61 protein-coding genes and 1 pseudogene (1 of these 62 running past the window's edge) are annotated in these 52265 nt (G+C 71.5%); 26 read left to right on the forward strand and 36 right to left on the reverse strand.

The window, feature by feature from the left end; all coding sequences use genetic code 11:
* Nucleotides 1-1976: DNA-directed RNA polymerase subunit beta (gene rpoB, locus B0I32_RS39355; protein ID WP_106248424.1), on the reverse strand; the 1976-nt coding region annotated here is incomplete at its 3' end.
* Between the two features lie 221 nt (nt 1977-2197).
* Nucleotides 2198-2935: an SDR family oxidoreductase gene (locus tag B0I32_RS39360; RefSeq protein WP_106248426.1), complete on the reverse strand. Its 738-nt coding sequence runs from the start codon at nt 2933-2935 to the stop codon at nt 2198-2200.
* A gap of 93 nt (nt 2936-3028) precedes the next feature.
* On the opposite strand from B0I32_RS39360, the gene B0I32_RS39365 reads away from it, so the two are divergent.
* On the forward strand, nt 3029-3877 hold the full coding sequence (locus tag B0I32_RS39365; RefSeq protein ID WP_106248427.1) for a LysR family transcriptional regulator: 849 nt from the start codon (nt 3029-3031) through the stop codon (nt 3875-3877).
* Nucleotides 3878-3915: 38 nt separating this feature from the next.
* On the opposite strand, the gene B0I32_RS39370 is transcribed toward B0I32_RS39365, so the two are convergent.
* From B0I32_RS39370 to B0I32_RS39400, 7 genes are all read right to left on the reverse strand, one after another.
* Nucleotides 3916-4668: a MerR family transcriptional regulator gene (locus tag B0I32_RS39370; protein ID WP_106248429.1), complete on the reverse strand. Its 753-nt coding sequence runs from the start codon at nt 4666-4668 to the stop codon at nt 3916-3918.
* A 189-nt stretch (nt 4669-4857) separates the two neighbouring features.
* On the reverse strand, nt 4858-5442 hold the full coding sequence (locus B0I32_RS39375) for a DUF1707 SHOCT-like domain-containing protein (RefSeq protein ID WP_106248430.1): 585 nt from the start codon (nt 5440-5442) through the stop codon (nt 4858-4860).
* A 64-nt stretch (nt 5443-5506) separates the two neighbouring features.
* The gene (locus B0I32_RS39380; RefSeq protein ID WP_245956311.1) at nt 5507-6124 is read right to left on the reverse strand and encodes a TetR/AcrR family transcriptional regulator; all 618 of its coding nucleotides are present in this window, start codon (nt 6122-6124) and stop codon (nt 5507-5509) included.
* Between the two features lie 63 nt (nt 6125-6187).
* Complete coding sequence (locus B0I32_RS39385; RefSeq protein ID WP_106248432.1) at nt 6188-9712, reverse strand: WD40 repeat domain-containing serine/threonine protein kinase; 3525 nt, start codon at nt 9710-9712, stop codon at nt 6188-6190.
* 78 nt (nt 9713-9790) lie between these two features.
* On the reverse strand, nt 9791-11089 hold the full coding sequence (locus B0I32_RS39390) for a glycerophosphodiester phosphodiesterase family protein (protein WP_106248433.1): 1299 nt from the start codon (nt 11087-11089) through the stop codon (nt 9791-9793).
* A 165-nt stretch (nt 11090-11254) separates the two neighbouring features.
* On the reverse strand, nt 11255-11446 hold the full coding sequence (locus B0I32_RS39395; RefSeq protein WP_106248435.1) for a hypothetical protein: 192 nt from the start codon (nt 11444-11446) through the stop codon (nt 11255-11257).
* A 118-nt stretch (nt 11447-11564) separates the two neighbouring features.
* Nucleotides 11565-12458, reverse strand: coding sequence for an NADP-dependent oxidoreductase (locus B0I32_RS39400; RefSeq protein ID WP_106248436.1), 894 nt, complete (start codon nt 12456-12458; stop codon nt 11565-11567).
* 70 nt (nt 12459-12528) lie between these two features.
* Between B0I32_RS39400 and B0I32_RS39405 the strand changes: the two genes are divergently transcribed.
* Complete coding sequence (locus B0I32_RS39405; protein WP_106248438.1) at nt 12529-13143, forward strand: TetR/AcrR family transcriptional regulator; 615 nt, start codon at nt 12529-12531, stop codon at nt 13141-13143.
* A 49-nt stretch (nt 13144-13192) separates the two neighbouring features.
* Here the strand turns inward: B0I32_RS39405 and B0I32_RS39410 are convergent, their stop codons facing one another.
* Nucleotides 13193-13477, reverse strand: a complete 285-nt coding sequence (locus B0I32_RS39410; protein WP_106248439.1) for a hypothetical protein — start codon at nt 13475-13477, stop codon at nt 13193-13195.
* 195 nt (nt 13478-13672) lie between these two features.
* Here B0I32_RS39410 and B0I32_RS39415 point away from each other — a divergent pair, with 195 nt between their 5' ends.
* The 5 genes from B0I32_RS39415 to B0I32_RS59155 all read left to right on the forward strand — a co-directional run bounded on the left by B0I32_RS39415 (nt 13673) and on the right by B0I32_RS59155 (nt 16710).
* Nucleotides 13673-13852 carry a hypothetical protein gene (locus B0I32_RS39415; RefSeq protein WP_106248441.1) on the forward strand — a complete coding sequence of 60 codons (180 nt, stop codon included), beginning with the start codon at nt 13673-13675 and terminating at the stop codon, nt 13850-13852.
* Nucleotides 13853-14265: 413 nt separating this feature from the next.
* On the forward strand, nt 14266-14856 hold the full coding sequence (locus tag B0I32_RS39420) for an SDR family oxidoreductase (protein ID WP_106248442.1): 591 nt from the start codon (nt 14266-14268) through the stop codon (nt 14854-14856).
* 15 nt (nt 14857-14871) lie between these two features.
* Nucleotides 14872-15369, forward strand: a complete 498-nt coding sequence (locus B0I32_RS39425; RefSeq protein WP_090774085.1) for a winged helix-turn-helix transcriptional regulator — start codon at nt 14872-14874, stop codon at nt 15367-15369.
* 87 nt (nt 15370-15456) lie between these two features.
* Nucleotides 15457-16218 (forward strand): MFS transporter, encoded by a 762-nt coding sequence (locus tag B0I32_RS59150; protein WP_219912237.1) that lies wholly within the window; start codon nt 15457-15459, stop codon nt 16216-16218.
* Nucleotides 16219-16233: 15 nt separating this feature from the next.
* Complete coding sequence (locus tag B0I32_RS59155; protein ID WP_219912238.1) at nt 16234-16710, forward strand: hypothetical protein; 477 nt, start codon at nt 16234-16236, stop codon at nt 16708-16710.
* A gap of 72 nt (nt 16711-16782) precedes the next feature.
* On the opposite strand, the gene B0I32_RS56840 is transcribed toward B0I32_RS59155, so the two are convergent.
* From B0I32_RS56840 to B0I32_RS39440, 3 genes are read right to left on the reverse strand one after another with little or no spacing between them, the layout of a single operon-like run.
* Nucleotides 16783-17004 (reverse strand): hypothetical protein, encoded by a 222-nt coding sequence (locus B0I32_RS56840; protein ID WP_146178482.1) that lies wholly within the window; start codon nt 17002-17004, stop codon nt 16783-16785.
* A 30-nt stretch (nt 17005-17034) separates the two neighbouring features.
* The gene (locus B0I32_RS39435; RefSeq protein ID WP_181308291.1) at nt 17035-18333 is read right to left on the reverse strand and encodes a coiled-coil domain-containing protein; all 1299 of its coding nucleotides are present in this window, start codon (nt 18331-18333) and stop codon (nt 17035-17037) included.
* A 48-nt stretch (nt 18334-18381) separates the two neighbouring features.
* On the reverse strand, nt 18382-19023 hold the full coding sequence (locus tag B0I32_RS39440; RefSeq protein WP_106248444.1) for a TetR/AcrR family transcriptional regulator C-terminal domain-containing protein: 642 nt from the start codon (nt 19021-19023) through the stop codon (nt 18382-18384).
* Nucleotides 19024-19171: 148 nt separating this feature from the next.
* Between B0I32_RS39440 and B0I32_RS58185 the strand changes: the two genes are divergently transcribed.
* Both B0I32_RS58185 and B0I32_RS39450 read left to right on the forward strand, forming a co-directional pair.
* Nucleotides 19172-19615, forward strand: coding sequence for a hypothetical protein (locus tag B0I32_RS58185; RefSeq protein WP_181308293.1), 444 nt, complete (start codon nt 19172-19174; stop codon nt 19613-19615).
* A complete protein-coding gene (locus tag B0I32_RS39450; RefSeq protein WP_245956312.1) occupies nt 19612-20115 on the forward strand; it encodes a nitroreductase/quinone reductase family protein in 504 nt (167 codons plus the stop codon). The genes B0I32_RS58185 and B0I32_RS39450 overlap by 4 nt, the downstream gene beginning before the upstream one ends.
* A gap of 481 nt (nt 20116-20596) precedes the next feature.
* On the opposite strand, the gene B0I32_RS39455 is transcribed toward B0I32_RS39450, so the two are convergent.
* From B0I32_RS39455 to B0I32_RS58190, 4 genes are all read right to left on the reverse strand, one after another.
* Nucleotides 20597-20929: an HXXEE domain-containing protein gene (locus B0I32_RS39455; RefSeq protein ID WP_106248446.1), complete on the reverse strand. Its 333-nt coding sequence runs from the start codon at nt 20927-20929 to the stop codon at nt 20597-20599.
* A gap of 202 nt (nt 20930-21131) precedes the next feature.
* Nucleotides 21132-22031: a cation diffusion facilitator family transporter gene (locus B0I32_RS39460; protein ID WP_106248447.1), complete on the reverse strand. Its 900-nt coding sequence runs from the start codon at nt 22029-22031 to the stop codon at nt 21132-21134.
* Nucleotides 22031-22420: an ArsR/SmtB family transcription factor gene (locus tag B0I32_RS39465; protein ID WP_425438134.1), complete on the reverse strand. Its 390-nt coding sequence runs from the start codon at nt 22418-22420 to the stop codon at nt 22031-22033. The genes B0I32_RS39460 and B0I32_RS39465 overlap by 1 nt, the downstream gene beginning before the upstream one ends.
* Before the next feature lie 94 nt (nt 22421-22514).
* Complete coding sequence (locus B0I32_RS58190; protein WP_181308295.1) at nt 22515-22679, reverse strand: hypothetical protein; 165 nt, start codon at nt 22677-22679, stop codon at nt 22515-22517.
* Between B0I32_RS58190 and B0I32_RS58195 the strand changes: the two genes are divergently transcribed.
* Nucleotides 22668-23066 (forward strand): hypothetical protein, encoded by a 399-nt coding sequence (locus tag B0I32_RS58195; RefSeq protein ID WP_181308297.1) that lies wholly within the window; start codon nt 22668-22670, stop codon nt 23064-23066. The two genes, B0I32_RS58190 and B0I32_RS58195, sit on opposite strands and share 12 nt — an antisense overlap.
* Here the strand turns inward: B0I32_RS58195 and B0I32_RS39475 are convergent.
* Together B0I32_RS39475 and B0I32_RS39480 are read right to left on the reverse strand one after the other, a co-directional pair.
* Nucleotides 23051-23266, reverse strand: coding sequence for a helix-turn-helix domain-containing protein (locus B0I32_RS39475; protein WP_106248450.1), 216 nt, complete (start codon nt 23264-23266; stop codon nt 23051-23053). The genes B0I32_RS58195 and B0I32_RS39475 overlap by 16 nt on opposite strands.
* A complete protein-coding gene (locus B0I32_RS39480) occupies nt 23266-23871 on the reverse strand; it encodes a DUF2975 domain-containing protein (protein ID WP_106248452.1) in 606 nt (201 codons plus the stop codon). The genes B0I32_RS39475 and B0I32_RS39480 overlap by 1 nt, the downstream gene beginning before the upstream one ends.
* 363 nt (nt 23872-24234) lie before the next feature.
* Between B0I32_RS39480 and B0I32_RS39485 the strand changes: the two genes are divergently transcribed.
* Entirely contained in the window at nt 24235-24936 is a 702-nt protein-coding gene (locus tag B0I32_RS39485) for a P-loop nucleotide/nucleoside kinase family protein (RefSeq protein ID WP_245956313.1), read from the forward strand.
* On the opposite strand, the gene B0I32_RS39490 is transcribed toward B0I32_RS39485, so the two are convergent.
* A complete protein-coding gene (locus B0I32_RS39490) occupies nt 24899-25879 on the reverse strand; it encodes a LysR family transcriptional regulator (protein WP_106248454.1) in 981 nt (326 codons plus the stop codon). The genes B0I32_RS39485 and B0I32_RS39490 overlap by 38 nt on opposite strands.
* Between B0I32_RS39490 and B0I32_RS39495 the strand changes: the two genes are divergently transcribed.
* A complete protein-coding gene (locus tag B0I32_RS39495) occupies nt 25863-26636 on the forward strand; it encodes a DoxX family protein (RefSeq protein ID WP_245956314.1) in 774 nt (257 codons plus the stop codon). The two genes, B0I32_RS39490 and B0I32_RS39495, sit on opposite strands and share 17 nt — an antisense overlap.
* Nucleotides 26637-26888: 252 nt before the next feature.
* Complete coding sequence (locus B0I32_RS39500) at nt 26889-27461, forward strand: dihydrofolate reductase family protein (RefSeq protein ID WP_106248457.1); 573 nt, start codon at nt 26889-26891, stop codon at nt 27459-27461.
* A gap of 52 nt (nt 27462-27513) precedes the next feature.
* On the opposite strand, the gene B0I32_RS39505 is transcribed toward B0I32_RS39500, so the two are convergent.
* Nucleotides 27514-28128, reverse strand: a complete 615-nt coding sequence (locus B0I32_RS39505; RefSeq protein ID WP_106248459.1) for a TetR/AcrR family transcriptional regulator — start codon at nt 28126-28128, stop codon at nt 27514-27516.
* A gap of 131 nt (nt 28129-28259) precedes the next feature.
* Between B0I32_RS39505 and B0I32_RS39510 the strand changes: the two genes are divergently transcribed.
* The gene (locus B0I32_RS39510; RefSeq protein WP_245956315.1) at nt 28260-29708 is read left to right on the forward strand and encodes an MFS transporter; all 1449 of its coding nucleotides are present in this window, start codon (nt 28260-28262) and stop codon (nt 29706-29708) included.
* A gap of 201 nt (nt 29709-29909) precedes the next feature.
* On the opposite strand, the gene B0I32_RS39515 is transcribed toward B0I32_RS39510, so the two are convergent.
* Nucleotides 29910-31268 (reverse strand): sensor histidine kinase, encoded by a 1359-nt coding sequence (locus B0I32_RS39515; protein ID WP_245956316.1) that lies wholly within the window; start codon nt 31266-31268, stop codon nt 29910-29912.
* A gap of 386 nt (nt 31269-31654) precedes the next feature.
* Between B0I32_RS39515 and abc-f the strand changes: the two genes are divergently transcribed.
* On the forward strand, nt 31655-33322 hold the full coding sequence (gene abc-f / locus B0I32_RS39520) for a ribosomal protection-like ABC-F family protein (protein WP_106248462.1): 1668 nt from the start codon (nt 31655-31657) through the stop codon (nt 33320-33322).
* 37 nt (nt 33323-33359) lie between these two features.
* On the opposite strand, the gene B0I32_RS39525 is transcribed toward abc-f, so the two are convergent.
* Nucleotides 33360-33800 carry a winged helix-turn-helix transcriptional regulator gene (locus tag B0I32_RS39525; RefSeq protein WP_106248464.1) on the reverse strand — a complete coding sequence of 147 codons (441 nt, stop codon included), beginning with the start codon at nt 33798-33800 and terminating at the stop codon, nt 33360-33362.
* An 89-nt stretch (nt 33801-33889) separates the two neighbouring features.
* Here B0I32_RS39525 and B0I32_RS39530 point away from each other — a divergent pair, with 89 nt between their 5' ends.
* Nucleotides 33890-35161: an MFS transporter gene (locus B0I32_RS39530; protein WP_106248466.1), complete on the forward strand. Its 1272-nt coding sequence runs from the start codon at nt 33890-33892 to the stop codon at nt 35159-35161.
* Nucleotides 35162-35179: 18 nt separating this feature from the next.
* On the opposite strand, the pseudogene B0I32_RS60390 reads toward B0I32_RS39530, so the two are convergent.
* Nucleotides 35180-35704: pseudogene (locus B0I32_RS60390) on the reverse strand (nitroreductase family protein); the annotation flags it as partial.
* Complete coding sequence (locus tag B0I32_RS39540; protein ID WP_245956337.1) at nt 35691-36089, reverse strand: MFS transporter; 399 nt, start codon at nt 36087-36089, stop codon at nt 35691-35693. The gene B0I32_RS39540 and the pseudogene B0I32_RS60390, both read right to left, overlap by 14 nt.
* Between B0I32_RS39540 and B0I32_RS60395 the strand changes: the two genes are divergently transcribed.
* Nucleotides 35974-36318, forward strand: coding sequence for a hypothetical protein (locus tag B0I32_RS60395; protein WP_245956340.1), 345 nt, complete (start codon nt 35974-35976; stop codon nt 36316-36318). The genes B0I32_RS39540 and B0I32_RS60395 overlap by 116 nt on opposite strands.
* Before the next feature lie 16 nt (nt 36319-36334).
* Here B0I32_RS60395 and B0I32_RS39550 read toward each other — a convergent pair whose 3' ends face one another.
* Both B0I32_RS39550 and B0I32_RS39555 read right to left on the reverse strand, forming a co-directional pair.
* A complete protein-coding gene (locus B0I32_RS39550) occupies nt 36335-36595 on the reverse strand; it encodes a hypothetical protein (RefSeq protein WP_106248471.1) in 261 nt (86 codons plus the stop codon).
* A gap of 2 nt (nt 36596-36597) precedes the next feature.
* Nucleotides 36598-37506, reverse strand: a complete 909-nt coding sequence (locus B0I32_RS39555; protein WP_106248472.1) for a LysR family transcriptional regulator — start codon at nt 37504-37506, stop codon at nt 36598-36600.
* Nucleotides 37507-37620: 114 nt separating this feature from the next.
* Between B0I32_RS39555 and B0I32_RS39560 the strand changes: the two genes are divergently transcribed.
* Both B0I32_RS39560 and B0I32_RS39565 read left to right on the forward strand, forming a co-directional pair.
* Complete coding sequence (locus B0I32_RS39560; protein WP_245956317.1) at nt 37621-38283, forward strand: dihydrofolate reductase family protein; 663 nt, start codon at nt 37621-37623, stop codon at nt 38281-38283.
* A complete protein-coding gene (locus tag B0I32_RS39565; RefSeq protein ID WP_106248476.1) occupies nt 38280-38855 on the forward strand; it encodes a cysteine dioxygenase family protein in 576 nt (191 codons plus the stop codon). Before B0I32_RS39560 ends, B0I32_RS39565 begins: the two co-directional genes overlap by 4 nt.
* Nucleotides 38856-38864: 9 nt before the next feature.
* Here the strand turns inward: B0I32_RS39565 and B0I32_RS60400 are convergent, their stop codons facing one another.
* From B0I32_RS60400 to B0I32_RS39580, 3 genes are read right to left on the reverse strand one after another with little or no spacing between them, the layout of a single operon-like run.
* Nucleotides 38865-39770 (reverse strand): MerR family transcriptional regulator, encoded by a 906-nt coding sequence (locus tag B0I32_RS60400; protein WP_106248478.1) that lies wholly within the window; start codon nt 39768-39770, stop codon nt 38865-38867.
* A gap of 4 nt (nt 39771-39774) precedes the next feature.
* Nucleotides 39775-40629, reverse strand: coding sequence for an alpha/beta fold hydrolase (locus tag B0I32_RS39575; protein ID WP_106248479.1), 855 nt, complete (start codon nt 40627-40629; stop codon nt 39775-39777).
* Nucleotides 40630-40685: 56 nt separating this feature from the next.
* Nucleotides 40686-41540, reverse strand: coding sequence for a haloalkane dehalogenase (locus tag B0I32_RS39580; protein WP_106248481.1), 855 nt, complete (start codon nt 41538-41540; stop codon nt 40686-40688).
* 186 nt (nt 41541-41726) lie between these two features.
* On the opposite strand from B0I32_RS39580, the gene B0I32_RS39585 reads away from it, so the two are divergent.
* A complete protein-coding gene (locus tag B0I32_RS39585) occupies nt 41727-42236 on the forward strand; it encodes a MarR family winged helix-turn-helix transcriptional regulator (protein ID WP_106248483.1) in 510 nt (169 codons plus the stop codon).
* Here the strand turns inward: B0I32_RS39585 and B0I32_RS59165 are convergent.
* Together B0I32_RS59165 and B0I32_RS39595 are read right to left on the reverse strand one after the other, a co-directional pair.
* Nucleotides 42200-42658 carry a hypothetical protein gene (locus B0I32_RS59165; protein ID WP_219912239.1) on the reverse strand — a complete coding sequence of 153 codons (459 nt, stop codon included), beginning with the start codon at nt 42656-42658 and terminating at the stop codon, nt 42200-42202. The two genes, B0I32_RS39585 and B0I32_RS59165, sit on opposite strands and share 37 nt — an antisense overlap.
* A gap of 340 nt (nt 42659-42998) precedes the next feature.
* Nucleotides 42999-43613, reverse strand: a complete 615-nt coding sequence (locus B0I32_RS39595; RefSeq protein WP_106248485.1) for a TetR/AcrR family transcriptional regulator — start codon at nt 43611-43613, stop codon at nt 42999-43001.
* 80 nt (nt 43614-43693) lie between these two features.
* On the opposite strand from B0I32_RS39595, the gene B0I32_RS39600 reads away from it, so the two are divergent.
* Nucleotides 43694-44788 carry a saccharopine dehydrogenase NADP-binding domain-containing protein gene (locus B0I32_RS39600; protein WP_106248487.1) on the forward strand — a complete coding sequence of 365 codons (1095 nt, stop codon included), beginning with the start codon at nt 43694-43696 and terminating at the stop codon, nt 44786-44788.
* A gap of 70 nt (nt 44789-44858) precedes the next feature.
* Here B0I32_RS39600 and B0I32_RS39605 read toward each other — a convergent pair whose 3' ends face one another.
* Nucleotides 44859-45584 (reverse strand): nucleotidyltransferase domain-containing protein, encoded by a 726-nt coding sequence (locus B0I32_RS39605; RefSeq protein WP_106248488.1) that lies wholly within the window; start codon nt 45582-45584, stop codon nt 44859-44861.
* A 53-nt stretch (nt 45585-45637) separates the two neighbouring features.
* Complete coding sequence (locus tag B0I32_RS39610) at nt 45638-46612, reverse strand: SDR family NAD(P)-dependent oxidoreductase (RefSeq protein WP_106248490.1); 975 nt, start codon at nt 46610-46612, stop codon at nt 45638-45640.
* A 63-nt stretch (nt 46613-46675) separates the two neighbouring features.
* Between B0I32_RS39610 and B0I32_RS39615 the strand changes: the two genes are divergently transcribed.
* Complete coding sequence (locus B0I32_RS39615; RefSeq protein WP_219912240.1) at nt 46676-47242, forward strand: TetR/AcrR family transcriptional regulator; 567 nt, start codon at nt 46676-46678, stop codon at nt 47240-47242.
* Between the two features lie 55 nt (nt 47243-47297).
* Here the strand turns inward: B0I32_RS39615 and B0I32_RS39620 are convergent, their stop codons facing one another.
* Complete coding sequence (locus B0I32_RS39620; RefSeq protein ID WP_106248491.1) at nt 47298-47849, reverse strand: dihydrofolate reductase family protein; 552 nt, start codon at nt 47847-47849, stop codon at nt 47298-47300.
* Nucleotides 47850-47989: 140 nt separating this feature from the next.
* Between B0I32_RS39620 and B0I32_RS39625 the strand changes: the two genes are divergently transcribed.
* On the forward strand, nt 47990-49165 hold the full coding sequence (locus B0I32_RS39625) for an alpha/beta hydrolase fold domain-containing protein (RefSeq protein ID WP_219912241.1): 1176 nt from the start codon (nt 47990-47992) through the stop codon (nt 49163-49165).
* Nucleotides 49166-49192: 27 nt separating this feature from the next.
* Nucleotides 49193-50248, forward strand: coding sequence for a BUD32 family EKC/KEOPS complex subunit (locus B0I32_RS39630; protein WP_181308301.1), 1056 nt, complete (start codon nt 49193-49195; stop codon nt 50246-50248).
* A gap of 50 nt (nt 50249-50298) precedes the next feature.
* Here the strand turns inward: B0I32_RS39630 and B0I32_RS39635 are convergent, their stop codons facing one another.
* Entirely contained in the window at nt 50299-51225 is a 927-nt protein-coding gene (locus B0I32_RS39635; protein ID WP_106248496.1) for an aminoglycoside phosphotransferase family protein, read from the reverse strand.
* Between the two features lie 107 nt (nt 51226-51332).
* Here B0I32_RS39635 and B0I32_RS39640 point away from each other — a divergent pair, with 107 nt between their 5' ends.
* Nucleotides 51333-52118: a class I SAM-dependent methyltransferase gene (locus B0I32_RS39640; protein ID WP_181308303.1), complete on the forward strand. Its 786-nt coding sequence runs from the start codon at nt 51333-51335 to the stop codon at nt 52116-52118.
* 62 nt (nt 52119-52180) lie between these two features.
* On the forward strand, nt 52181-52265 hold the start of the coding sequence (locus B0I32_RS39645) for a hypothetical protein (protein WP_245956318.1). Its footprint extends 407 nt past the window's final position; 85 of the gene's 492 nt are visible here — the first part of the coding sequence; its start codon is at nt 52181-52183; its stop codon lies beyond the right edge, outside the window.

The following is a 52265-nucleotide window of genomic DNA, read 5'->3' on the forward strand; positions in this document are numbered from 1 at the left end:
TGGTTGGAGCGCTTGAACTTGGCCACCCGGTACGTCGTCCGCGTGCCGTCGTCGTTCATCACGGTGATGTAGTCGGCGGAGACCTCCTCCACCACGCCCGCCTTCTCCGCGCTGAGCACGTCGCCCGTGTCGGTCGCGGCACGGTATTCCATGCCGGTGCCGACCAGCGGCGCCTCGCTCTTGAGCAGCGGCACCGACTGGCGCTGCATGTTCGCGCCCATCAGGGCGCGGTTGGCGTCGTCGTGCTCCAGGAACGGGATCATCGCGGTGGCCACCGACACCATCTGGCGCGGCGACACGTCGATGTAGTCGACCTCGCCGGCCCGTACGTGCTCGAACTCCTCGCCCTTGCGCCGCACGAGCACCCGGCTCTCCGCGAAACCGCCGTCCGCCGTCAGCGCGGAGTTGGCCTGCGCGATGACGAACCGGTCCTCCTCGTCGGCGGTCAGGTAGTCGATCCGCTCGGTCACCCTGCCGTCGACGACCTTGCGGTACGGAGTCTCGACGAAGCCGAAAGCGTTGAGACGGGCGAAGCAGGCGAGATAGCCGATGAGGCCGATGTTCGGGCCCTCGGGGGTCTCGATCGGGCACATCCGGCCGTAGTGGGACGGGTGCACGTCGCGCACCTCCATGCCCGCCCGCTCGCGGGACAGACCACCGGGGCCGAGCGCGTTCAGCCGCCGCTTGTGCGTCAGGCCGGCCAGCGGGTTGGTCTGGTCCATGAACTGCGACAGCTGCGAGGTGCCGAAGAACTCCCTGATGGAGGCCACGACCGGGCGGATGTTGATCAGGGTCTGCGGCGTGATCGCCTCGACGTCCTGAGTCGTCATCCGCTCGCGCACGACGCGCTCCATCCGGGCCAGGCCGAGACGGACCTGGTTCTGGATGAGCTCGCCGACGCTGCGCAGCCGGCGGTTGCCGAAGTGGTCGATGTCGTCGACGTCCACCACGACCTCGCCCGCCGCGCCCATCGAGGTCTCGCCGGCGTGCAGCCGCACCAGGTATTCGATCATCGAGACGATGTCGTCCTCGGCGAGGGTGCCGTGCGTGATCTCGGCGTCCACCCCGAGCTTCTTGTTGATCTTGTAGCGACCGACCTTGGCGAGGTCGTACCGCTTGGGGTTGAAATAGAGGTTCTCCAGCAGGGTCTGCGCCGACTCCCTGGTCGGCGGCTCACCGGGCCGCAGCTTGCGGTAGATGTCGAGCAGGGCGTCGTCCTGGCCGGCCGTGTGGTCCTTCTCCAGGGTGGCCCGCATCGACTCGTACCGGCCGAAGCGCTCGAGGATCTTCTCGTTGGTCCAGCCCAGTGCCTTGAGAAGCACGGTGACGGCCTGCTTGCGCTTGCGGTCCACGCGTACGGCGACGCTGTCGCGCTTGTCGATCTCGAACTCCAGCCAGGCACCCCGCGAGGGGATGACCTTGCAGCCGTAGAGGTCCTTGTCCGAGGTCTTGTCGACGCTGCGCTCGAAGTAGACGCCCGGCGAACGGACCAGCTGGGTGACCACGACCCGCTCGGTGCCGTTCACGATGAACGTGCCTTTGGGCGTCATGAGCGGAAAGTCGCCCATGAATACCGTCTGGCTCTTGATCTCACCGGTGGTGTTGTTGACGAACTCCGCCGTCACGAACATCGGGGCGGAGAAGGTCATGTCCTTGTCCTTGCACTCGTCCACCGAGTACTTGGGCGGCTCGAACCGGTGGTCGCGGAACGACAAGGACATGGTCCCCGAGAAGTCCTCGATGGGACTGATCTCTTCGAAGATCTCTTCGAGGCCCGACTGGGCCGGGACGTCCTTACGCCCGGCCTGGCGAGCCGCCTCCACCCGGGCCTTCCACGCGTCGTTGCCGAGCAGCCAGTCGAAGGACTCGGTCTGCAGGGCGAGGAGGTCGGGAACTTCGAGAGGCTCGGCGATACGGGCGAAGGAGACACGGCGGGGACCGGCGGGTACGGCGGAGGCGTTGCGCGAGGCTGCCAACAGATGTCCTTCCGAGGCACGGATGGAGTCGGACTGCGCGCATGCCGAACGCCCCGGAGTGACCCGGGGCGGAGAAAGGCAGCGCGAGGGAGCAGCATAGCGCAATAGAGAAACGAGTGTCTACACTTACTATGAGCGTCAACCTCGGTGCCGCCTTCAGCTTGTCACAGGGGCGGCATCCTCGTCAACTTGCGCTCGCGCCAGGCTCCCGGCCGCGCGGGTCACCAGGGGATGACGCCCTCGTCCTGGACGAAGGACCCGGAAGGGCCGCCGTCGGGCAGCGTGGCGAAACGGATCGCCACCGCCGCGCCCTGCTCGGGCGTACGGGGCCCCTGGAAGCCGGTGAAGTCGGTGGCGACCAGGCCCGGGCAGACCGCGTTGATCAGGATGTTCGTGCCGGCGAAGTGCCGGGCGTACTGCACGGTGACGGCGTTCAGGTACGACTTCGTCGGCGCGTAGATGCCCATGAGGGGGCCGACCTCGACATCGGGGTCCGACTGCCAGGTCAGGGAGGCGACGCTGCTGGACAGGTTGACGATGCGCGGCGAGGCCGCCTGCCTCAGCAGCGGCAGCATCGCGTTCGTCACCCGGATGACGCCGAGGACGTTGGTCTCCAGGACTCTGCGGACCTCGTCCAGGTCGGCCGTGGTCGGGTCCTGGATCCAGCCCGGCGCCATCTCCCCCGAGATGCCCGCATTGTTGACCAGGGCGTCCAGCCGTCCGGCCCGGCGTTGGACGAGTTCCGCCGCCGCGGTCACGCTCCGGTCGCTGGTCACGTCGAGCGGCACCCCGAAGGCGTCCACGCCGGCGGCGCGCAGCTTCTCGACCGCGGTCTCCCGCCGGGCGTCGTCGCGGGCGCCCACTCCGACGCCGTAACCGAGAGCGCCCAGCCCGGTCGCGATCTCGTATCCGATCCCCTTGTTCGCGCCGGTCACCAGCGCGATCTTCTTCTCGCTCACGCCGTCGATCCTGCCGCCGGACCGGCGGGGAGCTCCAACACCGATCCGGTGCGCTGTCATACCCGGCAGGTATCACAAAGCTATGCTGGTGCGGTGGACACCCTGGAGACCCGCGAGCTGAGGTACTTCGTGGCCGTCGCCGAAGAGCTGCACTTCGGCCGGGCCGCCGAGCGCCTCGGGATGGCGCAGCCGCCGCTGTCGCGCGCGATCCAGCAGCTGGAGCGGCGCCTGGGCGTCACCCTGCTGGACCGCGACCGGCGCGGCGTCGCCCTCACCGCCGCCGGGGAGGTGCTGCTGCGCGAGGCCCGTGCGGCCCTCGACGCCACCACCGCCGCCGCCCGCCGTACCCGCCGCGCGGCGCGGTCCGGCGAGCGCCTGGTGCTGGCGACGAAGGCCGGGGCGTCCCACGAGCTGCTGCGCGACCTCCTCGACGCGTACGCCGCCGAACCGGAGGCGGCCGAGGTCGAGGTGCTGATGTGCGGCATCGGCGAGCAGGCGAGGCTGCTGCGCGACGGCCGCGCCGACGTGGCGCTCGTGCACCGGCCCTTCGACGACCTGTCCGGGTTCGACACCGAGGACCTGCTGACCGAGGGGCAGGTCGCCGTCCTGCCGGCCGGGCATCCTTACGCCACGCGCGGCTCGCTGTCCATGGCCGAGGCCGCCGACGTACCCGGTCTGCCGATCGCCCGCTGGCCCCGGCTGGACGGCACCTATCCGCCCGGCCCCGGACCCGAGGTCAAGGACCAGGCACAGATGGCGCAGCTGGTCGCGCTCGGGCTCGCGCTGATCGTCATCCCCGCCTCCGCCTACGCCTGGCTGTGGGCGGAGCACGCCGCCGTTCCCGTCAGCGACGCGCCCGCCGTCACCACCACCCTCGCCTGGCCCGCGCACAGCCGCTCCCTCCCCCTCGCCCGGCTGGTCGGCGTCGCCACGCGGCTCTGACACCGCCGGCCGGCCTCACCGCCGGCAGGAAGCCGGCCTCAGTCTCGCCGCCTCAGCCGGGTCACGAGCAGATGGAGGACCTCCCCCTGGGCGGCGGGCAGTTCGCGCAGCATCTCCTCCAGCCAGTGTCCGGTGGTCGCGTCGTCGAGGCTCGTCAGCATCACCGAGACCATCTCGGCGGGCAGGTGGGCCGCGAGGTCATGCGCGACCTCGGCCACGCGCGGATCATCGGGGCTGGCCTCGGCGAGCTCGTCCATCCGGGCGATGAGGGCCTGTCCTCGCGCGTACGCCTCCGGCTCGGTGAGGGGCCGCAGCAGCTCGGCGAAGTCGGACCGGCCCCCGGAGTCGCGCCCGCCGGCGGCCAGGGTCAGCAGTTCGCGGTCGAACTCGGCGAAGGCCGAGGTTCCTGTGGGCAGGCCGCGCAGCACCTCGGCTATGTCGGGTGAGACCGTCGAGTCGGGATGCAGGTCCGCCTCCGTCAGCAGCGCCGCCAGCCGGGCCCTTCTGGCGGCGATCGCGGCCTGCTCCCTGGCCAGGTCGGCGTCCAGCTCCAGCAGCATCTCCCGCAGCTCCTGGCCCTCGTCGTCGGCCAGCACGTCGCGTACCTCGTCCAGCGACAGGCCCAGCTCGGCCAGCCGCCGCACGCGGGCGAGCGCCACCGCATCGCGCAGCCGGTACTCGCGGTAACCGTTGGCCAGCCGTTCCGGCTCGGGGAGCAGCCCCAGATGGTGGTAGTGGCGGATGGTCCGGGTGGACACCCCGGCCAGCGTCGCCAGCTCGCCGATCCTCATGCCTCTCATTGAACAGGTCGACGCCACGCCAAGACCAACCAGTGCTCCCCAGGCGGCTGGAACGGCACGGAACGTCTTCCCGGTGAAGGCCGCACCCCGCGCCGGGCGGGACCGGCTCGTGCTGTCACCCACGAACCGGCCCGTCCGGCGCGGGCGGATGCCCTCAGCCGCCCGGCCGGACGAGGGGCCTCAGTCGCGCCCGGCCGGCGGCTTCCTGGTCTTCGTGCCGACGCCGCCGAACAGGGCCAGGCCGCTGATGACGACTCGCGGCGCTCCGCGTTCGACGCGGGCGGCCCTCCTGTCGAAGGCGCCGAACAGGCCGAAGCCCTTGACCTCGACCTCCACGTCGTCGGGCACGACGACCTCCGTGTACCCCCACAGGGCGAAGGCGCGCACCCGGATCTCCCGGCCGGCGAAGCGGGCGTCGCGCAGGTCGATCTCCCCGCCGCCGAACACCGACAACGACGTGAACACGGGCGGGGCGACCCAGCGGCCCCTGCGGCTGAACCAGCCGAACACGCTCATGGCGAACCGGGAGCCGGGCTCGTCCGGTACCACCAGCAGGTCCGCGCGAGTCGGCTCGGGCAGGCCGCGGCCCGCGTGCGCGAGCTCGCTCCGGGTGCCGGCACCGTAGATCTCGGCCAGTCGCGCGTCCAGTTCGTCCAGCCCGACCCGTCCGGCGGCGGCGGCATCCTGGAGCCGCCTGGCGACCCGTTCGCGCTCCTCGTCGGAGGGGCGGACCAGCAGGTCGGGGGTACGGTCGGGCTCGGCCATGAGAGGCGTCCTGTCTGTGCGATCGGCGTGACCCGATCATCTTATTCTCCAAGTGGAGAACAAGTCAGCCGGCCTCCTCCACCATGTGCGCCGCCAGCATCCGCGCGAGCTGGACGCGGAACTCCGCTTCGTGCGCCGGGTCGCCGGGATCGTGACCCATGCCCGCCAGCCACGACCTGCCGCCGATGGCGAACCCGTAGGCGGCCGCGAGCCCGGTCAGCACGACCGTCTCGATCCGGGCCCGGCTCGGCACGGGCCCGCCCGCGAGGGCCGCGTGAATGCCGGCCTCCATCGTGTCGATCAGCTCCACCAGCTCCGGGCGCTCGGCGCCCCGGTAGCCGGCGTGCATCTCGGTCCACACGAACAGGCGCAGATAACGTTCGTCCGCCAGGGTGTCGAACACCACGTCCATGATCCCCGCCGCGAGCGGCACCCCGTCATCGGCGCCGATGCGCTCGCGGACGCGCGCCTCGATGCGGTCGTTCTCGGCCCGCAGCACCTCCCTGACCAGGGCGGCGTAGGTGCCGAAGTAGTGGGCCACGAGCCCGTGCGCGACGCCGGCCTCCTGCGCGATCTGCCGCAGGCTGACGTCGTCCGGACCCCGTTCCCCGATCAGCTTCGCCGCCGCCGCCAGCAGCTCGGCGCGAGATTCCGCAGGGCTGCGCCTGCGCCTGGGTGCCATGGACGGCAAGTTTATTGACCACCGGACAACAGCGGCGGGATCGTCCACTCCCGGGCCGCCGGATCAGCGTGAGCAGACGTCGCGGTACGGGACGTCCTTCAGGTGCCGGTCCCACTCCCCCGGGCTCAGGGTGCGGCCGGCGCGCTCGCACACGAGCTCGGCGATGCGGTCTCCCGCGACCGGGATCTCCGTGATGGTCCCCGACTTGCCGCCCGAGACGTAGAGGCGCCGGTCGTCGGCGCTGAACGCCAGCAGGTCGAAGATCCCGATCGGGAACGAGCCGAGCCGCTGCCGTGAGGCGACGTCCCAGAGCTGGACGGTGTAGACGTCGTCGAACGTCTCACCGATGCTTCTGCTGATCAGGGCGAGCAGATCGCCGCGATGGCTGAACAGCACGGTCTCGACCTGGGCGTTCGCCGCCACGCGCAGGGAGGGCGAGAGTTCGGCGCCCTTCGCCAGGTCCCACAGCTCGACCGTGGTGGAGCCGAGGGCCAGCAGCGGCGCCGTGGGACTGACCGCGAGGGACAGCCCCGCTCCGTTGAAGCCGGGGCCGACGCCGTCACCGGTGCGCAGGTCGAGCACCCTGCCCGAGCTGCTCACCACCGCCGTGCCGTCGCGGGTCGGGACGATGGTCCCCGTGGCGGTGTCGAGCGGGTGCCGGGACAGCACGCGGCCGCTGTCGGCGGCCAGCACGACCAGCTCGTTGCGCGCGTCCCGCTCGCTCTGCTCCTTGAGCGACAGCACCAGCCTGCCGCCGTCGGGGGTGAACGCCCGCGAGAGCACCGCCTGATCTTCCGGAACGGCGTAGCGCCACAGCCGGGTGCCCTTGGCCACGTCCCAGACGGAGATCGCCGTCTGCTCCGTCGTGAGGACGGCCAGCCGCCTGCCCGCCGGGTCGAACAGCGTGCTGACACCGCCCTCGCTGCCGCGCAACGGCACGCCGGGTCCGCGGCCGTCCCCCACGCGTACGGGGCCGTCGAGCTCCGTGGCGGCGATCAGGCGGGCGTCCTGGCTGAAGGCGTCGACCGCGTACCCGCCGGGCAGTTCGCGGGAGGAGCTGCGGGAGCCGAGGTCGACGGAGATGATCGAGTTGTCGAGCAGATAGCGGATGGTCCTGCCGCGGGGGTCCAGCCAGGCCTCGTCCAGCTCGCCTTCCGCCTGGTAGGTGTAGAGCTCGTCGCCTTTGTCCGCGTCCCACAGGTGGATCCTTCGTCCGTCGGCGGCCAGCAACCGGCGGCCGACGCGGCTGACCCGCAGTCTCGCGCCGCTGAGGTCGTCGGCGGCCGAGTTCTGCCAGAACGGCCGGTCCTCGTCGGGCACTTTCCTGGCGGTGCGCAGGTCCCACGCCTCGATGTCGCCGTTCGCGCACAACAGCCGCCGGCTGTCCGGCGTGAACGCCACCACCGTGCCACACTTCTTCGGTATCCGGGTGTCCACGGTGAGGCCGGGCAGGCGGATCACCTTCAGCCCGCCCTGGTTGAGCCCGACCCCCGCGATGTACGCGCCGGAAGGGGCGATCGCCGGGGCCTGGCCCGCCTCCAGATCCGGCTGGTACGACCTGCCGGTCCTGGTGTCCCACAGGAACTCCATCGACTGTTCCCGCATCACCGCGGCCAGGCTCGCGTGCCCGTCGAAGGCCACGTGCACGCCCGGGGTGCCCGCGCCCACACGGTGCTCGTACAGCTTCCTGCCCGTCATGGTGTCCCAGGAGTACGCCATGTCCTTGCTGACGACCACCAGCGTCTTTCCGTCCGGGCTGAGCGCTGCCGCGGTCGGCAGGGCACGCAGCCCGTCCGGCCACTTCCAGAACGCCGTCTGCCGCCGCGAGGGGGTGTCGTAGACCCGCACCCCGTCCTCGCCGGCGATGACCCGCGTCCGCCCGTCGGCCGCCGTCGCCGCCGCGGAGACCCCTTTCGCGCCCGGGTCGCGGAAGACCGCGCTCTCTGGCATCGTCAGCGAGGTCGTCAGGCTCCGCCTGGTGTCGGTGCCCGGGGCCAGCCGCCACCCGGCCACGCTGAGCAGCATCGCCCTGGCCGGGTCGGTGGTGCGCAGCTTGTCGGCCTCGGCCGCGACCTGCCGCCCCACGGCCTCGTCGCGCTGCCGGCCGACCACCCTGCTCTGCTCGGCCATCTGCCTGCTCTGCAGCACCGCGATGCCGCCCGCCACCAGCGCCACCGCGAGCAGCCCCGACAGTGCGAGCGTGGTCAGCCGCCTGCGGCGGATGCGCTTCCTGGTCAGCCGGGTGCCCGCGGCGATGAAGTCACGCTCACCCGGCGTCAGCGTGATGTGCCTGCGCCCGGTGGCCGCCCAGGTCAGCACGTGGTCCAGCCGGCTGCCCTGCAACAGGTCGCCGTCCTTGTGCCCGTTCTCGGCCCAGCGGCGGGCCGCGTCACTGATCTGACCCAGTACGGTGAGCCCGTCACGATCGCCGTCCACCCACAGCCGCAACCGCGGCCAGGCCCGCAGCAGGGCGGGACGCGACAGCCCCACCGCGTCGCCCTTCTGTGTCACCAGGTAGGAGAAGGCGCACAGAATGCGTTCGATCGCCACGATCTCCCGCTCCGAGCGCCCGGCCAGCAGCTCCTCCCTCAGCGCCCAGCGGACGGTCTCGTGCCCGTCGTCGGTCACCGCCACCATGCGCAGGAAGACCTCGGCGGCCAGGTCGCGCTCGTCCGGCGTGAGCGCCCCGTAGGCGTCCTCGGCGATCGTGCCCAGCGCCGGGACGACCGAGTCGGGCACGTGCACACCCCTGGCCGCGTGACTGCCCGCGGTCAGCAGCCCGCGCATGTCCCGGCCGTTCCCGCTGACCAGGGCGAGCAGCAGGTCGCGGGCCGTGGGACGGACCGCGGGGTCCTTCTCCATCGCGGCGGTCACCAGCGTGGCCAACTGCGGCGGCAGCCCGCCCAGGTCGGGCTGCGCCGACAGCACCTGGTGCATGACCCCGCCCAGATTGTCGGCTCTGAACGGGTCCGCGCCGGTGGCGGCGAACACCATGATCGCGCCCCAGGCGAACACGTCGGCGGGCGCCCCCGCCCGCTGCCCCATGAACACCTCGGGCGCCATGTACGTGGGCGTGCCGGCCACCTCGCCCGTCCTGGTCAGCGACATGTCCGCGGTCCGCGCGATGCCGAAGTCGATCACCCGCGGGCCGTCGGGGCCGAGCAGCACGTTGTCCGGCTTGAGGTCGCGGTGGATCACGCCCGCGTCGTGCACGGCGGTCAGCGCGGTGGCGATCGCGGTGGCCAGCCGGTGCAGATCGTCTCCGGTGAACCTGCGCCCCTGGCCGATCGCCTGGCGCAGGCTCGGGCCCGGCACGTACTCGCTGACGATGTACGGCCGGCTGCCCGACAGGTCGGAGTCCAGCACCCTGGCCGTGCAGAACGACGCCACCCGCCCGGCCGCCGCCGCCTCCTTGGCGAACCGGTCCCGGCCCGCCCCGTCGCCGGTCGCATGGAGCACCTTGAGCGCGACCCGGCGTCCCTCACGGTCGTAGGCGTCGTACACGACTCCCTGACCGCCGGAGCCGAGCCGGCCCGCGAGCCAGTACTCGCCGATGTGCTGCGGGTCTCCAGCGATGAGCGCGTCCACGGCGTGTTAGATGCCGGGACCGCGCCCAAGGTTCCGCCGACGTTCTGTGCCGGCGCCGCCGGCGGCACCGGCGAACGGTCAGGAGGCCAGGTAGGAGTACAGGCCCTCCATCACCCGGTCGCGGTTGTACAGGTAGACGTGATCGGTGACCGTGTTGGCCAGCACCCCGGCGCTCAGCCCGTTGAAGTGCGCGTCCGGCCGGTCGGTGCCGGGGCCGACGTACACCTTGTAGAAGCTGCCCGGCTCGATGACGGCGCCGTCGCCCACCCGCAGGAGGGTGTTGCCGAACTCGCGCAGGGTGTAGCCGTTCAGGTCGATCGGCCTGCCGGTGGTGTTGCGGAGGGCGACGTACTCGCCCCCGTCGGGCTCGACGTCGCTGCCGTCGGGGTTGAACACCACGCTGTCGATGACGACGCCGTGGTTCGCCCGCAGCGGCTGCTTGCCGTTGAGCACGGCTTTGGCGACGTCGGGCACGTTGGTGAACACATAGTCGTAGCCCTGGAGCTCGATCATGCTCAGGATCGACGGGCCGTCCTCGACCTCGCTCACGACCTTCAGTCCGAAGGACTGGACCCGGGCGACCTGCGAGGCGGTGGTCAGGACCGGGTTGCCGGCGATGGCGGTGGTCCAGGTGGCCAGCTCGGTGAGCACCTCGTCGGTCGCCGTCATGAACGGGTAGCCGCTGCGCAGCAGCAGCGTGGGCACCTTGGGCAGCAGCGCGTGGAACTGGCGCAGCGCGGCCTCGTCGAAGGACTGGACCCAGATCTGCGGAGCGCCGTTCCCGGCCTTGAGGTCATGGGTGTAACCCCAGGCGCGCAGCTCCTTGACCAGGTTCTCCACCATGCCGGGGTACAGGGTCGGCGACTTGAGCTCGGGCGCGAGGCCCGCCCGGCCGCCGGTGAGACGGAACCACTCGCGCAGGGTGAGAATCCGCTGCCCGGCGAAGGCCGGGTCCCACCACGAGCCGGCGTCGAGCTGCTTGATCTCGGCCAGGGTGAAGTCGATGACGTTCCAGGGGGCGCGGTCGGGGAAGACCTCCTCGACGTTCGTGGTCCGCGCGAGGGTGTTGTCGTGGATGACCACGAGCACGCCGTCCTTGGTCTGGGCCAGGTCACCTTCCAGCACGTCGGCGCCGTCGGCCAGGGCCCGCCGGTAGGCGGCGGTGGTCTCCTCCGGCGCGTTCTTCGAGGCGCCCCGGTGTGACCAGACCACCGGCCTGTCGTGCTTCACCTGGTGGCCGGCGGCCGTTTCCGGTGGCGTCCCGGCGTCCGCTGAGCCGGGCTGAGCGGAGACGAGCGTCGCCGCCACCGCGGCCAGTGCCGCCGAGTGGACGAGCGCGGTTCGCAGCCGGTGGACGATGAAGCCTGGGAGTCGCATGGGGGAACTTTCTGTCTAGGCGCACGCGTACGGGATCTTCCGCGCGTGGGCACTGTAGAGAGTTCCTCCGTCCGGCGCATGAACGTCCGACGACGGTGCGGCTGCCGGTCGGTGATCTCCCGTGCGCCTGCCCGCTGGACCGGCCATGGAGGGAATTTGTGCCGCCTAACCGGCGGACCGCAGCAGCATGTCCTCGATCTCCGCGCCGACGTCGGCCGTGCAGGCGAACGCGTGGCTCCCGGTCTCCGGGTCGACGATGTACAGGGTCGCGCGCTTGCCGCACTTCGAACACCAGCTGCCCTGCTCGCCGCCGAGCTCGGCCAGGCCGACCTTGATCTCCGGGATAACGAATGCCATGCCGGAAGGGTAGATCAGCCTGGTCGGCGACCTCCGGGACCACAGAGCGCCTTGCCGAATCCATGCTTTGTGGAGTCCTCAACCTGGGACGAGCCGCCCGGTGCGGGGCGGAAACGGCTCAGATCACCAGCACGCGCCGCCCGCGCGCATGACCGGCCTGGCTGTCGATGTGCGCCTTCGCGGCCTCGGCGAGCGGGTACGACCGTTCGACCGGAATGTGCAGCCGGCCCCGCGAGATGAGGCCGACGGCTTCGGCGAGCGCATCCGGCACGCTCCCCGCCACGCCGGAGAAGCGCACACCGGACTCCGGCGCGCCGAGGTCAGCGATGGTGATCACCTTGCGCGGGTCGCCGGTCAGTTCGACGAGCTCGCGGATCACGCCCGAGCCGGCCAGGTCGAGGGCCGCGTCCACCCGGCCGAGCTGCCGTACGCGCTCGGGCCACCCCTCTCCGTACGTGGTGGCGTGGGCGCCCAGGCTGCGTAGATAGTCCTGGTTCGCGGCCCCGGCCGTACCGATCACCGAGATGCCGCGGTCGCGGGCGATCTGCAGCACCGCCGACCCGACGCCCCCGGAGGCACCGCAGACCAGCAGCGTCTGGCCGGGCCGCACCCCGGACTCGCGGAGGATGCGCAGCGCGGTCTCGACCACGGAGGGGTACCCGGCCGCCTCCTCGAACGTCAGACCTTCCGGCATGCGGGCCCAGGCGGACATCACGGCGTACTCGGCATAGGTGTCGAAACCCTCGCCGAACACGTGGTCGCCGGCCTTGACGTCTTCGACGCCCTCGCCCACCTCGTCCACCACCCCGGCGGCGTCCAGCCCGACACCGGCGGGCAACTCGATCGGATGGGCCTTCAGCATCTGACCTTCACGGACCCTCCAATCGACGGGGTTCACGCCCGCCGCCCGTACGGCGATGCGGACCTGACCGGGACCCACGTGGGGTTCCTCGGCGTCGATGAGGCGCAGGACCTCCGGGCCGCCGAACTCGGCGAAGCTCACTTTCTTCATGCGGCCGACCGTAGCACTAACCGTTAGGGTTTTGAAATCGCTCTACTTTTGTAGCTGATAGCATCAGCGCATGACCGTCCCGTCCGGGCGCAGGGAGCGCAAGAAGGCCGCGACCCGCCAGAAGATCGCCGACACCGCCCTGCGGCTCTTCCTCGATCGCGGCTACGACGCGGTGGGCCTGCGCGACGTGGCCGCCGAGGCCGACGTGGCGGTGACCACGATCTTCGCCCACTTCGCCGCGAAGGAAGCCCTGGTGTTCGAGCAGGACGACACGTTCGAACACCGCCTCACTCGGGCCGTCACCGACCGGCCGCCGCACGAGCCGCTCATCCCCGCGCTGCGCCGCGAGCTCCACGCCATGGTGCGCCACTGCACGGCGGACGGCGCCGCCCCGACCTGGCGCATGATCGACCAGTCACCCGCTCTGCGCGACTACGAGGAGTCCATGAAGCGGCGTCACGCACAGGCCCTGGCGACCGCCATCGCCGCCGACCTCGGCCTGCCATCGGCCACCACGGCCTGCCGGACGATCGCCAGGTTCGTGATCGACGCTCATTCGCTGGCCCGCCAGGCGGCCGATCCCGAGGCCGCGGTGGACGAGATCTTCGAGATGATCGAGGCGGCCTGGGCGGCCACGGGCCTGTCCCGCAGTGACCTCGGGCGGGCGGCGGCGGGTCAGCGTTGAGCTGTCGCCGCCGATCCACCCCATGCGGTCTGGAAGGCGTCGCGGGGGCTCAGCCTCGCCCGCCGGTCCGTGCCGGGGATTCCCGCGTGCGACACCCGTTCACCGGCCCCCGGAGCATCGACCAGCCCAGGACGACGACCGCCACGAGCAGGAGGCCCGCGGCGACGGGGCGGGTGGCGAAGATGGCGACGCTGCCGTCCGACATGATCAGGGACTGGCGGAACGAGCGTTCCATGATGGGGCCCAGGATGAAGGCCAGCACCAGCGGCCCCGGCGGAAAGCCGGTCTTCCGCATCAGATAGCCGGCCACCGCCGAGCCGAGCACGACCCACATGTCGAAGGGTTGTTGTTGACGCTGTAGACGCCGAGGACCCCGACGGCGGGATACAGCCGACGTGGTCGGCGGCAAGCTGATCGACACGATCGAGGCGGCGCTCCAGGACGGCGACGCCGACGAGGCTGTCAGTCCGTTCTACTCCCGGGTGACAAGGCCGTCTCATGGGCGGAGGACCCGGAGGATCACCTGATCATGGAGCAGCCGCTCAGCTTCACGAACCACCGGGCCGACGTGATCGCTAGGGTGATCGACCCCCATACGCAGGTGAAGGACGTCGACGAGTTGCAAGAATTGATCCTGCAGGCGTTCGAGGCCGAGAGCGTCCTCCGCGACGAACCCCACCGCCACACCAACCTGCAACCCTCCATCTGAGCGCCATCGTCTTCGCCCGCAGATACTGGTCGACCTGCTGCAGCCGCGCCCGCGTCAGAGCGGGGGTGAGGCTGGGTTTGGGGCCGCGGGCGGGTTGGTCCTGTTCGCCCCACAGCAGCGCGATGTCCGTCGGCAGATCCCGCCAGCGGCCTGCCCTCACCGCCCTGCCGGCGGCAGGCGCCCCCGTCCACGAAGACCCCGCGGTCGGCGACGACCCCGGCACCAACTGATGGTCTCCGTCCTGGTAGCCGTCCTGAAGTTTCAGCGCGACATGATCGGCGAGAACACCCGCGAAGGACGTCGTACATCACGGGCGCGGTGCTGGGCGCCCACGGCGGCTACAACACCTGACTTGACTAAATAGTAGTCAGCCATCTAAGCTGACTACTAAATCATGAAGCTAGGAGAGATGCGTGAGAGTATTTCTGGCCGGTGCGTCCGGCGTGATCGGGCAGCAGCTGATTCCCCGCCTCGTCGAAAAAGGGCACGTGGTCGGCGGCATGACCCGCTCGCCCGGCAAGACCGACCTGCTGACCCGGCTCGGCGCCGAGCCGATCCTGTGCGACGTCTTCGACCGCGACGCGTTGATCAAGGCGGTTCGCGACTTCGCCCCGGACGTCATCCTGAACGAGCTGACCGACCTGCCCGACGAGGTGGAGAAGATCGGTGAGCACGGGGAGCTGAACGCGCGCATCCGTACCGAAGGCAACCAGAACCTCATCGACGCAGCCAGGCAGAGCGGATCGCCCAAGATCCTCGCCCAGACGGTCGCCTGGCGGCTGCAGGACGGCCCTGACGCCGACGCCGTCGTCGAGTTGGAACGTTCCGTTCTGGCCGAGGGCGGCGTCGTGCTCAGCTACGGGCAGTTCTACGGGCCCGGCACCTACAACGAACAGCAGATCCCCGCCGAGCCTCGCGTTCGGATCGACCGCGCCGCTGACCGTACTGTGGAACTGCTCGACGCGCCGTCAGGCGTCGTCGTCATCACCGACCAGCCCGCGTAGGATTCAGGGGACGTCATGCCGCTCTCGTTCGAAGGTGTTCTGGCCGATCGGAGTACGTGGCGGCTGGACAACTGCTCGATCGGCAGGTCGATGGAGGCCATCGGCACGCGCTCCTCGATGCTGGTCCTGCGCGAGGCCTTCTACGGCACGACCCGGTTCGACGACTTCGTCCGGCGGACGAAGATCGGCGACGCCATCGTCGCGGCGCGGCTCAAGGACCTGACCGACATCGGTCTGTTCACCAAGCAGCCCTACCGGGAGCCGGGCAAGCGGACCCGCTACGAATACCTGCTGACGGAGAAGGGCAGGGACCTGTTCCCTGCCGTGTTCGCGCTCATGCAGTGGGGCAACAAGCACCTGCAGGGCGAGGACGGCGGACCGCTGCGTCTCGTGGAACAGGGCACCGGCGAGCCCGTCGTGATCGGCGCGCGCACCGCGTCCGGCAGGGATGTCGACCTCGAAGACCTCGCCATCGTGGCGCACGGCGACTGGGCCGGCCCGCAGAGCGACTGACCGTTCAACGGCCCTGGTCCGCCCAAGCCCGTTGACCCAACCTGGTCCACCTAGGCCACCACCACTTTCTCGCAGACCACCGCATCCATGCGCGCGTGGTCTCTTCAGGGACCCGTTTCGTCATCTCAAGTAACCACCGGGAAGCACGCGACCCGCCGCCGGCGCACTCTCCCCGCCGGGCTCGCCCTGACGGGCGCGGCGCTCGCGTTCACCGGCCTCTACCTCGCGGCAGGCGCGCTGACGCCGCTGCTCGTGCTCTACAGGCAACAGTGGGACTTCCCACCGTCGCTCCTCACCCTGGCCTTCGCCGTGTACGCGATCGGCTTTCTGGCCGCCGTCCTCACGCTGGGCTCGCTCTCCGACCACGTCGGCCGGAGCCCGGTCCTGGTCGGCGCCCTGGTCGTCCAGCTCGTGTCGAACGTCCTGTTCCTCGTCGCCTCCGACATCGGATGGGTGATCGCCGGCCGCATCGTGCAGGGCGTCTCCAGCGGCGCCGCGACGGCCGCCTTCACCGCGGTGCTCGTAGAACTCGCCCCTGCGGGAAAGAAGCGCCTGGGCACGATCCTCGGCAGCGCCGGCCTGACCGGCGGCCTCGGGGCCGGATCCTTGCTGGCCGGCCTCGCGATCCAGCTCACGCCCACAGCGAACGTCATCACCTTCACCGTCCTCATCGTCCTGACCGTTCTCGGGACCGTCGCCGTCGCCCTGTCGCCCGAGACCATGACCCGCACCCCCGGCGCGCTCCGCTCGATGGTCCCGCGTGTGTCGCTTCCGCCCGCCGCCAGGAAGGAGTTCGCCGCCGCCGCACCCGTGGTCGCCGCGGTCTGGATGCTCGCCGGCCTGTCCTGAGGGCTGGCGCCGAACATGGTCCGCAGCGTCTTCCACCTGGACAGCGGCCTGCTGAACGGCTTGACCGGGTTCATCGCGCCCGCGGTCTCGACCGTCGTCGGACTGTCGTTCGCCCGGATCGACCCGCGGCGGGCGATGACCGTCGGCATCTACGCGTCCGTCGCCGGGGCCGTCGGCATCATCGGCGGGGTGTTCGCCGGAAACCTGACCGTCATGATCATCGGACAGGCCGTGGCCGGGGTCGGCTTCGGGGCGTCCTTCTCCGCGGCTCTGCGCCTGATCTTTCCCCTCGCGGCGGCGCACCAGCGGGCAGGCGTCGTCGCCGGGATCTACGTCGTCTCCTACGTCGCCTTCGGCGTGCCCATCGTCATCGAGAGCCAACTCGTCGGCCCGCTCGGCGAGATCCCCGCCGTCGTCTGCTACACGGCCCTGACCGTCCTGCCGGCGCTCATCAGCCTCTTCGCCCAGACCCGCATGAGACGCGGCGCCTGAGCCAAGGGCTCAGCTTGTGCTGACGGAGGGGACCACGTCCGCGAACCGAATGGACCCGACGGGGCTCAGCCTTCACATCCATGCATGGTGCATCACCGTCATGAAGGAACGGAAACCGCAGGCCGGTGCGGTCGAACACCTCCAGCGACAGCTCGGGAAAGTCAGCCGGGGCAGCATGCCATCGATCAGCGCGCGCAGCTCCTTGGCTCCACAGCAGCCTGTTCCTGTGCCGCGTCCCAGCACCTGTTCCCGAGGCTCCGCACCCACCGCACGTTCCCGCAGTTCCGCGACCATCGCACCTTCGCGTGGCCACCTCTCCGGCCTTCATTCCTGCGGCACGACAGCCTGTTCCCTGTGCCGCGCCTCCAGCTCCTGTTCCCCCGGCTCCGCACCAACCGCACGTTCGCGCCGCGCCTCACCCAGCGCTCGTTCGCGCAGCTCCGCGGCCACCGCTCGTTCGCGCAGTTGTGCCGCCTCCGCGCGTGCCGCGTCCAGCTCCGCTCGCAGGTCCTCCAGGCGGATCCGTTCCAGCCGCAGTTCGCTCTGGAAGCGATCGCGCTCCTTCGCCGCCGCGTCGGCCCTGGCTCGTTCCTTGGAGACCAGCTTTCGTTCCCGTGACAGGGCCGCCACCCCGTCGGTCTCCGCAGCCGCCGCCTTGGCTGCCAGCCGTTCGGCCTCGGCCTGTGCCTGGGTCGCGTCCCTGAGCGCCATCGCGCGGTCGCGGTCCGCCTCGGCGGCGGCCCGTTCCGCCGCGACGGCTCGCGCCACGGCGCGCTCGCGCTCCTGCGCCGCCACCTCCTCCCGGGCCTTCGCGCCGACCGCCTCGCGTTCGGCGCGCTCACGCTCTCGGACGGCGGCCGCCGTGTCCTGCCGGGCGCGATCACGTTCCTCCCGCGCCAGCTCGGCCGTCTGCTGAGCCTGTACGGCCTCGGCCCGCGCGTCCTCCGCCTGCTTGACGGCCAGCCTGGCCCGCTCGGCCAGCTCCTGCGTCGTCTGGTCCTTGGCCTGCTCGGTCATGTCGACCTGACGGGCGGCATCCTCGGCTCTGCGCTCGGCCAGCTCGGCCCGCCGTTTGGCCTGCTCGACCGTCTGCAACGCCTGCCGCTCAGTGCTGGCGGCCTCGCGCAGGGCGGCCAGGGCCTGCTCCCGTGCTCTTTCCGCATCGGCCAGCGCGGTCTCGCGTTCGCTCTCGGCCTCCTCCAGGCGCTGCCGCATCTCGGCGGTCTGCCTCCTGGCGTGCTCGGCGGCCTCCCGCGCCAGCCGTACCTGCTCGAACGCCTGCTCCCGCTCGGTACGGGCGATGGCCACCCGGGTGTGCGCCTCGGCCTGGACGGCGCTGATCTTGGCCTCGACCCCGGCGGGGCTGAGCTCCTCGGCCAGCGCCCGTGCGAGCGGTTCGAGGGTGGCGGCCAGCCCGACCTCCATCCGGTCGTACAACTGCTCGGCCCTGGCCAGCGCTCCCTCCAGTCCGGGGGTGGCCCGTCGCAGCTCCCGCTCGCGCTTGGCGGCGGCCTGGCAGTCCTTGTCGGGACAGTACGCCTTCGGCCGGCCCCGGCCGCGGCGCTGCTCGATCGGCGCGCCACAGTGCTTACACGGCGTCACGAAGCTGGTGTCTTCGGTCACGAACCGGAGTCTAGCAATTATCAATTTCTGGAAAATAAAAATAAAAAATCAGAGTGTGTCGAAGCCGCGCAGCATGGCCTCAAGCGCGAAGTCGAAGCGAGGGTCGGAGTCGGAGGACCGCCGCACCCGGGTGGCCTGCGCGAGAAGCGGGGTCTCTTGCAACTCCTCCTCGGGGATCGGCTGTATCCCTCGGGACGGCGATCGCCCGTCCCCGCCGCCGGACAGGATGGCGACGTGGCCGACGACGAAACCCGTCACGGCGTACAACATGTCGAGCGCTCGCTCCGGCGGCAGGCCGGCGGCCTGCAGGGTGTGGAGGGCGTCCTCCATCAGGCGGTGGTTCTGCGGCGTGATCGCGGGGCGGCTCACCACCAGGGAGATGACGTTCGGGTGGGCGAGCAGGAGGCGCAGCAGTGCGCGGGCGTACTCACGCAGCCCCTCCTGCCATGAGCCCGCTTCGGCGAGCGGCGGCGCGGCCTGCGTGAAAATCTGCTCGACCAGGCCGTCGAGCAGGGCGTCCTTGTTCGCGACGTGCTGGTAGAGGGACATGGCCTCGACCCCCAGCTCCTGACCGATGCGCCGCATGGACAACGCCTTCAGCCCGTCACGGTCGGCCAGCGCCAGGGCCGCCTCAAGGATGGCCTGACGGGTCAGCCCGGCGTTCTGGCCGCGAGTGCGGTTCGGGGACATGGTGGCCTACCTCACATAGACGATTCTTACGTCGTAAGTATAGTGGGGGCATGAGAAACATACGGTGTAAGAATCGAGCTCGGCGAGTAACAGCCGGGCCGGTTCTCGTCACAGCCGTGGCCGCTCGTCTTACGGAAGGACTCCTGTCATGACCATCCAGACCACCAGAACCGGCACGCGGGGAGCTCTCGCGACCCTGTACGCCGGCGCCGCCCTCACGGTGCTCGCCACCCTCTTCGTCTTCGTCGACCGGGCGGGCCTGGCCGATCACATCAGGGCCGGTTACCCCGCCTACCAGCCGGCGGAGATCGACGGCGCTGTCATGGCGTACACCTTGATCCTGGCCGTCATCGGGGCGCTGGGGCTGCTCGGCTGGCTGGGCAGCGCCTGGCTGGTCCGCCTCGGCAAGGGGTCGGCCCGCTGGGTGGCGAGCGGCCTGCTGTTGATCGCCGCCTGCGTCGCGCTCACCGGCCTGACCGTGCAGGACACCAGTGGCGACGTCGGGCTCGCGCCGCTGCTCGGCTGGCTGCAGGTCCTCCCCTGCCTCGCCGGGCTCGCGGCGGTCGTCCTGCTGTGGAGGAGGCGGGGGTGAGCGTCGGGCAGCTTGCCCGTGCCGTCGTTCAGGGCATCGCGGCGGTCAAGCGCTGGATGTATCGGCACGGGCGGCCCAACGTCGTCATGCGGTACGCGAACCGGCTCGACGCGCTGGTGTACGGGTCACGGTGGCTGTTGCCGCGCCGGAGCGCCGTCCTGAAGGTGCCCGGCCGCCGCACCGGGCGCCGCACCTCGATTCCGATCGTGGTCACCGAACATCGAGGCGCCGGCTACCTCGTGTCGATGCTCGGGCCGGACGCGAACTGGGTGCGGAACGTACGGGCGGCGGACGGGCAGGCCACGCTGTACCGCCGGGGTCGTGAGATCCCGATCGTGCTGAAGGAGGTCCCGCCCGAGGAGCGCGCCGATATCCTGCGCCGCTACGCCGCCCTCGCCCCCGCGGCCAGACCCCACCTCGGGCTCGGCCCTGCGGCACCGCTGGAACGGTTCCAGCAGATCGCGCCCGGCCATCCCGTGTTCCTGATCGTCGCCCGGTGACCCTCCCGGGAAGGGGTCAGGAACGGTATCCGCGCTGGTGACGGGGATCGAGCAGTATGCGAACGAAAAGTCGCGGTAGCGGGCCGGGCGGAAGCAGCCTGGCGTGAGTTCTGGATTCGTCTGGACGAGGAGGACGCCGTCAGCCCTCGCGTTCCGCTGATCGTGTTTCCAGGGGTGAGGAGTCCCGACAGACACGGACCAGCCACTCGATGGTGTCCGGTTCGTCGCTAGCCGCCGTTCTCATGACCTCGCGCAGAACCGCGTTTCGCACCACGGCTGTCGCGCTGGTGCCGCAGCTTCGGACCGAGTTGGGGGTGGGCACCCCCGCCGATCGTGCTCCGGCCGATCCCGCGTGGCAAGCCCCGATCGAGGTGGCCGTCAACGATGACGAGTCAAGCCGACCCGGAACGGCGCACCATCGCCGAGGCTGGTGGCAGGCCGGAAGGTCCTGGTGCGGGACGGTCTGCCGTCGGCGCCGTTCTTAGAGGAACAGGAAGCCCAGCGCCAGGGCGGCGATCACGGTGCCCAGCGCGACGGCCACGCCGATCTCCCTGGAGCGGGCGCGGTCCTCGCGGCGGATCCAGGCCAGGTAGTAGGCGGTGGCCGGCAGGGAGACCACGGCCGCGGTGACGGCTCCGGGTGAGTACTCCCCCAGGATGATCCGGGTGCTGAGGTGGAACAGGGCGTTGACGGCGAACGGCCACTGGAACGCGGTGGCCAGTACCACCCAGACGCCGACCCGGCCTGCTGTCGTGGCCCGCCAGGAGGCCGGCAGGAGCAGCAGCATCAGCGGGATGTGGCAGGCGGCGAACATGCCGGTGGTCTCGGGGCCGAAGTGGCGGCCGGCTCAGGCGGCGAACCCCTCCAGCGTGTGCAGCACGTACACGGCGAAGGGCAGCGGGAACGGCCAGGTGCCGGGTGCGGCCGGCCCGGTCCGGACGGAAGCGGAACCGGTGAGGGGAATGCCATGGGTGATTCTCCGAAGAAGCGGATCGTCGCCGGGGGATGGTAGGGGCTCACCAGTTCAGTTCGTCGCAGCCGCGGTGATCGGCCGGCTCGACCTGCAGGGTGGCGTGGGCGACGCCGTGCCGGTGGCGCAGCAGGTCGCGGGCCTGGTCCAGGACGGCGTGGTGGGCGCCGGCGTCGGCGGTGACCAGGTGGGCGGTGGCCACGTTCATGCCGGAGGTGAGCGTCCACAGGTGCAGATCGTGCACGTCGTGCACGTCGTCGATGGCGGCCAGGTCGGCGGCGACCGCGGCGGCGTCGATGCCCTCGGGCACGTGCTGACCCAGTACGGCGAAGACCTGCCGGCCGAGGGAGATCGCCCGGCCGGCGACGAACGCGCCGATCGCCAGGGCGACCGCCGTGTCCCAGAAAAGCTGCCCGGTGGCGGCCACCAGAACGCCGGCCACGATGACGCCGGCCGAGCCTGCGGTGTCGGCCACGACCTCCAGGTAGGCGCCCTTGACGTTGAGGCTCTCGCTCGCGCCGGAGCGCAGCAGGAGCAGCGCGACCACATTGACGGCCAGGCCCAGGGCGCCGACGATCAGCATCGGCCCGGCGGACACCTCCGCCGGCTCGCCGATGCGGCCGATCGCCTCGGCCACGACGTAGCCGGCGACGCCCAGCATCAGCACGACGGCCAGCAGTGAGGCGAAGATCTCGGCCCGGTACGAGCCGTAACTGCGCCGCCCGGTGGTGTCGGGGCGAGTGGCGATCCTGGTGGCGACCAGCGCGGCGCCGAGCGTGACCACGTCCGCGGCCATGTGCCCGGCGTCGGAAAGCAGCGCCAGCGAGCCCGACAGCAGCCCGAAGATCAACTCGACTACGAAGAAGCCGCCGATCAGGGTGAACGAGACCGCCAGCCGCCACCGGTGCTTGCCCGCCGCGTGCCCATGCCCGTGTCCAGCACCCATCAGGTGGTCCCCTCACGTTCGGGGTGCAGGGCGTCGGTGTGCTCGGTGTGGGCCAGCGCGAGGTCGAGCAGCATGCGGACGTGCGGGTCCTCCAGCCGGTAGTAGGCCATCCGGCCGGCGCGGCGCGCGGCCACGATGCGGTGCGCGCGCAGCAGGCGCAGCGCGTGGGAGACGGCCGACTCGCTCTGGCCGGTCACCGCGGCGAGGTCGCACACGCACAGCTCGCCGTCCAGCAGGGCGACCAGCAGCCGCAGCCGGTTGGGGTCGGCCAGCAGACCGAAGACGTCGGCCGTGTCGGTCAGGTCCTCGGCCGGCGGCATCCGCTCGTGCACGGCGGCGACCCGGTCGGCGTCGACCACCTTGACGGTGCAGCCGTCCAACGCCAACACTCTCTCATCTGAAGAGCTGTTCATATGAGCAAGATAGGGGGTCACCGGGCCGGACTGTCAAGAGCTGATCACGCTCACCCCTGCCGCAGGCTCCTCATCGCGCGGTCGCCGGGGGCGGAGGGCGGCGGCTGATCGCGCGCAACGCCTCGGTCAGCCGGTCCACGTCGTCGGCGGAGGTGAACAGGGCCGGCGTGACGCGCACGGCGCCGCCGCCGGTCATGCCGGTGCGGGCGACGGTGAAGATGCGGTGGCGGCTCATGAGCTGCTCGGCGATGGCGACACTGTCGGCTTAGCCGGCGCGGCCGGACAGCCGGAAGGCGGTGATGGCGCCGTAGGCGTCACGCTCGTCGGTCGTGAGGATCCGCACGTCGCCGAGCTCACGCGCGCGGGCGACCGGCTGATCGGCACCTACTACGGCCTGTACATGCTGTCCGGCGTCGGGATCCTGCTCGGCAACCTGTTGTCCGGCGCCATGCTCGACGCGGCCCGCGTCTCCGACTGGAGCGCTCTTCCCTGGTTGCTGCCGGCCGCATCCGGGCTGGTCTCCGCGGGCGCTGTCCAGCGCCTCCCGGCACCGCCGGCTCTCTCCCGCGAGCCGGCCGGCCTGACACGCGGAACTCGGCCTCAGCGCTATGGCCGGTCGTAGCGGAGGAGGTCGCCTGGTTGGCAGTCGAGGGCGTCGCACAGGCGCATGAGGGTGGAGAAACGGATGGCCCTGGCGTGGCCGTTCTTCAGGATCGACAGGTTGACGACGGTGATCTGGACCCGATTCGACAGCTCGGTGAGCGTCATGTCGCGCTCTTTGAGCAGTTCATCCAGTCTTACGCGGATGGTCGGATCGGTCATCAAATGGTCGCCTCGGTCTCTTCGAGCAGTGCCAGGCCGCGCCGTACGATCTCCGACACGGCCAGCATCGCCACGCCCGCCACGACTCCGGCCAGCACCTCGCCCGGCGGGGCGTAGAACGGGTAGCTCCTGCTCAGCAGCATGGAGGCCAGCATCCGCTCGGCCACCACGCCGAGTAGGCCGGTGGCGAGCGAGCCGATGATCAGGATCCAGCCGAGGCGGCGCAGGTGCGCGGCGGTGACGGCGGAGAACAGCGCCCTGTCGCCTGCGCTCGCCCGGCTCAGCGCGCGGACGACGGTGAACAGGGCGAGCAGGGTGGTCACGACGCCCGGCGCCCAGAGAAGCAGGAAGAGCAGGCCGACCAGCGGCGCGGGCCCTGAGGGAAGGACCGTCACATCGGCGGACGCGCTCTTGATCACGGCGTCTGGGGCCGCCATGCCCGTGATCGGCACGTCGAAGACCCGCAGGGGCACGCCGGTGCCGTTCGTGGTGCCGACGAAAGCGATCACGACGGTGGAGAACAGCATGGATAAGGCGCCGAAGCAGGACACGATCAGGAAGAAGGTCAGCAGGATCTGGAGTCGGGTGAGCCATTTCGTGGACATAACGATAATCGTAAATAACGGTATTCGTTATGTACAGGGGTCGTCGCTCCGTCGGTCTTGCCCTCAAGGAGCGGCGATCGGTGGCTGCGCGATCGGTGGCTGAGCGAGCGCGGCTGAGGTCGGCGGTCCTACTGGTGCTCGTGCTGTCGGATATGGTGATGGGTATGGGTTGCTGCGCCGCGATGAACATCCGCGCCGCCGCTTAGCGGCGGTATCGCGGTCGTCGTAGACCGTACCCTCAGAGCCCCTGCCCCACCGGGGCCGGTGTCGGGGCATACCGCCGAATCAGTGTCCTGCCGGCAGCCCCATCGTGTGTCTCACTGTTGCTGCCGGGCCGTCCTGCGTGATCCCAGGAGCACATTGATGTCGCGGCAGTTCCATCCAGCAGAGCAAGGTCCGGTCTCGCGCGCGTCCGAGGCGTTTCTCACCGGCGACGGCCCCGGCTTCGCCGGTGATGCCGGCCAGTCGGCAGCGGCCGGTACGAAGACGGAGCGTGACGTGCGGCCCGGGCGCCCTCAGTTGTTTCTGATGGTCGGGCTTCCCGGAGCCGGCAAGACCACCCGGGCCGAAGAGCTCGCCACGGCGCACCACGCGCTGCGGCTGACCCCGGACGAGTGGATGATCTCCCTGTTCGACGGGTCCCAGCCGGACGGCAAGCGCGACCTCCTGGAGGGCCGGCTCATCGCACTGGCCCTGCGGGTGCTGCGACTGGGTACGAACGTCGTGCTCGACTTCGGGCTCTGGAGCCGCGACGAACGCTCGGCGCTGCGCCGGTTGGGGACGACGGCCGGGGCCGACTGCCATGTCGTCTATCTGCCCATCGACATTGACGCCCAGCTCATCCGGATCGCGCACCGCCAGGCGACCGCGCCGCACACGACGTTTCCGATGAGCGAGGCGGACGTCGCCGATTGGCGTGAGCGGTTCGAGGTGCCCGATGCCGCCGAACTCGGTGGCGGCGACATCCCCGGCCCGCCACCGGGGTGGCCGGGCTGGCCGGAGTGGGCTGTGGAGCGGTGGCCTTCGCTCACGCGCGGCGATGCCACCGAGACGCGGGGCCGATAGCGGTGGGCGCCCGGCTGACGGATTCGCCGGACACCGGCACGTACGTGGTTCGGTCGTTCTCGGCCACGCTGGGCTCCACCTCCCGGGCGGTGAGCGCGAACGACCGGATCAGGTCGGTTTCGGTGGCGGTACGCCACAGCAGGGCCCATCGTGCCGGCGGCGCGTCGTGGACAGGTACGTAGGCGATGTCGGGCCGGGAGTGGTACCGGCCGGCGTGCGAGTGCACGAGCGCGACGGCCTCGCCGTTGGACAGGATCGGGAGCAGTTCGCTCTCGGCGGTGACGGCCGGCCCGATGCGGATCGGCCGCCCGCTGGGGGTGTGGCTGGGGACGAGGGCTTCGCGCCAGTAGTCGGGTTTTGCCCCGCCGATGACGACTTCGCCGGCCAGGTCCTCGTACGAGACGGTCTTCTGGCCGGCCAGCCGGTGACCGGCGCCGACGGCGAGGACGACGGGCTCGATGCGGACGACCGGACCCACCGTGAGGTCGGCCTCCCTGACCGGCAGCCAGGCGATCTGGACGTCGACCTCCCCGTCGCGCAGCGGCCCGAACGGGTCGCCGAAGCCGACGTAGCGGATCTGCGCCTCGCACGCCGGATGCCGGGCGTGGAAGCCGTCGAGCAGCGGCCGGAAATCCTGCACGTTGCTGGACAGCATGCCCAGGCGCAGCACCTCGGTCTTGCCGCCGGCCGCGCGGATGGCGCGTTCGAAGCCTTCGTGCAGGCCGCGGTACATCGGCCGCAGGTCCTCGACCAGCTGCCTGCCGATCGGCGTCAGCGTCACGGCCCTGTTGTTGCGTTCGAACAGGGCGGCGCCGATACGCCGCTCCTGCTTCTTGATCGACTGACTGACGCGGGCGGGGGTCACGTGCAACCGCTCGGCGGTCCGGCCGAAGTGCAACTCCTCGGCCAGGGTCAGGAAGATCTCGATGTCCCGCAACTCCACGTGCGCTCTTTCGTCGTTAAGCGAGAGGTTAAGGCACGTTACCGGACCTGGCGTTGTCGCCGGTGCCGGCCCGCGGCCAGGCTGGTGGGCGTCCGGAAAATCACCGTCGGCCGGCGGTGCTCACCGATGGGCGGCCGGCGGTGCCGTCACGGAAGTTGAATTCCCGAGGAGACAGCGAATACAGATGAACGTGCACGTCAGTTCCGACCAGCTCGGCATCAGGGATATCGAGCAGCCGAAGAGGCGCGGAATACGATTCACGCTCAATGGCGTGCTGTGGGTGCTGCAAGCGTTGTTCGGTTTCTTCTTCGCCGGCAGCGGTTTCGGCAAGGTGCTCATGTACGACGCCGCCCTGTACGCGGCCGCGCCCCAAGCCGTCGCCTGGTACGCCGCCGTGTCGCAGCCCCTGATCGTCTTCATCGGGATCTGCGAGGTGTCGGGCGGCGTCGGCCTGCTCCTGCCGGCGATGACGAAGGTGAAGCCGGTGCTGACGCCCCTCGCCGCCGCCGGCCTGGCGCTGACGATGATCCTCGCGGCGGCCTTTCACATCGTGCGCGGCGAGTACGCGTTGGTGCCCGCCAATCTCGTCCTGGGAGGCGCGACGGCCTTCATCACGGCCGGACGTTGGAAGCTGCGGCCTGTCGCACCTGGGAGCGTCAGCACCGCTCGCATGGTCGGGTCGTTCGCGGTCCTCATCGGAATCGTCCTGCTGAGATTCCTTCCGACCTGGTACACGATGACCAGCGGGCAATTCTGAGCCCTCAGCCCAGCTCGCCGTGAGCGTGTCCGGTCATCAGCAGCAGCGCCCGGGTAGTCAGGCGTGGTCCGCGGTGTGCCGCTCCCACCGCAGCACCAGCCCGCGCCCCGTGGCGGCGGGCCCGCGAGCCTCGTCCCGCTCAGAGGAAGACCAGAGGAAGACCTGAAGGGATCCGTAAGCCGGAGCCGCGAGACTACAGGCACACCAACGCGGCAGGGCCGGACGGCCCCGCCCCTCACTTGGAGCGACAGCATGAGGAAGATCGCGGCAAGCCTGTTCATCTCGCTCGACGGCGTCGTCGAGGACCCCGCGGACTGGCACTTCCCGTACTTCAACGACGAGATGGGCGCCGCCGTGACGGCGCAGATGGCCGACACCCTGGTCCTGGGGCGCAAGACGTACGACAGCTTCGCCGGAGCGTGGCCGGAGCGGGAGGCGGAGGGCGGCGAGGACGCCGGGTTCGCCGCGTCGCTCGGCGACGCGCGGAAGATCGTCGTGTCCCGCCAGCCGCTGGAGTTCACCTGGCGCAACTCCGAGCTGCTCCAGGGTGACCTGGTGAAGGCGGTCACGGAGCTGAAGAACGAGCCGGGCGGCCCCATCGCCGTGAGCGGGTCGGTCTCGGTGGTCCGCCAGCTGCTGGCGGCGGGGCTGGTGGACGAGCTGCACCTGCTCGTGCACCCGATCGCCGTCCGCAAGGGCGAGCGCCTGTTCGACGAGGGCACGGACTCCGTCCCGCTGCGCCTGATCAGGTCCGAGACCTTCAGCACCGGCGTGGTGTACCTGATCTACGGGCCGGCCGAGGCCACCGCCGCCGGCGAGCAGTAAGAGCGAGCGGTAAGGGCGAACGGTAAGGGCGGGCGCCTGGCCGGCCGGGCGCTCACGCACGCGGCCCCACCCCGTCGCGCAGGGCGGCGAACAACCGCTCCAGGCGTGCCCGGTGGTCGTCCGCCACGGCCGCCGGCGGCTCTCCGGCGATGAGGCGGCGCGCGGTCTCCACCATCACGCCGCCGTAGCCGGCGATGAAGAAGGCGGCGAGCAGCGGGCCGTCGCCGTCGAAGGCGGGGTCGCGTTCGAGCTCCTCCGCGAGGACCCGCTGCAGGTCGGCGGCGATCTCCCGCGCCCGGGCGATCAGCGCGGGCGAGGCCGCGACGGTCCTGAAGAAGGGGACGGATCCGTCTTTCAGCCCCGAGAGCGCATGCCGGTCGTCGACCAGGCGCAGGGTCGCCGCACGCAGGGACTCCAGTACGTCGACGCCCGCCGCTCGGTCGCGCACCGCCGAGCGCAGGAGCTCCATGGCGTCGTCCCCGCGATCGAGGAGCAGGTCCTCCTTGCGCGGGAAGTGGTTGAAGACCGTCACGCTCGACACCCCGGCCTCCCGCCCGATCTCGGCGACCGTGACGGCGTCGAAGCCGCGCTCCAGGAACAACCGGGTCGCGACCTGCGAGATCTTCGCCCGCGTCCGCGGCCCGCCGCGCTCTCCCGTTCTGGGCATCCAGCCTCACTCTCTTGTGTGACTAAATTTAGTCACCTAATCTAGTGGCGGGCCCTCACCCGCGCCACCGGCCATCGGCGTCCGCGCCCCCTCGGGCGGCATGACGCGTTCATTCAAGCAGGGCCTTCTACGTGAAGGAGATCTCAGTGCTGGAGCAGACCGCGGGTGCGCCGCGATCGTTGCGGGAGGCCTGGGTGGCCCTGGCGGGGCTGTCCGCGGTGTTCCTCTTCGAGATGCTGGACAACTCGATCCTCAACGTCGCGCTGCCCACCATCGGCCGCGAACTGCACGCCTCCACGACCGCGCTGCAGTGGGTGACGGGGGCGTACGCGGTCGTGTTCGGCGGGTCGATGCTGGTGTTCGGCGCGGTCGCCGACCGGTTCGGCCGGCGCCGGGTCATGCTCGCCGGGCTGGTCCTGCTCGGCCTGGCCGGCCTGGCCACCGTTCTCGTGCGCACGGCGGAGCAGCTCATCGCCGTACGGGTGGCGATGGGCGTCGCGGCCGCGATGACGACGCCCGGCTCGATGGCGCTGGCCTTCCGGCTGTTCGAGGAGGACGGCCTGCGCGTCCGCGCGACGACCCTCATCTCGACCGTGGGCCTGGTCGGGCTGGCGATCGGCCCGACGGCGGGCGGCCTCGTGCTCGCGGTAGCGCCCTGGCAGGCCCTGCTGCTGGTGAACGTGCCGATCGCGGTACTCGCGATCATCGGCATCCGGGCGGGTGTCACCGCGGACGACGCGGCCGGCCTGCACCGCGATCCGGTGGACGTCGCGGGGGCGGCGCTGGGCACGGCGACGGTCGTGCTCGCGCTCGTCGCGCCGACGCTCTTCGTCGACGGAGGCGCCCGGTCGTGGCCGGCGTGGACCGCCACGGCGGCGGCCGTCGCGGGAGCGGTCGCGTTCGTCCTGCGCCAGCGCGCGGCCCGGCACCCGCTCCTCGACCTCAAGCTCGTCGCGCACCCGCTGGTGTCGAGCGGCCTGGCGTTCAAGGCCGCGGCCGGGCTGGCGACCGCCGGCCTCGGGTACATGGTGACGCTGCAGTTGCAGCTCGACTGGGGGTGGACGCCCGCGCTCGCCGCCATCGGGATGTTGCCGCAGGTGGCCGTCCTCATCGCGGGCGGCGCGTTCGTCGGCGCGTTCGTCCGGCGGGCCGGGCTCGACCGGGCCGCCTGGCTCAGCGCCACGGCGGTCGTCGGCGGCCTCGCCGTCTACGCCCTGCTGGGCCGGCTCGGGTACGGCTGGGTGGCGCTCGCGCTGGTGCTCACGGCGGCCGGGATGCGCGTGGTCGGCGTCGTCGCCGGGGTCAACGTGCTCCGCGGCCTGCCGCCGGACCGGACCACGATCGGCGCGGCGCTCACCGACACGGCCGGCGAGGTCACCTCCGGCGCCGGCATCGCGGTCATCGGCACCGTCCTCGCGGCGCTGTTCACCGGCGACATCGCCGCGTCGGGGTGGAGTGCGCGGCAGAGCGCGGAGTTCGGGGAGGCGGTCACGGTGGCCGGCCTCGCGCTCACGCTGGTGGCGGCGGCGCTGGTCGGCTGGGGCATCGTCCGTACGCGACGGCTCTCGGCCTGTCGTTGAGGAAGCTGTCACCAAGCACACCCGAGCGGAGTCGACCCAGGTAGCAGGGCAATCGCGCCGTGAGACAGCGCCTGAACGGGCGGTGTGCGGCTCGGCCGCCCGCCCACGATGACCTCAGGTCCCGCAGGAGGACGGCCACCGGCTCGATCGCCTGCATCGTGGCCGCGGGCGCGATGGCGTCGACGTCGCGGAACAGCAGGGTCAGGTCTGCTCCGGGCGGCAGGGCAGGAGCGGCAGCCACAACACGAACTTCGCCCCTTTCGGCGAGTCCTCCACCCGGAGCGTGCCCTGGTGGGCGCGGGCGATGTCGCGGGAGATCGCGAGGCCGAGCCCGCTGCCTCCCGGGTCCCGGCGGCGTCCGTCGTCGAGGCGGACGAAGCGTTCGAAGACGCGCTCGCGATGGGCGGGCGGGATGCCGGGCCCGTCGTCGGCCACGGTGACGACGAGCCCGTCGCCGACCGCCTCGACGGAGATGTCGACGGTGGACTCGGCGTGTCTCTGGGCGTTGGCGACCAGGTTGTCCAGCACGCGGATGAGCTGCATCCTGGAGCCGCAGGTCTCGAGCCCGGGGGGCGCCTTGACGGTTATGGGGATGGACTGGGGCCGGGTGGTCACCTCGGCGGTGATGAGCTCGCCGATGTCGATCTTCTCCCCGGGGGCCGGATCGGCGGCGCGCAGGCGGGCGAGCAGGAGGAGGTCGTTGACGATGGCCTCCAGCCGGTCGGTGGTCGTGAGCGCCGACCTGATGGCCTGCCGGGGGTCGACGTCGTCGGGATAGCGCAGTGCCTCCTCCAGCTGGGTGCGCAACCCGGCGATGGGGGTGCGCAGCTCGTGGGAGGTCGTGGAGGCGAACTGGCGTTGCTGTTCGACCGCGTCCTCCAACTGGGAGAGGGTCTGGTTGGCGGTGCTGGCGAGCTCGCTGATCTCGTCGCCGCCGGGTGGCACGGGGACGCGCAGGCTCAGGTCGCTCACGGTGATCTCGGAGATCCGGGCTCTGATCGCCTCGACGGGGCGGAGCGTGCGCCCGACGAGTGCCCAGGTGGTCCAGGCGGCGATGCCGGTGATCAGCAGGATGCCGGAGGCGATGGAGTATTCGAGGCCGTGGGTGGCCAGGAGGTCGGGTTCCCGGACGCCGGCGTAGACGACGCCCGCGTCGGGTGCGGGGGTCAGGCGGATGGCCATGAGGATGACACAGCGGCCCCCGTCCGGGCACTCGATGTCGCGCTGGAAGCGGTCGTTCGACGGGGGTCTGAGACGGCTGAGCGGGACGGTCTTGGAAGCGAGCGCGCTGGCGTCGACGACCCGCCGCCGGGCGTCGACGATCTGGATGAGGTCGACGGGTGCGTGGGCGGGAATCCGCCGGGGGACGTAGCCGGTTCGCGCCTGCGCGCTCCATTGGCTGGCCACGCGTTCGGCGTCGTCGAAGGTGTTGGCCTGGATCCGATTGCGAATGGCGAGGTCCAGGGTCGTGCCGAACACTGCCATGATGATCAGCGAGACTCCGGCGGCGACGATGGTGTAACGCGCCCGGATGGAGCGCGGGTGTGGAAGTGGTGACACTTCGCTCCCTCCCCGTGCGGATCGCAGCATGCGGGGCCGACACGGTCGCCTTCCAGACTAAGCAGGACAAACGACGCATCAGCATGTAAAGGCAAGATAAGGGCAGTTTTCTGGATATTAATGGGCAAAATATGACTAAGACTTTCCCTGGGAAGCGCCCACTTACCTGAATCGGATCGCGCCCACTGGCCGGCCTCAAGGCATTCGCGGGTACTTGGTGGCAGCGTCCTTGACGGCAGGTCCCTCGGAGCGCCCCGCTCGACCGCGTCCTGACTTCTGAGAAGCGAAACGAGACGGTCCGTCTTGCATTCGAGTGATGTAAGGGCTATCGTCCTCTTACAACGAGACGAGACGAATCGTCTCGCACACGACCACTCGGGAGTTTCATGCGCATCGGCCCCCCTTCGTCCGACACCCGGCTCATCCTGTCCTGCGTCACCAAGCGGTATGACGACACGATCGTGCTCAACGAGGTCTCGCTCACGGTCAAGCCCGGCGAGAAGGTCGGCGTGATCGGCGACAACGGCTCCGGCAAGTCCACCCTGCTGCGCCTGCTCGCCGGACGCTGCCGGCCCGACAACGGCGTCACCGACCTCGCCACGCCCGGCGGCGTCGGCTACCTGGCCCAGACGCTGGACCTGCCCCTCACCGCGACCGCCGGCGAAGCCGTCGATCTCGCGCTGGCGGACCTGCGCGAGCTGGAACGCCGGATCAGGGACGCCGAGCTCGGCCTGGGTGACGCCACGCCGGCCGAGCTGGACGACTACGCCGGTCTGGTCGCCCGGTTCGAGGCCCGCGACGGGTACCAGGCCGACACCAGGGTCGAGATCATGCTGGACGCGCTCGGCCTGCCCGGCCTGGACCGCGCCCGTCCGCTCGGCACCCTGTCGGGCGGGCAGAGGTCCAGGCTGGCGCTGGCGGCGACCCTGGCCGCGGCGCCCGAGGTGCTGCTGCTCGACGAACCCACCAACGACCTCGACGACCGGGCCGTGGCCTGGCTGGAGCAGCACCTGCGCGCGCACCGGGGCACCCTGGTCGCGGTCACGCACGACCGGCTGTTCCTGGAGCGGGTCACCTCCGCCATCGTGGAGGTGGACGGCGACCTGCGTACCGTGCGCCGTTACGGCAACGGCTACCCCGGCTTCCTGGCGGCCAAGGCGGCGGCCAGGGCGCGCTGGGTGCGTGAGCACGAGGAGTGGCGCGCCGAGGTGACCCGCGCGGAGGGGCTGGCCGACGTGCACGCGCAACGGCTGGCCGTCATCCCGCGCAAGGCGCCGGCCGCCTTCAGCGGGGCGGGCGCCTTCCGCGCCCGGTCGCGGGCGCACGGGGCGATGAGCAGGATCCGCGGGGCTCGTGAACGGCTGCGCCGGCTCCACCTGACCCCGGTTCCGCCGCCTCCGCGACCGCTGCGCTTCGCCGCCCGCATCGCGGCCGACGTCACCCCGGGCCCCCTCGTGGAGCTGACGGAGGTACGGGTGGGCGAACGCCTGCGGGTCGAGTCGCTGCGCGTCGAACCGGGAGCCCGGCTGCTGGTCACCGGCCCGAACGGAGCGGGCAAGACCACGCTCCTGCGCGTGCTGGCCCGCGAGCTCACCCCTGACGCCGGCACGGTCCGCGGAAGGCCGCGGGTGGGGCACCTGCGTCAGGACGACGGCCTGGCGTACGGGACGGGCACGGTGCTGGAGGCGTTCGCGGCCGGGCGCCCGGGGGATCCGGACGGGCACGCCGACACGTTGCTCGCGCTCGGCCTGTTCCGCGCCGCCCAACTCGGCGCGCCCGTAGCGGCCCTCTCCCCCGGCCTGCGCCGCAGGCTCGAACTCGCCCGCGTGGTCAGCGAGCCGGCCGACCTGCTGCTCCTGGACGAACCGACCAACCACCTGTCCCCCGGCCTGATGGACGATCTGGAGCAGGCGCTGAGCGTCTACCGGGGCGCGCTCGTCATCGTCACCCACGACCGCCGCCTGCGCGCCGCCTTCGCCGGCACCCACTTGGAGCTCGACGCGGGCGAAGCGACCCGTCCGGTGACGGCCGGCCCTCTCCCCGTGTGCTGCTGACCGCTGAAGCCCGTCCACGAGGACTGACGGCCCCGGTTCAGCCCGTCGCCACCTTCCGCACCCGGGTGGTGTCGGTGTCGAGGCGGGTGCCGTCCGCGCCGGTCGGCGTGAGGCCGGGGACGGGGACGCCGTGCAGGTCGACCAGGGTGGAGTGGCTCTCCCCCGGGTCGAAGGCGTGGCGTTCCCCCCACTGCCGCAGGGTGAGGATGACCGGGAAGAGGTCGCGGCCGGCGTCGGTGAGCACGTATTCGCGCCGCCGGCCCGACGGCGCGGTGCGCTGGGCGAGCAGCCCGCTCTCGGTGAGCCTGCGCAGCCGGTCGGTGAGGATGTTGCGGGCGATGCCGGTGCGCCGCTGGAACTCGGTGAACGAGCGCGCCCCGTCCATCGCGTCGCGGACGACGAGCAGACTCCACCGGTCGCCGACGAGGTCGAGCGCCCGGGCGACGGGGCACTCGGGGTCGGTCCAGTCGCGCGCCATGAGCCCCTCCCGAATCAGTTGCGATTTGAAACCATTATGTCCTACGGTCGAAACAGTTGCAATGTGCTACTGATCGGGGTGGGAGTGCGATGGACGTGTGGCGGCGATGGCTGCTGGCGGTGGTGTGCGGTGTCGCGGTGGCGAGCGTGTACGCGGCGCAGCCAGTTCTGCAGCCGATGGGACAGGAGCTCGGCGTTCCTGCGGAGCTGACCGGGTGGATCGTGGCGACCGGCCAGATCGGTTACCTGGCCGGGCTGGTGCTGCTGGTGCCGCTCGGCGACGTGGCCGACCGGCGCCGGCTCATCGCCGCGCACCTGGCGCTCATCGCGGTGGGCCTGATCCTGACCGCGGCGGCGCCGGCCGCGTGGGTAGCGTTCGCGGGGCTCGCGGCGGCCGGGGTGTTCGCGGTCGTGGTGCAGACCACGGTGGCCTACGCGGCCTCGCTCTCGCCGCCGGCCGAACGCGGGCGGAACATCGGGGTCGTGACCTCGGGCGTCGTGGCCGGCATCCTCGGCGCGCGGGTCGTCACCGGTGCGCTCGCCGACCTCTGGGGCTGGCGGAGCGTCTACGCCGTGCTCGCGGCGCTGTCGCTCGGCCTGGCCGCCCTCGTCCTGGCCGCCCTGCCCCGGGAGGAGCGCCCCGGCCGGAGCGCCGGATACCGGCGGGCCCTCGCCGGGCTCGGCGAGCTGTTCACCCGGCGTCTCTTCCTGACCCGTGGACTCATCGCCTTCTTCCTGTTCGCGGCGTTCGGCACGTTGTGGAGTGGGCTGTCCCTGCCGCTGGCGGGCCCGCCGTGGGAGCTCAGCGAGAGCCGGATCGGGCTGCTGGGCCTCGCCGGGCTGGCCGGAGCGCTGGGCGCGGCCCGCGCGGGCCGGTGGGCGGACGCGGGGCGGGCGGGCCCGGTCACCGGTCTCGCGCTCACCCTGCTCGTCCTGTCGTGGGCGGCCATCGCGCAACTGCCTGCGGCGCTGTGGCTGCTCGTCGCCGGGATCGTGCTGCTCGACCTCGCGGTCCAGGCCGTCCACGTGAGCAACCAGCACCTGCTCACCGCCGCGCACCCGGACCGCACCAGCACCGTCATCGGCGGCTACATGATCTTCTACTCCCTCGGCTCCGCGCTGGGCGCGGCGACGACGACCGCCGTGTTCGCCGCCCACGGCTGGGCCGGCTCCAGTCTCCTCGGAGCCGGCTACGCGGCCTGCGCGCTCGCCGTCTGGATCGCCGGCCGGGCGCTACCAGCGGTCCCAGTGGACGACCTCGGTCACCGGGACCCGGCGGGCGGGCTTGAAGTCCGTGCCGATCGTCCAGGCGACGGGGACCAGCGCGCACTGGACGGTCGTCTCGTAAGGAAGGCCGAGTAGCTCGGCCGCCTCGCGTTCGTAGTTCAGGTGCGGGGTGGTCCACACGGTGCCGAGCCCGCGGCTGCGCGCCGCCAGCATGAAGCTCCACACGGCCGGCAGCGCCGAGCCCCAGATCCCGGCCTGGGTCGCCGGGTCGCCGAGCTCGGCCCGCGAGCTCACCTGGATGCACGGCACCAGGAGCACGGGCACCTGGTCGATGATGTCGACGAGGTGGCGCAGGCTGTCGGCGATGGCCGGCCAGCCGCTGCCCTCGGTGTAGTCGTGCCGGCTCGGACCGCCGTGGAACTGCGGGGCGGCGGGCCGGGCCATGCCCTCGCGCCACAGGGCGGCCAGGTCACGCCGCTGCTCGGGGTCGGTGACGAAGACGAAGTCCCAGCGCTGCCTGTTGCTTCCGCTGGGCGCCTGCTGGGCCAGGCGGGCGCAGTCGAGCAGCACCTCGCGCGGTACCGGCCTGGTCACGTCCAGCCGGCGGCGTACCGCGCGGGTGGTGGTGAGTAGTTCGTCAGGGGTGAGGTCGAGACGGCGGATCTCAGGCTGGGACATGGTCGCTCCTGGTGGGGTCGTGGCGGTCACGTTCGGGATGGACGAGCAGGGCGAACAGGACTCCGGCGACGGCGAGTACGGTGCCGCTGAGCAGGAAGGCGGTGGTGTACCCCGCCGCCGGGGTGTCCGCCCGGTCCAGCAGCCACCCGGTGATGACGGGGCTGGCAATGCCGGCGGTGACGCTCAGCCCGGAGAAGACGCCCAGGATCCCGGCGCGCTGCGCGGGCGGCACGAGTTCGGCCACGGCCGGGTTGGCGAAGGTGTTGACGGTGACGGAGACGCCGTACCCGAGCATCAGCAGCACGATCGCAGGAAGCGGGGTGTCGATCAGCGGCAGGCAGGTCAGCAGCAGCCCCGAGACGGTCAGGCAGGCTCCGCCGAGCAGGCGGCAGTTCGCCCAGTTCACCGAGCACGTGCTGGCCTGCGCGCAGGCGACCCGGTCGGACGCCGCGCTGGTCGCCTCGCACGTCGCCGCCGCGAAGCTGCCCGGCTGGCGCTGGCTGGCGGTCGAGGAGCTGCCGCAGGCCGTGATGACGACGTGGCTGGTGTGCCAGCGGCCGACGCGGGCGGTGGTGGGCGAGGTGGCCGGTGTCGTACGCTCCGTACCGGCCTGACCCCTGTTCAGCGGCGTCAGTCGCCCTTCTTGAGCCGGCTCCGCACGAGCAGCCCCACCCCTATCCAGACGAGCAGGTGCATCCCGCTGTCCCTGCTGTAGCGCCACCAGGGGATCGGCTGCTCCCCTGTCGCCAGCGAGACGGCGACCCCGAAGAGGAAGTATCCGGCCGCGGCGATCACCCCGATGATCGTCAACGTGGCGACGGGACGAGCCACCAATCGACGGCCGAGCCAGTGCCCGGCCCTGGAGATCCGCTCCCCGACGGGCACCTTCATGCTCAGGAGCCTAGCCGGGTCCCGGCGGCCCAGCCAGGCTCGGCGTCCGGGCGGGCGGCGTCCGCGAGGGCCTGGATCAGCGCGACGGTGGCGGGCGGGTCGGGCGGATCGCCGTAGGTGACGGCGTAGAGCCGGCGGGTGAAGCCGGTCAGCTCCGTCGTGTGGACGTCGGGCCGGCGGTGGGCGCGCAACGCCAGGCCCGGCAGGGTGGTGACGCCCTTGCCCGCGGCGACGAGGGCCTGCACGACCACCATGTCGTCACTGAGCGAGCCGATGCGCGGCGTGAAGCCCTCCGTCCGGCACAGGTTGACCAGCTCCTCCTGGCACCGTTCGCAGCCGCCGATCCAGGCCGAGTCGCGATGGTTGGCGATGCTGTCGCCGGGTTGCCGGCTGACCAGGTAGATCGGGTCGTGGCCGATGTGGACGAGGCGGAACCCCTCCTCCTCCACCGGCGCGTCGGCGTAGCGGAAGATGAGCGCGACGTCGATCTCGCCGGCCCGTAACAGCTGCAGCGCCTCGACCGGGTGGCGCTCGATCAGGATCAGCTCCAGCCCCGGATGCGCCTCGGCCAGGGCGACGGCCGCGGCCGGCACGATCGTGCTCAGCGGCGAGGCGTTGGCGGCCAGGCGCACCCGGCCCGCCCGCAGCCCGACCTGCGCCGCGAGCTCGATGGCCGCCGCGTCGACCCGCCCGACGATCTCGGTGGCCCGCCCGGCCAGCAGCCGCCCCTCCGGAGTCAGCCGGATGCCACGCCCCACCCGCTGGACGAGCCTGACGCCGGTGGCCGCTTCCAGGCGGGACAGGTGGTGGCTCACCGACGGCTGCGAGTAGTGCAGCTCCTTCGCCGCCTCGGTCACGGACCCGTGCCGCGCCACCGCCGCCAGAACCTTCAGATGCACCAGGTTCAGCATCCATCGAAGATATCAATGGGTCCGGCGAAAGTTTGGCATTAGACGTCATGAGTACGTCACGCCATGCTCGGGAGTGAGAGCGCCGGACGACGGCGCGGAACCCGGACGGAAAGCATGATGAGCAAGCTCAGGTGCCATATCTCGATCTCACTGGACGGATACGTGGCCGGCCCGAACCAGAGCGAGCAGAACCCGCTCGGCGTGGGCGGCGACCGGCTGCACGACTGGGTGGCCCCGCTGGCCGCCTTCCGCGAGGCCCACGGCGGGCAGGGCGGCGAGGTGACCGCCAGCTCGCGGGTCTTCGAGGAGTCGATCGCGAACCTGGGCGCCGGGCTGATGGGCCGCAACATGTTCGGCCCCATCGGCGGCGGCCCCTGGGGCGACGGGGAGTGGAAGGGCTGGTGGGGGGACGAGCCGCCGTTCCACTACCCCGTGTTCGTGCTCACCCGTCACTCGCGCGAGCCGGTGGAGATGCGCGGCGGGACCACGTACCACTTCGTCACCGACGGCATCGAGTCCGCGCTCGACCAGGCGATGAAGGCGGCGGGCGGCAAGGACGTCATGCTGTGGGGCGGCGGCGACGTCGCCCGCCAGTACCTGGCGGCGGGGCTGCTCGACGAGCTCGAACTGCACGTCGTCCCGGTCCTGCTCGGCGGCGGCTCCCGCCTGCTCGACGACCTCGGGGGCGCGGACGTACGGCTGGAGCAGATCAGAGCCGTCGAGGCGCCCGACGTCACCCACCTGAAGTACCGGATCCTGCGAGGTGCGTCAGCATGACCGACCACGCGAATCTCCTGCGGGCCTTCATCGACGACGTGGACCTCGTGGTGAGCGGCACCGACGACGAGCACGAGATCACGGCGCGGGTCGCCGAACGGCTGTCCGCGCTGCTGGCCGCCGGTTACCGGCTCCCGCCGGAGCTGACGCGCGCCTCGCCCGAGCGTCACCTGACGTACCCGCTGCACATCGCCGCCGACGGCGGCTGGTCGCTGGCGTCCGTCGTCTGGGACGTGGGCCAGCGGACCGGCGTGCACTCGCACGAGACCTGGGGCGTGGCCGGCATCTACGCGGGCGCCGAGCACGAGTTCCGCTACCTCAAGCCGACGGCGACCACCGAGGGCGTGCCGCTGACGCCGGCCGGCGAGACGCGGTGGACGCCCGGGCAGGTGACCGTCTGCTGCACCACCGACGACGACGTCCACGCCGTCGAGGCCGTCGGCACCGTGCCCACCGTCGGGATCCACGTCTACGGCGGCGACATCGCCACGATCAGACGGCGGGCGTACGACCCCGCCACCGGCGAGGTCCACTGGTTCGTGTCCGGCTGGGACAGCCCCGTGCTCCGGTGACCGGCCGCGCTACTCGGGCTGGGGTGGCAGGCGTTCGAGTTTGGTCCAGCCGGTCCAGCCGCGCTGTCTCAGCAGCTCGGTCAGGCGGCGCGCGGGCGGGACGGTGTCGAAGGCCAGCGTGTCCATCAGCGGGACGAGCGGCGGTTCGAGGTCGATGTCGTCGACGTAGTGCTCGCCCTGCTCGTCGGCCATCCGCGTGATGTAGGCGGCCAGTTCGTCGGCCAGCTCGACCAGCCATGAGTCCTCGTCGGCGCGGCCCGGTGGTCCGACCCGGTGGTCGGCGCGGCTCTTGGGCTCGGCCCGGTCTGCGGCCCGGTCTTCGGTCCGGTCTGCGGCCCGATCTGCGGCCCGGTCTTCGGTCCGGTCCAGGGACTCCGACCGGTCGAGGGCCCGGCTCAGGGTGAGGTAGAAGGCGACGAGCCGTGGGTCGGCGAGTTGCTCGTGCTTGCGCGCCATCCACTCCCTGACCCGCTCCGGCGAGCGCGCGGCCAGCGGGATCCAGCCGTCCCGCTCGGCCTGGACGATCCGCTCGTCCACCCCCAGCTCCCTGAGCCGGTCGAGATACGCGACCACCTCCGGCGGCAGCGCCAGGCCGTCCCCGGAGGAGAGCCGGGCGATGCGTTCGCGGTGCCGCTGCCGTTCCCTGATCTCGGCCCGCAGCCGCCGGTCGATGTCCGCGACGGCCGCGGCGAACTCCTCCTCGCCGGCCCGCAGCAGCTCTCGTACCCGCGCCAGTGGCACTCCCGCCTCGGCCAGGGTCCTGATCCTGATCAGCTCGACCACCGCGCTCGCGTCGTACCTGCGGTAGCCGGAGTGGTCCCGGTCCGGCTCCGGCAGCAGCCCCTTGGCGTGATAGTGCCGCACCGCGCGCACTGTCACTCCGGCGTACGTCGCCAGCTCGCCGATGGTCAGCATGTCATCAGTCTCCCGGGTGCCTCGGCGTGCTGCCGACGAGGCGGGCGATCTCCTGGGCGTGGGTGAAGACCAGCTGGTGGTCCGCTTCGAGCCAGGTCGTGGTGATGTGCGGCTGCTCCCGGACGAGCCGCTCGACGCCGGCCCGCCAGTTCCGGTTGAACCGCCGCGCGGGCCCGCCCGCGTCGTGACCGGCCATCGCGGTCGACATGATCATGCTGATGGGCCGGTCGATCTTCCGGTACCGGTCGAGGATGCCGGCCCTGATCACGTCGATCTCGACGTTCAGGTCGGCGAGCTGGGGTGCGGTGAGCAGCACCTGACGTTCGGTGCCCCGCTCCGCTTCCTGCCGCGCCGCCTGTTCCTCCCACATCGCGCGGAACTCCGGCAGGACGGCCTCGGTGACGAACGGCTCCGGCACCGGGTTCGCCCCGTCGATCAGCACCAGCCCGGCGAGGGTGCCGGGGTGCTCGGACGCGTAGTGCACGGCCAGGTCGGCGCCGAGCGAGTAGCCGACCAGCACGGGAGCGTCCGGCAGGTCGTGTTCCAGCTCGGCCATCACGGTGGTGAGGTCGCCGAGGAAGTCGCCGAAGGAGTACCGGCCGGCGGCCGAGGCGAGGCCGTGCCCGCGCAGGTCGAAGGTCACCACGTCATGGTCGCGCCGCAGCAGCCCGGTCAGCTCGCGCAGGCCCGCCTGGGTCGAGCCGAGCCCCGGGCACAGGACCAGCGGCCGCCCCCGGCCGCCGCTCGACACCGGGATGGTGACGCCGTCGTGCTGGATCGTGCGGCTCCGCACTGCTCCGGCCCGCTCTCCTCCGCTGTACGCCCGCGCGACCTCGGTCGCGTTGTTCTGCTCCGTCATGCCTCCATGCTGGGAGATTGACCCTACGTCAGGGTCAAGCGCGACCGCCCACGGCCCTACCGCAGGCTCTGCCGGTCCAGCCAGGCGGAGATCGCGGCGGCGATCTGCTCGGGCTGGTCCTCGCCGGCGTGGTGACCGGCCGGGCCGAGGTGTTCGACGTGCAGGCCGGCGATGTTGTCCTTGCACCACGCGGCGAGCTCCGGGGTCACCAGCAGGGTCGGTGAGGTGTCGAACGTCAGCAGCAGCTTGGGGACGTCCTGACTGTGGGCCAGCCAGCCGCCGTAGGCGTCGATCCTCGCGGCCACGTCGGCGGGGTCGCCGTCGACCGGGATGGAGCGGGCCCAGTTCATCAGCGGACGGCGGCTCTCCCTGGTGGGGTAGGGCGCCCGGTAAGGGGCGAGGTCTTCCTCGCTGAGCGGGTGCAGGACGCCGCCGGTGTAGGCGGTGTCGATGAGGAAGGTCGAATCCAGCATCAGGGACTCGCCCTCGGCGCCGCGCAGCTTCACGGTACGGGCGCGGGCCTGCTCGGACAGTTCGGCCGAGGCGACCGGACGGACGATCGCCTCGAAGAAGGCCAGGCCGCGCACCCGATCGGGATGCCTGGCCGCCCAGTCGAAGGCGAGCGAGCCGCCCCAGTCGTGGCCGACGAGCACCACCTCGTCCAGGCCGAGCGCGTCGAAGAACGCGTCGAGGTAGCGGGCGTGGTCGGCGAACCGGTGGTCGCCGGCCGGCTTGCCCGAGCGGCCCATGCCGATCAGGTCGGGGGCGATCAGCCGTCCCCCTCCGACCAGGGGCAGCACCTTGCGCCACATGTGCGAGGAGGAGGGGTTGCCGTGCAGGAAGACGAGGACGGGGCCGCTGCCGTGGTCCTCGTAGTACATCGTCGAGTCGAGAACGCCGATCGTGGGCATGACGGGGGCTCCTTGCGTGAGATGGGGGTCGGGCTTCGCGGAGATCAGTTCTCGCGGGTCCAGGCGGGTGTGTGATCCGCTGCTCCCTTTTCATTCGCCGAACTAACGTTAGAGTCACTAACGTTTATGCCATGAACGAATGTACATCGTTAGTCGGACTAACGCAACACCGGTAGGATCGGCGCCATGAGCAGCGGAGCCGACGCGGCGCACATGCCGCCCGACAGCGAGACGAAGACGCCGGAACGGCTGCGCCGGAGGGCCGGTCGCCTGCTGTCAGGCGTGTCCGCGCAGTCGGACCGGCTGACGAACGACGGGCTGGCCCGCGTCAACGCCCGCAAGTGGCACTACGCCGTGCTCGCCTCGTTGCAGGAGTTCGGCCCGGGCAGCCAGGCGACGCTGAGCCGGCGCACCGGCATCTACCGCAGCGACATGGTCAGCGTCCTCAACGAACTGGCCGAACGCGGCTTCGTCGAGCGGACCCTGGATCCCGACGACCGCCGCCGCAACGTCATCACGATCACCGCCCAGGGCCGCCGGCAACTCCGCCGCCTGGACAAGATCCTGGACGACCTGCAGGACGAACTGCTCTCTCCCCTGTCACCCACCGAACGCGACCAGTTCGTGGGACTGCTCACCCGCCTGCTGGACCACCACACTCAGCGGGCGCCCCATCCCCCAGCCTCGCGGCCCTGAAGAGCGTTCATGGCGCGTTCGATCCGATCGTCGGGGTACGGCGTCGTCCTGCTGGTGCCGTACAGGTCCCAGTAGAAGTCGTTCACGAGCGCGGCCACGGGCGCGTACCGGCTGATCGTCCCGGCCAGGCTGGGCGGAGCGCCGGTGGGCTGTGCGCCGGCCGCGCAGGCGCGCACGAACGCGTTGCGCTCCGGCGGCGCCGTCACCCCGCAGAAGGCGGTGACGAGCCAGTTGACCAGCCGCATCAGCGCGTACCCCGCGTCGTGGGTGCGGTTGCGCCCCAGGAAGTCGATCTCCTGCTCGGACAGGTCGAACCGGGAGGAGGTGGCCAGCCCGAAGTCCGTGAGGTACAGGCGTTCGCCGTCGGTGAGGAGGTTGGGTGCAGCAGTGGAAAGGCGGCGCTGCGGCCGGTCAGGACCCACTCGGTCGTCATCTCGCCGGCCGCGAGTTCACGCCAGGCGCCGAAGCCGGCGCTGCCGATGGCGGTGAGCCCGTACTGGCAGAAGGCGGGCATCCCGAACAGGTTCGCGGTCGACCGCTCGTTGCCCGCGCGGCGCTCCAGGTCGGTTAGCGGGGTCCGCTTGGCGAAGACCGGCACGCCGCCGACGTCCAGCAGCACCGACGTGCCGCCGATCCCCGCACCCAGGGGCCGCGCCTGTTCCAGCGCCTCGCCGAGCCGCCGGTCATCGTAGGAGGCCAACGTGCCGGCGACCTCGCCGTGGCGGCGGACGCGTGCGCTCAGGGACATGTCTTGTGGCTGTTTCACCTGGCAGAAGTCCTTGGGATCGGTTTCGCGGGCGGGGGCACGTTCTCCTGGGTCAGCTCGGCGCGCATCGTCTCCAGGGTCGCGAGCAGGACGTCGTAGAGCTTGCGATCATCCTTCCGGTCCAGCCACTCCGCCACCGACACGTACATGAGAGTCACTCCGGTCTCGGCCAGCAGCGCCGCCCGCGTGGGGTCGATCCCCCTGGACAGGAAGCCCGTCCGCAGGGCCTCGGCCATGACCGCCCGTTTGTGCAGGTCCCGTTCGCGCAGGCCGTCGTCGGAGCGGACCAGGTCGCGCCGGGCTCGCAGAGCTTCCTTGCGGCCCTCGAAGCGCTCCTCGATGAGCAGGCGCAGGCCCTCGACGATCAGCGTGATCGGTTCGGCGGACGGCGGGAAGCTCTCCATCAGCACCGCGACGAAGTCGGGCACCCGGGCGTCGTCGGCGAACAGCACCTCGCGTTTGTCGGCGAAATGCCGGTGGAAGGTGCGGGTGGTCAGGCCGGCCCTGGCGGTGATCTCGGGGACGGTGGTCGCGGCGAAGCCCTGCTCGGCGAAGAGTTCCATGGCCGCCCGCTGGAGACGCTCTCGCGCGTCCGGTGCCCATCTGCTCACGCGTCAAGTGTAGTGATGACACGGCACGTCATGACGAGTACAGTGATGACACGCGATGTCATCACTAGGAGAGTGACGGAATGAGCGAAGTCTGGATCCTGGGCGGCGCGGGGCGTACCGGCCGGGCGACGGCGGCGGCGCTCCGCCGCAGGGGTGTCGAGCCCACGCTGGTCGGGCGGGACGCCGGGCGTCTGGCCGAGGCGGCCGGCGCGGGACGTACGGTCGTGGCCGGCGACGTCGAGGCGATGGCGGCGGAGATCCGCCGGCAGCGTCCCGCCGTGGTCGTCAACACGGTGGGCCCCTTCACCAGGACCGCCGAACCCCTGGTACGCGCCTGTCTGGCGGCCGGCCACTACCTCGACCTGGCCAACGACCTGGCCTCGTTCACGACCACGCTCGGGCTGGGCGACGCGGCCGCGGCGGCCGGGCGTACGGTCGTCACCGGCGCCGGATTCGGCGGCGCCGCGACCGAGAGCGTGGTCGTGAAGCTGTGCGAAGGGCGCGAAGTCCCTGATCGGGTACGGACCGACATGATCCCCTCGGTCGCCCTCGAAGGCGGCGTCACGGGCGAGGCGCTGGCCGGCTCCCTCGTCGAGGGGCTGCCCGGTCTGGAGGGAGGCGGCCGCTACCAGGGGCGGCGATACCGAGGTGGCCGCCTGGCGCCGGCCCGGATCGGCGGCGACCCGGCCGAGCTGACGCTGCCCGACGGCTCGACGGTCACCACGGCGGCCGTGCCGCTCGGCGAGCTGATGGCGGCCCAGCGGGCGAGCGGCGCGCCGGACGTCGTCTCGGCGTCGAGCGAGGCTCCGTCCTCCCCGGTCGCGCGCGCGATCCTGCCGGTCGCGACCGCTCTGCTCATGATCGGCGCGGTACGCGAGTTCACCCGGCGGCGGCTGGCCGCGGTCACCACCAAGCCCAAGGAGAAGCCTCGGGAGTACTCGTGGGCTCACGCGGTCGTGCACTGGCCGGACGGCGTCACGCGGGAGGGGTGGCTGCGCGCCGGCGAGGCGATGTCCTTCACCGCGGCGGTGGCGGCCGAGGTGGCCCTGCGCCTGCTGGCCGGCGAGGGCCGGCCGGGCGCCTACACGCCGGCCGCCCTGTTCGGCCCGGCGCTCGCCGAAGCGTGCGGCGGCGACTACCTTCTCCCTGACTCCCCCGCCGACACACGGATCTGACCAGCGGATCGAGCTCCTGCTTTCCGGTCCCGGGGGCGGTCCAGCTCGAGACCGGGGCAGCAGAACGCCGTCAGCCCAGAGCGTCCGCCACGAGGTCGAGGTAGGCGTGGCCGGCGGCCACGCTGGCGGGCAACCCGAGCGGCGCGAATCCGTCCAGCAGCCGGCGCAACTCAGCCAGATGCCGCCGCCAGGAGGCGCCGGGCTGGCAAGGGCCGCCGAGGAAATCGATCATCCGGGCGGTCTCAGGCGAGCGGCGCGCGATCCGCTTGCCCGCGATCGGGACCATCGCCAGCCGCGCGATCTGGAGATCGGCGGGTTCCTTGGGCGTCGGCGGCTCAGGTTCGCCGGTGCTGAGCAGGTCGGAGAAGGTGACCGGGAGCCGGTCGAAGCCACGCCGATCGAAGACGACCACGCTGTCGGCGGGCCGGCCCGCCCGCGAGACCGGTTGGATGTGCCAGTCGACCCAGAGCGGAAGCCCGTCCACGAGGTGCTGCCCGCTGACGGCCCTGGTGCCGCGGGGGCCGTTGTGCCGGGCGTCGAAGGACGCCGCCAGCACACCCGGACCGGATGGCAGCCGGCCGGGCACCGCGTACTCGTCAAGATCTGCGTCGTCCACGAACACCAGCAGGTCGATGTCGCTCCAGTCGTCCGCCCGGCCCGCGCCGAGCGAGCCGACCAGTGCGGCGCCGGCCACGCCGGGGTCGTCGCGGAGCCCGGCGATCGCGGCGTCCAGCCATCGGGACCGGATGCCGGCGAGACGGGGAGCCGGCGGCGCGGTGCCGCCATCCGTGCTCATCACACCACCTCACCACCTCCGGCGAAGCGGCGGCAACCGGATAAACGGCCTGCTCAGCCGCCGAGCAATTCGCTGGAAACCGCCCAGAGGCGCTGGGCGATGACGGGATCGAGCGCCCATTCCTTGACACCGTGCGGGTGCTGGGCGAGGTCGGCGTCGTTCGGCACGGGGTACGCCTCCTGCCCGTCGTCGAGGTAGTGGCCGCCGCTGTGGGCGAATTCCGGGGCGACGGCCGCGACGACGCTGGTGGCGGCTCCCTGCTCGACCGTCTTGTAGGTGAAGATCCCGGCGGCCTCGGCCGCGTCGAGTGACGCCTTCTGCCGCGCGGTGAAGTTCCGCTGCAGCCCCGTCGCGACGCCGCCGGGGTTCACGGCGTTGGCCACGATGCCGTCGGACGCCCAGCGGCGGGTCGCCTCGACGGCGAACAGGGAGTTGGCCGTCTTCGACCGGGCGTAGGCGAGCTGCGGGTCATAGGGGCGGCGTTCGAAGTGGAGGTCGCCGAAGTCGATGCCGGAACGCATGTGCGCGGTCGAACTGACCGAGACGATCCTGGCGCCGTCGCGGTGGCCCGCGCCCAGGGCGAGGGCATCGTGCAGGCCGGCGGCCAGGGCGAAGTGGCCGAGATGGTTCGTCGCGAACTGCAGCTCCCACCCCTCCCGCGTCCGTTCGAGGCCGCCGGTGACCACGCCCGCGTTGTTGATCAGCAGGTGCAGCGGGCCGCTCCACGCGCCGGCGAAGCGCGCGACGCCGGCCCGGTCGGCGAGGTCGAGCCGGGCGACCCGGGGCCGGACGCCTCCGGCCGAAGCCGCGATCCTTTCGGCGACGGCGTCACCCGCGGCCGGGTTCCGGACGGCGAGCGTCACCTCCGCTCCGGCGCAGGCCAGCGCGCGGGCCGTCTCGGCCCCGATCCCGGAGGAGGCCCCGGTCACGACCGCGCGGACGCCGGTCAGGTCGACGCCGCGCAGCACGTCGGCCGCGGTGCTGGCGGAGGTGAAGGGCGTGGTGACGAGTGGTCGATGAGTGCTCACGGCCGCAACTATACAGACAAGACAACATTTGTTTAGTACGCCTACCACTCGTATGCTCGTTCCATGACCGAGGTCGATCACCCGACACCGACAGCCGCCGACACCGGCCGCCGGGCCGTGGTCCTGGACTCCGCCATGCTCACGTTCGCGCGCTACGGTTACCGGAAGACCTCGATGGAGGAGGTGGCGCGGGCGGCGCGCATCTCCAGGCCCGGCCTGTATTTCCTGTTCTCCTCGAAGGAGACCCTGTTCCGCGCCGCGGTCGGCCAGGCCCTGGATCGCGACATCACGGCGGTGGAAGACGTTTTGGCCGACCCGGGCAGACCCCTTCGGGACCGCCTCGCCGATGCGTTCGACCAGTGGGCGGGCCGCTATGTCGGCCCGCTGACGAGCGACGTCGAAGCGGTCATCGACGACAATCCCGGCCTTCTCGGCGAGATCATCGAGGCGCCGCGGCGACGTTTCGAGGAGCTGATCACCGACGCGATCGCCACCGAGTCGGGCCGGCAGGCGGCTCCCCCTCTCGCCCGGACGATGATCAGCACCTCCATCGGCCTCAAGCACCAGGTCACCTCGCGGGAGATCTACCTGGAACGACTGAAGGTGGCCATCGACCTCCTGCTCCGCTGAAGCCGCGCGTCGTGGACGCCCGCGGCGGCCTCCGCCTCCATCGCGGTCCGCTGGGCTAAATCCGAGGGCGGTAGTAGAGCAGGACGTTGCCGGACTGGAACGGGCGCACCCGGATCAGTTCCAGCGGCACCGTCCCGGCTTCGGCGAACAGTCTGCTGCCGCCGCCCAGGATGATCGGGTTGACCATCAGGCGTACCTCGTCGACGAGGTTCGCGCGCAGCAGAGCGCCGGTGAGCGTGGAGCTGCCGAGCACCGCGAGGTCCTTGCCGGGCGCGTGCTTGACCCGCGCGAGCTCGTCGATCGAGGTCAGCGTGATGGGCGAGTCCGCCCACGCGACCGTGGTGAGCGTGTCGGAGACGACGAGCTTGGCCAGGCTGTTCATCCGGTCGGCGATGCGCCGGTCGAAGTCCGCGCCGAGGTCTCCCGTCCAGTACGCGGCCATGCCGGTGTACGTGGTGCGGCCGAGCACGAGCGTGTCGACCTCGTCGAGCTGCTCCACCGAATAGTCGGCGAACTCCGGCCCGAAGGTCTGCCAGCCGAGCCCGCCGTCTGGATCGGCGTGATACCCGTCGGCGCTGACCGCCATGAAGGAGAACATCTTCCGCATGTCCCTACTCCGTCCCGCGAAAAGGTGATGCCTGCCCGATTCACCCTGGCGGCGAAGCGGGCGGAGGGGAACGCCGCATCCCGCATGACGCTCATGCGCGGTGTGCAGGACCGCAGCTCAGATGCCCGATCATGGGAAAGGTGAGCGACGGAGCACTTCGCGGGCAGACACCGGACAGCCTGGAGCTGCGCCATCTGCGCGCTTTCGTCGTGGTGGCCCAGGAGCTCAACTTCGGCCGCGCCGCCACCCGCCTGTTCGTGTCGCAGTCCACCCTCAGCCGCCAGATCGCCGCGCTCGAACGCGTCCTCGGCTGCGTGCTGCTGCGCCGCTCCACCCAGTACGTGGCCCTCACGCCCGCCGGGCGGACCCTGCTCGACCGGGTGCCGGCCGTGCTCGACGACCTGGACGATGCCGTCAGAGCGACCCGCTCGGCCGGCGGCGAACTGGCCGAACGCGTCCGGCGGCTGGGCGACCAGTTCGCCGACCTGACCTACGCCGACGTGGAAGCGCTCCGCGCCGCCGCCGAACGCCACTACGCGCTGATGCCGATCCCGCCCGAGATCACCTACGCCCCGGTCAACGCCGGCGGCGTGCCGGCGCTCGTGGCCGGCCCGGCCGAACCCGGTCGCGGCTGGGTCCTGCTGCTGCACGGCGGCGCCTACACCACCGGGTCGGCGTACGGGTTCCGTTCCCTGGCAGGCGCGCTGGCCGGCGCCGTGCACGGGCGGGTCAGCACCCCGGACTACCGGCTGGCGCCCGAGCATCCGTTTCCCGCGGCGCTGGACGACGTCCACGCCGCCTACACCTGGCTGATCAGCCAGGACGCCGCACCGCACGACGTCGTGCTGGCCGGCGACACCTCCGGCGCCGGACTCGCGCTCTCCCTCCTCCTGCGGCTCAAAGATCGCGGCCAGCCGCTGCCCGCCGGGGCGGTCCTGTTCACGCCGTACGTCGACCTCAGCGCCGCTGCCCGGGAAACACTGCCCGACCTCCCCGCGGCGAGCGCCACCCGCCGGGGTGCGGCATGGGGCGTCGCCCGCTACCTCGACGGCCACCCGCTCGACGACCCCTTGGTGGATCCGCTGCACGCCGACCTGCGCGGGCTGCCGCCCATGCTCATCCAGGCGGCGGCGGGCGACGAAGGGCTCCCGGACGCGGAACGGCTGAGCGGCCACGCGCGCTCCCAGGGCGTCGACGTCCGGCTGGAGATCTATCCGGTCGCGGCCCAGAGCTTCCACCTGTACTGGTCGTTCCTGCCCGAGGCCGCCGACGCCCTGGCCCAGGCCGGCGACTTCGTCCGTACCGTGTCCGCCTGAGCGCCGTCGCCGGCCACTAGGGTGATCATGATGACCGACACGCGGCTGACCACCCACGGCGACGTCTCCACGGCCCTGGCCCGCCACGACGACCGCGAGCTGGCCGCGCTGCTGGAGCGCGCGGCCGTGCCCCTCGGCACCGGCATCGGCGGGACGTCCGCGCGGCTCGACGTCGGCGGCACCCCGGTCTTCGTCAAACGCGTCCCCCTCACCGCGCCCGAGCTGCGCCACCCGCACTCGACGGCCAACCTGTTCGGTCTGCCGCCCTTCTGCCAGTACGGCATCGGTTCGCCCGGCTTCGGCGCCTGGCGCGAGCTGGCCGCGCACACGATGACCACCGAATGGGTGCTGACCGGCCGCTTCCCCGGCTTCCCGCTGCTGTATCACTGGCGGGCGCTGCCCAACACCGAGCCCGCCCCGCTGTACGGCGACCTCGCCGACATCGATCGGGCGGTCGCGTTCTGGGAGGACGCCCCCGGCTTACGCCGCCGTCTCGAAGCGCTGGCCGAGGCGCCGGCGAGCCTGACGCTCTTCCTGGAGTACGTCCCCACCGACCTGAACCAGTGGCTGGACGAACGCGTCCGCGCGGGCGACGCCGACCGCGCCTGCGCCTTCGCGGACCGGAAGCTGCGTGAAGTCGTGTCCTTCATGAACGCGAACGGCCTGCTGCACTTCGACGCGCACTTCGGGAACTTCCTCACCGACGGGCGCCGCCTCTACCTGACCGACTTCGGGCAGGCGGTGTCGGACCGGTTCGACCTGTCGGTCGAGGAACAGGTCTTCTACCGGCGGCACCTCACCTACGACCGCACCTTCACGCTGGCGTACCTGGTGAACTGGCTGGCCGGCGCCTTTCACGGGGCCGACTGGCCGAAGCGCCGCGAGCTGGTGCGGGAGTGGGCGGCGGGGGCGCGGCCGGCCGGCGTGCCCGACGGGGTCGCGGCGCTGCTGTCGCGGGACAGCCCGCTGGCCACCGTACTGAACGACTACTACCACGCCCGGCAGAGTGTGAGCAGGCAGACGCCGTACCCGCTGGAGCTGATCCGCCAGGTCGCCGGACGGCACGGCCTGCCGCTCGAATGAACCTTGAGCGGCGGGCCGCCGCGAGGAAGGCGCCGCAGCCGGGTGGATCTTCAGCGGCGGGCTGCCGCGAGGACGCGCCGCAGTGCCGCCCGGCCGGCCGGTCCCCACGTGGCCTTTCCACCCGGCCGGCCGTGCACGCCGGCGTCGCCGATGTGCAGCCCGGCCAGGCCGCGGATCACCACCCAGCCACGGGCCCGGCGCAGGGTCGCGGCGTCCAGGGCATGCCCGTAGGCCGCGAAGCAGCGTTCGGCGGCGCCATCGGGCAGGAGGGTCCAGGCGGCGGACAGGTCGCAGGCCGGATCGCCGGCGAACAGGTCACCGAAGTCGATCACGCCGCACAGGGCGCCGTCCGCGGTGACGACGTTGGCCGCGTGCAGGTCGCCGTGCAGCCAGAGCGGCGGGCCGGCCCAGTCCGGCGCGGTGGCGGCGTCGTCCCAGACCGCGCGTACGTCCTCCGCGTCCCCCTCGGAGATCAGCTCCCGCTCGACGGCGTCGGCGATCTGCTTTTCCACCCACTCGGAAGATCCGGACAGAGGCCCGCCGCGCCCCCGGCCGCCGGTGTCCACCTCTTCGGGAGCGGGCTGGTGCAACGCGGTCAGAAAGGCGGCCAGGGCATCGGCCGACACGGCGCCGCGCGTGACGGGGGCACGGTCGGCGGGCTCCCCCGGCACCCAGGTGGTGACGATCCACCGCCGGGGAAACCGCGCGGACGGCTCACCGAGCCGCTGCGGAACGGGCACCGGCAGCGGCAGCCGCGGCGCGAGAGCCGGCACCCAGGTGTGCTCCTTGAGCAGCAACTCATCCGCCCCTTCCGTCGCCCAGGGCAACCGCACGGCCAGATCGTCACCCAACCGCCACAACTGGTTGTCCCACCCCCGCGCCCCCAGCCGCACGGGCCGATCGGCCAGGTCGGGATGCTGATCACGCAGCAGATCCCGGACGAACTCCGCGCTGATGTCGATCTCGGTGTGCGTCATGCGCAGCCACAGTAGCCCCTCACCACCTCGCCCCGATCCGGCGCGGACCCGCCATGAGGACATGCGGCATGATCGCTCGCAGGGTCTATGACGAGCACGGAGCAGCCATGACAAGCGTCTATGACAACGAACGGCTGGCGGCGAGTTACGCCTTCGACCGTCCTCCGGTGCATCAGCAGATCCTCAAGTCGGCTCGCCTCAGGGGTCCTGTCGGGCGGGCGCTGGACATCGGATGCGGCGCCGGCGTCTCCACCGCCGCGCTCGTACCGTCGGCCGGGCAGGTCATCGGCCTGGAGCCGGTCCCGGCGATGCTCGCGCACCGGCGATCCGTCGCGCCGTCCGCTCGTTTCGCCGTCGGCACCGCGGAGGCGCTGCCGTTCGCCTCGGGGTCGTTCGACCTGGTCGCCGCCGCCGGCTCGCTCGACTACGCCGATCTGCCGTCGGCCCTCGCCGAGGTGGCCCGCGTCCTGACACCGGACGGGACGTTTCTCCTGTACGACTACTCGAAAGGCCGGTGCTCCCCGACAGCGGACGCGCTGGCTACGTGGTTCACCTCTTTCGAGCAGCGGTTTCCATCGCCGGCCGGCCGGCGGCCGCCGGCCGTGCCGGGGTTGCCGCTCGCCGGGGCGGGGTTGCGCCTGCTCGACCGCGTCGACGTCGAGGTTTCGGTGCCGATGACGTTCGACGGCTATCTCCGCTATGTGCTGGGCGAGGTCAACGTGGCCAGTGCCATCGCACGTGGGGCGGACAGCGCCGAAGAGGCCGGCGACTGGTGTCGGCGCACGCTCGCGGAGGTGTTCGCGCCCGGGGAGCTGACCGTGGTCTTCCGGGGGTACCTCGCCACGCTGGCCCGGGCTGATCCTTGCGACGTGTCGGAGGGCGTATGGGGCTAATGGCGATCAAATGGATGATCGTGACTCAGAACCTTTACCGGCGCCTTGGCGTCAAAGCAGGCATGATGAAGACGATGATCGGGGCCTCGCTCCTCGCGGGCTCGCTGCTGGTCTCCGGGGCCGGTGCGGCGGTCGCCCAGGCGCAGC

The sequence above is a fragment of the Nonomuraea fuscirosea genome (assembly GCF_003001935.1).
GTDB lineage: Bacteria > Actinomycetota > Actinomycetes > Streptosporangiales > Streptosporangiaceae > Nonomuraea > Nonomuraea fuscirosea.

What these genes read in the sequence shown, in the direction of transcription:
- B0I32_RS39370 (WP_106248429.1), bottom strand. Translation starts at nt 4,668, where the DNA reads ATGAGGATCGGCGAGCTGGCGACGCTGGCCGGGGTGTCCACCCGGACC.
- B0I32_RS39375 (WP_106248430.1), bottom strand. Translation starts at nt 5,442, where the DNA reads ATGGCCGAGCCCGACCGTACCCCCGACCTGCTGGTCCGCCCCTCCGAC.
- B0I32_RS39380 (WP_245956311.1), bottom strand. Translation starts at nt 6,124, where the DNA reads ATGGCACCCAGGCGCAGGCGCAGCCCTGCGGAATCTCGCGCCGAGCTG.
- B0I32_RS39390 (WP_106248433.1), bottom strand. Translation starts at nt 11,089, where the DNA reads ATGCGACTCCCAGGCTTCATCGTCCACCGGCTGCGAACCGCGCTCGTC.
- B0I32_RS39395 (WP_106248435.1), bottom strand. Translation starts at nt 11,446, where the DNA reads ATGGCATTCGTTATCCCGGAGATCAAGGTCGGCCTGGCCGAGCTCGGC.
- B0I32_RS39400 (WP_106248436.1), bottom strand. Translation starts at nt 12,458, where the DNA reads ATGAAGAAAGTGAGCTTCGCCGAGTTCGGCGGCCCGGAGGTCCTGCGC.
- B0I32_RS39405 (WP_106248438.1), top strand. Translation starts at nt 12,529, where the DNA reads ATGACCGTCCCGTCCGGGCGCAGGGAGCGCAAGAAGGCCGCGACCCGC.
- B0I32_RS39410 (WP_106248439.1), bottom strand. Translation starts at nt 13,477, where the DNA reads ATGTGGGTCGTGCTCGGCTCGGCGGTGGCCGGCTATCTGATGCGGAAG.
- B0I32_RS39415 (WP_106248441.1), top strand. Translation starts at nt 13,673, where the DNA reads ATGGAGCAGCCGCTCAGCTTCACGAACCACCGGGCCGACGTGATCGCT.
- B0I32_RS39425 (WP_090774085.1), top strand. Translation starts at nt 14,872, where the DNA reads ATGCCGCTCTCGTTCGAAGGTGTTCTGGCCGATCGGAGTACGTGGCGG.
- B0I32_RS59150 (WP_219912237.1), top strand. Translation starts at nt 15,457, where the DNA reads ATGCGCGCGTGGTCTCTTCAGGGACCCGTTTCGTCATCTCAAGTAACC.
- B0I32_RS59155 (WP_219912238.1), top strand. Translation starts at nt 16,234, where the DNA reads ATGGTCCGCAGCGTCTTCCACCTGGACAGCGGCCTGCTGAACGGCTTG.
- B0I32_RS56840 (WP_146178482.1), bottom strand. Translation starts at nt 17,004, where the DNA reads ATGGTCGCGGAACTGCGGGAACGTGCGGTGGGTGCGGAGCCTCGGGAA.
- B0I32_RS39440 (WP_106248444.1), bottom strand. Translation starts at nt 19,023, where the DNA reads ATGTCCCCGAACCGCACTCGCGGCCAGAACGCCGGGCTGACCCGTCAG.
- B0I32_RS58185 (WP_181308293.1), top strand. Translation starts at nt 19,172, where the DNA reads ATGACCATCCAGACCACCAGAACCGGCACGCGGGGAGCTCTCGCGACC.
- B0I32_RS39455 (WP_106248446.1), bottom strand. Translation starts at nt 20,929, where the DNA reads ATGTTCGCCGCCTGCCACATCCCGCTGATGCTGCTGCTCCTGCCGGCC.
- B0I32_RS39460 (WP_106248447.1), bottom strand. Translation starts at nt 22,031, where the DNA reads ATGGGTGCTGGACACGGGCATGGGCACGCGGCGGGCAAGCACCGGTGG.
- B0I32_RS58190 (WP_181308295.1), bottom strand. Translation starts at nt 22,679, where the DNA reads ATGAGCCGCCACCGCATCTTCACCGTCGCCCGCACCGGCATGACCGGC.
- B0I32_RS39475 (WP_106248450.1), bottom strand. Translation starts at nt 23,266, where the DNA reads ATGACCGATCCGACCATCCGCGTAAGACTGGATGAACTGCTCAAAGAG.
- B0I32_RS39480 (WP_106248452.1), bottom strand. Translation starts at nt 23,871, where the DNA reads ATGTCCACGAAATGGCTCACCCGACTCCAGATCCTGCTGACCTTCTTC.
- B0I32_RS39485 (WP_245956313.1), top strand. Translation starts at nt 24,235, where the DNA reads ATGTCGCGGCAGTTCCATCCAGCAGAGCAAGGTCCGGTCTCGCGCGCG.
- B0I32_RS39495 (WP_245956314.1), top strand. Translation starts at nt 25,863, where the DNA reads ATGTCCCGCAACTCCACGTGCGCTCTTTCGTCGTTAAGCGAGAGGTTA.
- B0I32_RS39500 (WP_106248457.1), top strand. Translation starts at nt 26,889, where the DNA reads ATGAGGAAGATCGCGGCAAGCCTGTTCATCTCGCTCGACGGCGTCGTC.
- B0I32_RS39505 (WP_106248459.1), bottom strand. Translation starts at nt 28,128, where the DNA reads ATGCCCAGAACGGGAGAGCGCGGCGGGCCGCGGACGCGGGCGAAGATC.
- abc-f (WP_106248462.1), top strand. Translation starts at nt 31,655, where the DNA reads ATGCGCATCGGCCCCCCTTCGTCCGACACCCGGCTCATCCTGTCCTGC.
- B0I32_RS39525 (WP_106248464.1), bottom strand. Translation starts at nt 33,800, where the DNA reads ATGGCGCGCGACTGGACCGACCCCGAGTGCCCCGTCGCCCGGGCGCTC.
- B0I32_RS39530 (WP_106248466.1), top strand. Translation starts at nt 33,890, where the DNA reads ATGGACGTGTGGCGGCGATGGCTGCTGGCGGTGGTGTGCGGTGTCGCG.
- B0I32_RS39550 (WP_106248471.1), bottom strand. Translation starts at nt 36,595, where the DNA reads ATGAAGGTGCCCGTCGGGGAGCGGATCTCCAGGGCCGGGCACTGGCTC.
- B0I32_RS39555 (WP_106248472.1), bottom strand. Translation starts at nt 37,506, where the DNA reads ATGCTGAACCTGGTGCATCTGAAGGTTCTGGCGGCGGTGGCGCGGCAC.
- B0I32_RS39560 (WP_245956317.1), top strand. Translation starts at nt 37,621, where the DNA reads ATGATGAGCAAGCTCAGGTGCCATATCTCGATCTCACTGGACGGATAC.
- B0I32_RS39565 (WP_106248476.1), top strand. Translation starts at nt 38,280, where the DNA reads ATGACCGACCACGCGAATCTCCTGCGGGCCTTCATCGACGACGTGGAC.
- B0I32_RS60400 (WP_106248478.1), bottom strand. Translation starts at nt 39,770, where the DNA reads ATGCTGACCATCGGCGAGCTGGCGACGTACGCCGGAGTGACAGTGCGC.
- B0I32_RS39575 (WP_106248479.1), bottom strand. Translation starts at nt 40,629, where the DNA reads ATGACGGAGCAGAACAACGCGACCGAGGTCGCGCGGGCGTACAGCGGA.
- B0I32_RS39580 (WP_106248481.1), bottom strand. Translation starts at nt 41,540, where the DNA reads ATGCCCACGATCGGCGTTCTCGACTCGACGATGTACTACGAGGACCAC.
- B0I32_RS39585 (WP_106248483.1), top strand. Translation starts at nt 41,727, where the DNA reads ATGAGCAGCGGAGCCGACGCGGCGCACATGCCGCCCGACAGCGAGACG.
- B0I32_RS39600 (WP_106248487.1), top strand. Translation starts at nt 43,694, where the DNA reads ATGAGCGAAGTCTGGATCCTGGGCGGCGCGGGGCGTACCGGCCGGGCG.
- B0I32_RS39605 (WP_106248488.1), bottom strand. Translation starts at nt 45,584, where the DNA reads ATGAGCACGGATGGCGGCACCGCGCCGCCGGCTCCCCGTCTCGCCGGC.
- B0I32_RS39615 (WP_219912240.1), top strand. Translation starts at nt 46,676, where the DNA reads ATGACCGAGGTCGATCACCCGACACCGACAGCCGCCGACACCGGCCGC.
- B0I32_RS39620 (WP_106248491.1), bottom strand. Translation starts at nt 47,849, where the DNA reads ATGCGGAAGATGTTCTCCTTCATGGCGGTCAGCGCCGACGGGTATCAC.
- B0I32_RS39630 (WP_181308301.1), top strand. Translation starts at nt 49,193, where the DNA reads ATGATGACCGACACGCGGCTGACCACCCACGGCGACGTCTCCACGGCC.
- B0I32_RS39635 (WP_106248496.1), bottom strand. Translation starts at nt 51,225, where the DNA reads ATGACGCACACCGAGATCGACATCAGCGCGGAGTTCGTCCGGGATCTG.
- B0I32_RS39640 (WP_181308303.1), top strand. Translation starts at nt 51,333, where the DNA reads ATGACAAGCGTCTATGACAACGAACGGCTGGCGGCGAGTTACGCCTTC.